The organism is Rheinheimera sp. B2H12, from assembly GCF_059620065.1.
Map to the genome: position 1 here is coordinate 1,786,170 of NZ_CM184363.1, position 57,671 is coordinate 1,843,840.

50 protein-coding genes and 5 tRNA genes (2 of these 55 cut by a window edge) are annotated in these 57,671 nt (G+C 46.9%); 35 read left to right on the forward strand and 20 right to left on the reverse strand.

Features of this window, described 5'->3' with window-relative positions:
• Both ligA and AC53GJ_RS07725 read left to right on the forward strand, forming a co-directional pair.
• Window positions 1-1,084 carry the 3' portion of an NAD-dependent DNA ligase LigA gene (ligA, locus tag AC53GJ_RS07720; RefSeq protein ID WP_496732039.1) on the forward strand. 944 nt of this gene lie to the left of the window's left edge, so only the last 1,084 of its 2,028 coding nucleotides appear in the window; its start codon lies off the left edge, out of view; its stop codon occupies window positions 1,082-1,084.
• Between the two features lie 37 nt (window positions 1,085-1,121).
• Window positions 1,122-1,652, forward strand: coding sequence for a DUF2919 family protein (locus AC53GJ_RS07725; RefSeq protein WP_496732041.1), 531 nt, complete (start codon window positions 1,122-1,124; stop codon window positions 1,650-1,652).
• Here the strand turns inward: AC53GJ_RS07725 and AC53GJ_RS07730 are convergent.
• The 5 genes from AC53GJ_RS07730 to AC53GJ_RS07750 all read right to left on the reverse strand — a co-directional run bounded on the left by AC53GJ_RS07730 (window position 1,621) and on the right by AC53GJ_RS07750 (window position 3,802).
• Window positions 1,621-3,252 carry a response regulator gene (locus AC53GJ_RS07730; protein ID WP_496732042.1) on the reverse strand — a complete coding sequence of 544 codons (1,632 nt, stop codon included), beginning with the start codon at window positions 3,250-3,252 and terminating at the stop codon, window positions 1,621-1,623. The two genes, AC53GJ_RS07725 and AC53GJ_RS07730, sit on opposite strands and share 32 nt — an antisense overlap.
• A 157-nt stretch (window positions 3,253-3,409) precedes the next feature.
• Window positions 3,410-3,485: transfer RNA gene (locus tag AC53GJ_RS07735), tRNA-Val, on the reverse strand.
• Between the two features lie 22 nt (window positions 3,486-3,507).
• Window positions 3,508-3,583 (reverse strand) — tRNA-Val (locus AC53GJ_RS07740).
• Window positions 3,584-3,604: 21 nt separating this feature from the next.
• A tRNA-Val gene (locus AC53GJ_RS07745) sits at window positions 3,605-3,680 on the reverse strand.
• A gap of 46 nt (window positions 3,681-3,726) precedes the next feature.
• A tRNA-Val gene (locus AC53GJ_RS07750) sits at window positions 3,727-3,802 on the reverse strand.
• A 202-nt stretch (window positions 3,803-4,004) separates the two neighbouring features.
• Here AC53GJ_RS07750 and gltX point away from each other — a divergent pair.
• From gltX to AC53GJ_RS07765, 3 genes are all read left to right on the forward strand, one after another.
• Window positions 4,005-5,417 (forward strand): glutamate--tRNA ligase, encoded by a 1,413-nt coding sequence (gene gltX / locus AC53GJ_RS07755; RefSeq protein WP_496732043.1) that lies wholly within the window; start codon window positions 4,005-4,007, stop codon window positions 5,415-5,417.
• A gap of 82 nt (window positions 5,418-5,499) precedes the next feature.
• Window positions 5,500-6,441 (forward strand): DUF481 domain-containing protein, encoded by a 942-nt coding sequence (locus AC53GJ_RS07760; protein ID WP_496732044.1) that lies wholly within the window; start codon window positions 5,500-5,502, stop codon window positions 6,439-6,441.
• 468 nt (window positions 6,442-6,909) lie between these two features.
• Entirely contained in the window at window positions 6,910-8,127 is a 1,218-nt protein-coding gene (locus tag AC53GJ_RS07765) for a hypothetical protein (RefSeq protein WP_496732045.1), read from the forward strand.
• A gap of 255 nt (window positions 8,128-8,382) precedes the next feature.
• Here the strand turns inward: AC53GJ_RS07765 and AC53GJ_RS07770 are convergent, their stop codons facing one another.
• Together AC53GJ_RS07770 and AC53GJ_RS07775 are read right to left on the reverse strand one after the other, a co-directional pair.
• Window positions 8,383-8,790: a hypothetical protein gene (locus AC53GJ_RS07770; protein ID WP_496732046.1), complete on the reverse strand. Its 408-nt coding sequence runs from the start codon at window positions 8,788-8,790 to the stop codon at window positions 8,383-8,385.
• 59 nt (window positions 8,791-8,849) lie between these two features.
• Window positions 8,850-10,736 carry a DUF885 domain-containing protein gene (locus AC53GJ_RS07775; protein ID WP_496732047.1) on the reverse strand — a complete coding sequence of 629 codons (1,887 nt, stop codon included), beginning with the start codon at window positions 10,734-10,736 and terminating at the stop codon, window positions 8,850-8,852.
• Window positions 10,737-10,901: 165 nt separating this feature from the next.
• Here AC53GJ_RS07775 and AC53GJ_RS07780 point away from each other — a divergent pair, with 165 nt between their 5' ends.
• Window positions 10,902-12,131 carry an MFS transporter gene (locus tag AC53GJ_RS07780; protein ID WP_496732048.1) on the forward strand — a complete coding sequence of 410 codons (1,230 nt, stop codon included), beginning with the start codon at window positions 10,902-10,904 and terminating at the stop codon, window positions 12,129-12,131.
• A 21-nt stretch (window positions 12,132-12,152) separates the two neighbouring features.
• Here the strand turns inward: AC53GJ_RS07780 and AC53GJ_RS07785 are convergent, their stop codons facing one another.
• From AC53GJ_RS07785 to yegD, 3 genes are all read right to left on the reverse strand, one after another.
• Window positions 12,153-12,905 carry a pseudouridine synthase gene (locus AC53GJ_RS07785; protein ID WP_496732049.1) on the reverse strand — a complete coding sequence of 251 codons (753 nt, stop codon included), beginning with the start codon at window positions 12,903-12,905 and terminating at the stop codon, window positions 12,153-12,155.
• Between the two features lie 14 nt (window positions 12,906-12,919).
• Window positions 12,920-14,308: a DEAD/DEAH box helicase gene (locus tag AC53GJ_RS07790; RefSeq protein WP_496732050.1), complete on the reverse strand. Its 1,389-nt coding sequence runs from the start codon at window positions 14,306-14,308 to the stop codon at window positions 12,920-12,922.
• 203 nt (window positions 14,309-14,511) lie between these two features.
• Entirely contained in the window at window positions 14,512-15,816 is a 1,305-nt protein-coding gene (yegD, locus tag AC53GJ_RS07795) for a molecular chaperone (protein WP_496732052.1), read from the reverse strand.
• A gap of 227 nt (window positions 15,817-16,043) precedes the next feature.
• Here yegD and AC53GJ_RS07800 point away from each other — a divergent pair, with 227 nt between their 5' ends.
• Genes AC53GJ_RS07800 through AC53GJ_RS07810 form a run of 3 tightly spaced genes read left to right on the forward strand, consistent with a single transcriptional unit; the run spans window position 16,044 to window position 18,290 of the window.
• A complete protein-coding gene (locus AC53GJ_RS07800) occupies window positions 16,044-16,646 on the forward strand; it encodes a FlgO family outer membrane protein (RefSeq protein ID WP_496732053.1) in 603 nt (200 codons plus the stop codon).
• 40 nt (window positions 16,647-16,686) lie between these two features.
• The gene (locus tag AC53GJ_RS07805; RefSeq protein ID WP_496732054.1) at window positions 16,687-17,439 is read left to right on the forward strand and encodes a FlgO family outer membrane protein; all 753 of its coding nucleotides are present in this window, start codon (window positions 16,687-16,689) and stop codon (window positions 17,437-17,439) included.
• 2 nt (window positions 17,440-17,441) lie between these two features.
• Complete coding sequence (locus tag AC53GJ_RS07810) at window positions 17,442-18,290, forward strand: FlgO family outer membrane protein (RefSeq protein WP_496732056.1); 849 nt, start codon at window positions 17,442-17,444, stop codon at window positions 18,288-18,290.
• Here the strand turns inward: AC53GJ_RS07810 and AC53GJ_RS07815 are convergent.
• Entirely contained in the window at window positions 18,281-19,243 is a 963-nt protein-coding gene (locus AC53GJ_RS07815; protein ID WP_496732058.1) for a GGDEF domain-containing protein, read from the reverse strand. The two genes, AC53GJ_RS07810 and AC53GJ_RS07815, sit on opposite strands and share 10 nt — an antisense overlap.
• Before the next feature lie 5 nt (window positions 19,244-19,248).
• Window positions 19,249-20,055 (reverse strand): alpha/beta fold hydrolase, encoded by an 807-nt coding sequence (locus tag AC53GJ_RS07820; protein ID WP_496732060.1) that lies wholly within the window; start codon window positions 20,053-20,055, stop codon window positions 19,249-19,251.
• A gap of 318 nt (window positions 20,056-20,373) precedes the next feature.
• On the opposite strand from AC53GJ_RS07820, the gene AC53GJ_RS07825 reads away from it, so the two are divergent.
• The 3 genes from AC53GJ_RS07825 (at window position 20,374) to AC53GJ_RS07835 (ending at window position 27,880) form a co-directional block, all read left to right on the forward strand.
• Window positions 20,374-24,855 carry a PAS domain-containing hybrid sensor histidine kinase/response regulator gene (locus tag AC53GJ_RS07825; protein ID WP_496732061.1) on the forward strand — a complete coding sequence of 1,494 codons (4,482 nt, stop codon included), beginning with the start codon at window positions 20,374-20,376 and terminating at the stop codon, window positions 24,853-24,855.
• Window positions 24,839-25,822: a diguanylate cyclase gene (locus tag AC53GJ_RS07830; RefSeq protein ID WP_496732062.1), complete on the forward strand. Its 984-nt coding sequence runs from the start codon at window positions 24,839-24,841 to the stop codon at window positions 25,820-25,822. Before AC53GJ_RS07825 ends, AC53GJ_RS07830 begins: the two co-directional genes overlap by 17 nt.
• A 384-nt stretch (window positions 25,823-26,206) precedes the next feature.
• A complete protein-coding gene (locus AC53GJ_RS07835; RefSeq protein ID WP_496732063.1) occupies window positions 26,207-27,880 on the forward strand; it encodes a tyrosine-type recombinase/integrase in 1,674 nt (557 codons plus the stop codon).
• A gap of 56 nt (window positions 27,881-27,936) precedes the next feature.
• Here AC53GJ_RS07835 and AC53GJ_RS07840 read toward each other — a convergent pair whose 3' ends face one another.
• From AC53GJ_RS07840 to AC53GJ_RS07850, 3 genes are all read right to left on the reverse strand, one after another.
• Window positions 27,937-29,055, reverse strand: coding sequence for a DUF3800 domain-containing protein (locus tag AC53GJ_RS07840; protein WP_496732064.1), 1,119 nt, complete (start codon window positions 29,053-29,055; stop codon window positions 27,937-27,939).
• A 30-nt stretch (window positions 29,056-29,085) separates the two neighbouring features.
• On the reverse strand, window positions 29,086-29,727 hold the full coding sequence (locus AC53GJ_RS07845) for a GNAT family N-acetyltransferase (protein ID WP_496732066.1): 642 nt from the start codon (window positions 29,725-29,727) through the stop codon (window positions 29,086-29,088).
• 69 nt (window positions 29,728-29,796) lie between these two features.
• A complete protein-coding gene (locus AC53GJ_RS07850) occupies window positions 29,797-30,708 on the reverse strand; it encodes a hypothetical protein (protein ID WP_496732067.1) in 912 nt (303 codons plus the stop codon).
• A gap of 670 nt (window positions 30,709-31,378) precedes the next feature.
• Between AC53GJ_RS07850 and AC53GJ_RS07855 the strand changes: the two genes are divergently transcribed.
• Window positions 31,379-32,620: an ImmA/IrrE family metallo-endopeptidase gene (locus AC53GJ_RS07855; protein ID WP_496732069.1), complete on the forward strand. Its 1,242-nt coding sequence runs from the start codon at window positions 31,379-31,381 to the stop codon at window positions 32,618-32,620.
• Window positions 32,617-33,741: a beta family protein gene (locus AC53GJ_RS07860; protein WP_496732070.1), complete on the forward strand. Its 1,125-nt coding sequence runs from the start codon at window positions 32,617-32,619 to the stop codon at window positions 33,739-33,741. Before AC53GJ_RS07855 ends, AC53GJ_RS07860 begins: the two co-directional genes overlap by 4 nt.
• 340 nt (window positions 33,742-34,081) lie before the next feature.
• Here AC53GJ_RS07860 and AC53GJ_RS07865 read toward each other — a convergent pair whose 3' ends face one another.
• Window positions 34,082-35,434 (reverse strand): replication endonuclease, encoded by a 1,353-nt coding sequence (locus AC53GJ_RS07865; RefSeq protein WP_496732071.1) that lies wholly within the window; start codon window positions 35,432-35,434, stop codon window positions 34,082-34,084.
• Between the two features lie 198 nt (window positions 35,435-35,632).
• Here AC53GJ_RS07865 and AC53GJ_RS07870 point away from each other — a divergent pair, with 198 nt between their 5' ends.
• The 3 genes from AC53GJ_RS07870 (at window position 35,633) to AC53GJ_RS07880 (ending at window position 37,371) form a co-directional block, all read left to right on the forward strand.
• Window positions 35,633-36,814, forward strand: coding sequence for a plasmid recombination protein (locus AC53GJ_RS07870; protein ID WP_496732072.1), 1,182 nt, complete (start codon window positions 35,633-35,635; stop codon window positions 36,812-36,814).
• Window positions 36,807-37,166 (forward strand): hypothetical protein, encoded by a 360-nt coding sequence (locus tag AC53GJ_RS07875; RefSeq protein WP_496732074.1) that lies wholly within the window; start codon window positions 36,807-36,809, stop codon window positions 37,164-37,166. The genes AC53GJ_RS07870 and AC53GJ_RS07875 overlap by 8 nt, the downstream gene beginning before the upstream one ends.
• 128 nt (window positions 37,167-37,294) lie before the next feature.
• Window positions 37,295-37,371, forward strand: a tRNA-Arg gene (locus tag AC53GJ_RS07880).
• A gap of 302 nt (window positions 37,372-37,673) precedes the next feature.
• Here AC53GJ_RS07880 and AC53GJ_RS07885 read toward each other — a convergent pair.
• A complete protein-coding gene (locus AC53GJ_RS07885) occupies window positions 37,674-38,864 on the reverse strand; it encodes a flagella assembly protein FlgT (RefSeq protein WP_496732075.1) in 1,191 nt (396 codons plus the stop codon).
• Between the two features lie 147 nt (window positions 38,865-39,011).
• Between AC53GJ_RS07885 and AC53GJ_RS07890 the strand changes: the two genes are divergently transcribed.
• Complete coding sequence (locus AC53GJ_RS07890; RefSeq protein WP_496732077.1) at window positions 39,012-39,464, forward strand: LPP20 family lipoprotein; 453 nt, start codon at window positions 39,012-39,014, stop codon at window positions 39,462-39,464.
• A gap of 138 nt (window positions 39,465-39,602) precedes the next feature.
• Here AC53GJ_RS07890 and flgN read toward each other — a convergent pair whose 3' ends face one another.
• The 3 genes from flgN to flgA all read right to left on the reverse strand — a co-directional run bounded on the left by flgN (window position 39,603) and on the right by flgA (window position 41,145).
• The gene (gene flgN, locus AC53GJ_RS07895; protein ID WP_496732078.1) at window positions 39,603-40,034 is read right to left on the reverse strand and encodes a flagellar export chaperone FlgN; all 432 of its coding nucleotides are present in this window, start codon (window positions 40,032-40,034) and stop codon (window positions 39,603-39,605) included.
• Window positions 40,031-40,354 (reverse strand): flagellar biosynthesis anti-sigma factor FlgM, encoded by a 324-nt coding sequence (gene flgM / locus AC53GJ_RS07900; protein ID WP_496732080.1) that lies wholly within the window; start codon window positions 40,352-40,354, stop codon window positions 40,031-40,033. The genes flgN and flgM overlap by 4 nt, the downstream gene beginning before the upstream one ends.
• 77 nt (window positions 40,355-40,431) lie before the next feature.
• On the reverse strand, window positions 40,432-41,145 hold the full coding sequence (gene flgA / locus AC53GJ_RS07905; RefSeq protein ID WP_496732081.1) for a flagellar basal body P-ring formation chaperone FlgA: 714 nt from the start codon (window positions 41,143-41,145) through the stop codon (window positions 40,432-40,434).
• Between the two features lie 126 nt (window positions 41,146-41,271).
• Between flgA and AC53GJ_RS07910 the strand changes: the two genes are divergently transcribed.
• The 17 genes from AC53GJ_RS07910 to fliD form a co-directional block, all read left to right on the forward strand.
• Window positions 41,272-42,201: a chemotaxis protein CheV gene (locus tag AC53GJ_RS07910; RefSeq protein ID WP_496732082.1), complete on the forward strand. Its 930-nt coding sequence runs from the start codon at window positions 41,272-41,274 to the stop codon at window positions 42,199-42,201.
• 14 nt (window positions 42,202-42,215) lie between these two features.
• Entirely contained in the window at window positions 42,216-43,049 is an 834-nt protein-coding gene (locus AC53GJ_RS07915) for a CheR family methyltransferase (RefSeq protein ID WP_496732083.1), read from the forward strand.
• A 145-nt stretch (window positions 43,050-43,194) separates the two neighbouring features.
• Window positions 43,195-43,593 (forward strand): flagellar basal body rod protein FlgB, encoded by a 399-nt coding sequence (gene flgB / locus AC53GJ_RS07920; protein WP_496732084.1) that lies wholly within the window; start codon window positions 43,195-43,197, stop codon window positions 43,591-43,593.
• A 2-nt stretch (window positions 43,594-43,595) separates the two neighbouring features.
• Complete coding sequence (flgC, locus tag AC53GJ_RS07925; RefSeq protein WP_496732085.1) at window positions 43,596-44,012, forward strand: flagellar basal body rod protein FlgC; 417 nt, start codon at window positions 43,596-43,598, stop codon at window positions 44,010-44,012.
• Window positions 44,013-44,023: 11 nt separating this feature from the next.
• Window positions 44,024-44,719 (forward strand): flagellar hook assembly protein FlgD, encoded by a 696-nt coding sequence (locus AC53GJ_RS07930; RefSeq protein ID WP_496732086.1) that lies wholly within the window; start codon window positions 44,024-44,026, stop codon window positions 44,717-44,719.
• A gap of 21 nt (window positions 44,720-44,740) precedes the next feature.
• Window positions 44,741-46,090: a flagellar hook protein FlgE gene (gene flgE / locus AC53GJ_RS07935; RefSeq protein ID WP_496732088.1), complete on the forward strand. Its 1,350-nt coding sequence runs from the start codon at window positions 44,741-44,743 to the stop codon at window positions 46,088-46,090.
• Window positions 46,091-46,458: 368 nt separating this feature from the next.
• Complete coding sequence (gene flgF / locus AC53GJ_RS07940) at window positions 46,459-47,202, forward strand: flagellar basal-body rod protein FlgF (protein WP_496732090.1); 744 nt, start codon at window positions 46,459-46,461, stop codon at window positions 47,200-47,202.
• 23 nt (window positions 47,203-47,225) lie between these two features.
• Window positions 47,226-48,014, forward strand: coding sequence for a flagellar basal-body rod protein FlgG (gene flgG, locus AC53GJ_RS07945; protein WP_496732092.1), 789 nt, complete (start codon window positions 47,226-47,228; stop codon window positions 48,012-48,014).
• A 13-nt stretch (window positions 48,015-48,027) separates the two neighbouring features.
• A complete protein-coding gene (gene flgH, locus AC53GJ_RS07950) occupies window positions 48,028-48,705 on the forward strand; it encodes a flagellar basal body L-ring protein FlgH (protein WP_496732094.1) in 678 nt (225 codons plus the stop codon).
• 25 nt (window positions 48,706-48,730) lie between these two features.
• Window positions 48,731-49,834 (forward strand): flagellar basal body P-ring protein FlgI, encoded by a 1,104-nt coding sequence (locus AC53GJ_RS07955; RefSeq protein ID WP_496732096.1) that lies wholly within the window; start codon window positions 48,731-48,733, stop codon window positions 49,832-49,834.
• A 1-nt stretch (window position 49,835) separates the two neighbouring features.
• On the forward strand, window positions 49,836-51,050 hold the full coding sequence (flgJ, locus tag AC53GJ_RS07960; RefSeq protein ID WP_496732098.1) for a flagellar assembly peptidoglycan hydrolase FlgJ: 1,215 nt from the start codon (window positions 49,836-49,838) through the stop codon (window positions 51,048-51,050).
• Between the two features lie 58 nt (window positions 51,051-51,108).
• Window positions 51,109-53,112: a flagellar hook-associated protein FlgK gene (gene flgK, locus AC53GJ_RS07965; RefSeq protein WP_496732100.1), complete on the forward strand. Its 2,004-nt coding sequence runs from the start codon at window positions 51,109-51,111 to the stop codon at window positions 53,110-53,112.
• Window positions 53,112-54,344 (forward strand): flagellar hook-associated protein FlgL, encoded by a 1,233-nt coding sequence (gene flgL, locus AC53GJ_RS07970; RefSeq protein ID WP_496732102.1) that lies wholly within the window; start codon window positions 53,112-53,114, stop codon window positions 54,342-54,344. The genes flgK and flgL overlap by 1 nt, the downstream gene beginning before the upstream one ends.
• A gap of 338 nt (window positions 54,345-54,682) precedes the next feature.
• Window positions 54,683-55,654: a flagellin N-terminal helical domain-containing protein gene (locus AC53GJ_RS07975; protein WP_496732104.1), complete on the forward strand. Its 972-nt coding sequence runs from the start codon at window positions 54,683-54,685 to the stop codon at window positions 55,652-55,654.
• A gap of 311 nt (window positions 55,655-55,965) precedes the next feature.
• Window positions 55,966-56,934, forward strand: a complete 969-nt coding sequence (locus tag AC53GJ_RS07980) for a flagellin N-terminal helical domain-containing protein (protein ID WP_496732106.1) — start codon at window positions 55,966-55,968, stop codon at window positions 56,932-56,934.
• 57 nt (window positions 56,935-56,991) lie between these two features.
• Complete coding sequence (locus tag AC53GJ_RS07985; RefSeq protein ID WP_496732108.1) at window positions 56,992-57,426, forward strand: flagellar protein FlaG; 435 nt, start codon at window positions 56,992-56,994, stop codon at window positions 57,424-57,426.
• An 18-nt stretch (window positions 57,427-57,444) separates the two neighbouring features.
• Window positions 57,445-57,671, forward strand: partial view of a flagellar filament capping protein FliD gene (fliD, locus tag AC53GJ_RS07990; RefSeq protein ID WP_496732110.1) — the 5' end (the start) only. Its footprint extends 1,165 nt past the window's final position; the window shows 227 of its 1,392 coding nt (coding positions 1-227); its start codon is at window positions 57,445-57,447; its stop codon lies off the right edge, out of view.

Below are 57,671 nucleotides of genomic sequence, written 5' to 3' on the forward strand. Positions count from 1 at the left end.
TAAATTCCCGGCACAGGAAAAAACCACTCGTTTGCTGGATGTAGATTTTCAGGTTGGGCGCACGGGATCTATCACGCCGGTGGCCCGACTAGAACCTGTGGTGGTCGGCGGCGTGACGGTGTCAAATGCCACTTTGCATAATCAGGATGAAATAAACCGGCTTGGCATCGAAATTGGCGATACGGTGATTGTGCGACGCGCAGGCGACGTCATCCCGCAAATCGTTGCAGTGGTCCTGGCTGAGCGCGAAGCGGGCAACACCAGCGCTATTGTATTTCCCACGCTTTGCCCGGTGTGTCAGTCGGAAGTAGAGCGGGTGGAAGGTGAAGCTGTCAGTCGTTGTACTGCCGGTTTGTATTGTGCTGCCCAACGTAAAGAAGCGCTGAAACACTTTGTCGCCCGTAAAGCATTAGATATCGAGGGCCTGGGTGACAAGCTGATTGAGCAGTTGGTGGACGAAAAGCTGGTGCAAACCCCAGCTGATATTTTTGCCCTGGATATGCCAGCCCTGGTCGGGTTGGAAAGAATGGCGGAAAAATCTGCGCTGAAGTTACTGCAGGCCATTGAGCGGGCAAAACAAACCACCTTGGCACGTTTTATTTATGCCCTGGGCATCCGTGACGTGGGGGAAGCCACTGCGCTGAATCTGGCAGCGCATTTTCGTAACCTGCCAGCTTTACAACAAGCACCCCTCGAACAACTCCTGCAAGTGGCTGATGTTGGTACTGTGGTTGCCAGCCGGTTATTGCATTTCTTTCAGGAACCGCATAACCAGCAAGTGGTCGCTGCACTGCAACAAGCCGGTGTGCAGTGGCCTGATTTAGCGGAAAAAGCCGAGACGGCGCAGCCGCTTGCTGGCCAGACGCTGGTGTTAACCGGTACTTTAACCGCAATGGGGCGGGATGAAGCCAAAGATAAACTGCAACAGTTGGGCGCTAAGGTGTCGGGTTCAGTTTCAGCCAAAACCCATGCCGTGATTGCCGGTGATAATGCCGGTTCTAAACTGGCCAAAGCTGCCGAGCTTGGCGTGGCAGTCTGGACTGAACAACAGATGCTGGCTTTATTTGCTGAGCACGGCCTGTGAGCAAGCGTTGTCGTCAGACAAGGAGTGGGTGTGCAGGATGACCGGCCGTCCTGTCGCTGAGCTACCCTTATTGGATCTGGACGGTTTGTATCGCATTCCGAACCGGTTTTATTTGCTGCTGTTATTGTTACTGCGGCCCTACCTGTGCTGGCTGCTGACGCTGACATTGCCAGCTGAGCAACGCCAAATGCTGAGCCTGATTTATCCGCACAGCAGCGATTTTATCCGCGCTTGCCTGTTAAGTCTGCCGGTGTTGTTGGTGCTGGCCGCTTTAACCCAGCGGGTGCCATTTGATGCCAAACAACGTCGCGGCCGGGCGAAGAAATTCTGGTTTGGCATCTGGCGGCGCAGTCGGTGGTTGTTGTTGCTCGTTTGCAGCCTGGACTTGTACTGGACTGTGCAGCATTTACCGCCTTATGTGACAGTGCAGGCGCCTTGGTTATTGCTGGCGCCTGTGCTGCTATTGCTGGCACTCTGGTGGTTGTGGCGCAATGCTTTATTACCACATATTTTTGCCGAGTGGCCGGCAGATAAAGTCAGTTCAGCGCCAACTTCGGCTGATATTTAATTTTCAACTGCTCAAACCGGCGCTGTTGCTCCGGTAACAGTTTGCCTTGTTCAATACTGCGCAGACATTTTGCGATCAGCTCAGGCCCAACATCAGCCGGTTGTTGCTGGCTTGGCATCAGCAATAAACATTGCAGTAAGTTCAGCGCGATACCGGCATTTTTCGGCAATAACCGAAAAGCATGGCGGAATGCGGCCAGTGCAGCTTGCCAATTGCCATGATCAAAATGCATAACGGCGATATTGTTCAGTTCGCGTGGCACCGTCGGTAATTCAGCTCTTTCCTGTTGTTCCTGCCGCAGATAACTTTGCAGATAAGGATCGGTCTGATGTTGCTGACAAAAACTGCTGATGCGGGCAAACCAGTCGCCGGATGCCTGCAGTAAACCGACCTCATGTAAAGCCTTGGCGGTATCTAACGCATCTTCGATAGTATCCAGCGTCAACTCTTGTGCAGGTAAGGCCGCCAACATTTTTTTCGCTTTATCTTTTTGGTCGCGCAAATACAACAAGCGGGCTTGCAACACCATCTGTTGCTGATCCAGCTCGGCTTCCGGGAAGTGATGGCGCATACTTTGTAAACAATCAGTGGCCTGGCGGCTCAATTTATTGGTTTCACCGTCTTCATCGACACTGACAGCAAAATCGATACAAGCGCGCGCCAGATTCAGATACAAATCAGGTTGTTCATACATCGAATGGCGGGCAAACTTGACCATATCGCGGGCCGCTTTATATTGCCGCTCGTAATCATGGTTCAGCCGTGACAATTGCAGCAGCTTTTGTTGGCGGATTAAATTGCGGGGTGCCAGTTGGGTCGCTTGCTCCAGCAGCAATTGCGCTTGCGGGAAATCCTGTCGTTGAAATTCCAGTTCCGCCAATTGTTCCAGCATAAAGAGCCGGCTTTCGCCTTTGGGGCTCAGTTGTTGGATTTGTGCGCTGGCGCCTGCGTGATCGCCTTGTGCCTGCAAGGCTTTAATCAGCCCAATCCGCGCCCAGCTCAGTGGTTGTAAATGCAACACTGAACTGAAAAAGGCCTGCGCCTGACTGAATTTTTGCTGTGACAGCAATAATTCGCCTTTCATTTTTAACAGCAGCGGAATAAGTTTCAAATGTTCGCCGTTGGTCAGCATCTGGTCCAACAATTCCAGTGCCCGATCCGGCCGGCTTTGTTCTATCCAGTGATACACCGGCGCCAGTTGCTGTTTACGCCTGAGCACCCGTTCGATCCGGTTTTGTAAATCGCGCATGGTATAAGGTTTGGCCAGAAATTCATCCGGCTGTAATTCCAGCACGCTATACACCAGTGAAGGGTCGGTTTCGGCACTGATAAAAATAAAGCCGGTTTTTAAGCGTTGAATGCGGCGAACTTTCAGCTCTTCATACAGCTGAAAACCATCTTTGCCCTGTTGCAGGTTAAAAGAGCAGATGATCAGATCAAATTCCTGATCTTTACACCACTGCAAAGCGGTCTGGGCGCGATCGGTAAATAGAATTTTGCCATAACCCAGTTTTTCTAAGGCAAACCGCAGATAATTTTGTGCCAGCGCCTGTTCATCAATGATTAATATCCTGATTTCACGGCTTAATGTCTGAACCATGCTCACAACGCAGTCGGAAACTGAATAGGGCTACTATAGCAGTATCACTTAGTTCGGCAATCAAAAGCTGTCATCAGTTGTGGTCATCAACAGACAAAAGGCAAACAATAAAATATAAAATCAGATTTGAAGGTGTGAACAAATGCAGAGAAGAATTTGGTGGATTGTACTGGGTTCGAACCAGTGACCCCCGCCTTGTAAGGGCGGTGCTCTCCCAGCTGAGCTAACAATCCTGGGGCGTGCTGTCTAAATAATTGGTGGATTGTACTGGGTTCGAACCAGTGACCCCCGCCTTGTAAGGGCGGTGCTCTCCCAGCTGAGCTAACAATCCTGGGGTTGCTGTCTAAAGATTTGGTGGATTGTACTGGGTTCGAACCAGTGACCCCCGCCTTGTAAGGGCGGTGCTCTCCCAGCTGAGCTAACAATCCGCTGGATAAATCTTATTAAACAAACACTTACTTATATCAAACGTCATGGTGGATTGTACTGGGTTCGAACCAGTGACCCCCGCCTTGTAAGGGCGATGCTCTCCCAGCTGAGCTAACAATCCGCTGCAACGTTCGGCCGTCATTATAGGGGGCGGCGAAGCAGTGTCAATGATATTTTTTCATTTTGCTGCTGTCTGCTGTAAAAGTAGTCATATTTTGCAGTTCACTGATATTTGACAGCATTCTGCAGCCGAACAGCAGTGCAAGAGCCGGGCAGGGTTGGTACAATAGCGCCATTCTCTGACCTGACTGACAGGAATCCTTATGTCGATTATTTCACGTTTTGCGCCAAGCCCGACTGGCTATTTACATGTTGGTGGTGCCCGTACGGCTTTATACAGCTGGTTATATGCCAAAAAATTCGGTGGTACCTTTATCCTGCGGATTGAAGATACGGATTTAGAACGTTCCTCCCAGGAATCGGTCGATGCCATTTTAGATGGTATGAACTGGTTGGGACTGGATTGGGACCAAGGGCCATTTTATCAGACCAAACGTTTTGACCTCTACAAAGAAGTGGTGGCACAGTTACTGGCCGAAGGTAAAGCCTATAAGTGTTTCTGCACTATTGAAGAAGTCGATGCTATGCGTGAAGCGCAAATGGCGGCAGGCGAAAAGCCAAAATATAACGGCATGTGGCGTGACCGGACTGATCACCCAACTGATAAACCTTTTGTCATCCGCTTTAAAAACCCACAGCAAGGTGTGGTGGTGATTGATGATTTAATCAAAGGCCGGATTGAAGTCGCCAATGCCGAATTAGATGATTTAATTATCGCCCGCAGTGATGGCACCCCAACTTATAACCTGACAGTGGTGGTCGACGACTGGAAAATGGGCGTGACCCACGTCATTCGTGGTGATGATCATGTGAATAACACCCCGCGGCAGATGAATATTCTGGCGGCTTTGGGCGCTGACATTCCAAAATATGCCCACGTCCCAATGATTTTGGGCGATGACGGCAAACGTTTATCCAAACGTCATGGTGCTGTTGGCGTGATGCAATATCGCGATGATGGTTATCTGCCGGATGCACTGCTGAATTATCTGGTGCGTCTGGGCTGGTCACATGGCGATCAGGAAATTTTCAGCCGTGAACAGTTAATTGAACTGTTTGATTTATCAGACTGTAACCGGGCGCCTTCGGCCTTTAACACTGAAAAACTGCAGTGGTTAAATCAGCAGTATATCCGTAATTCAGATCCAGCCTATGTCGCCAAGCATCTGGCCTGGCATGTAGCAGCGCAGCAACTGGATGTCAGCCAGGGACCAGCCCTGGAAGCTTTGATTGCCGTGCAAGGTGAGCGGGTAAAAACCTTAAAAGAAATGGTGGAAATCAGCCGTTATTTTTATGAAGACTTCAGCGAGTTTGAAGAAAACGCGGCGAAAAAGCATTTGCGGCCAGTGGCGGCAGAGCCACTGCAAGCGGTGCAACAGCAGTTGGCTGGGCTGACCGACTGGACGGCAGAAGCTGTCCATCAGGCTATCAATAGCGCGGCCGAAAGTCTGGGGCTTGGCATGGGGAAAGTTGGGATGCCACTGCGGGTCGCGGTCACTGGCGGTGGCAATTCGCCGTCGCTGGATCAGACCTTGGCGCTGATTGGCAAAACACGTTGTTTAGCGCGGATTGAACTGGCGCTGGCCTATATCCGTCAGCGTGGTGATGCGGCTTAGAGCACCGAACAGGTGAAATGTTAGCGAATGCCGGTGTTGTGATGGCAACACCGGTGGTGATTTATTTGAATGAGGTTGTGTGGTGAAGCAGTTAAGTAGTGAAAAAATGCAAGCAAATATCCGCAGTGTCGCAGTGGCGATGCTGCTGGCAGCGCCGTTGTGGTGCAGTCAGAGTGTGGCCGCAACAACGTTGCTCGTTGGCAATAATGTGGTGGCGGTGCCTTACAATCAGTCGAAATTACCTGCGGAAAAATCGGCCAGCGACCGGATTAAACCTGGCCAGGCTTTTCGACAAATTCGCGACACTGAAGCTGCCGTTGGTGCTAGTGAAGAAGCCGATGAGTTTGTGCCTTGGGCTGGTGATGTTGAAGTAGGCGTGGTGCTGAGCAGCGGTAACACTGAATCCACTGCAGTGCGGATCAACACTGAATTACTGCATGAAATGCAGGATTTCCGCAATAAATACCTGATCCAGACCTTATTGCAGCGCAACAGCAAAGTCGATGATGTGACCAATGAGCGGGAACGATACACCACAGCGCAGCGGCTGAATCTGGTGGGTCAGACCAACTATAAATTCTATCGCAGTGAGCACAGTATCTTTGGCCGGGCCGCTTACCTGAATGACCGTTTTGGCGCCTTCCATGAGCAGGCTTCTATTGCCGGTGGTTATGCCAAACGCTTGTACGAAGAAGCGGAAAGTTATTGGGATTTTGAAACCGGTCCGGGTTTTGCCCATCAGGAAACTTCAGATGGTCAGCGCAGTACAGGTCTGATTTGGTTTGTTGCGACCAACCTGGATTATCAACTGAACGAAAACAATAGTTTCCGTCAAGCACTGGAATGGTCGGTGTCGCTGGATGGTAAAAACTCGAGCTGGCAAAGCCGCAGTGCCCTGACCTCGCAAGTCAATGGTCAGTTATCCATGCGATTAAGCTTTGTGGTGAAATACGACTCCAGCCCGGGTGAATTCCGCAAAAAAACCGATACTGAAACTGCCGCCACCCTGGTGTACGGTTTTTAATCGTTCGTTGCGGTAAACCGCTGTAGCAGCGATGACCGGTGGCTACCGGCAGTCGCTGCTGCAGCGCTCAGTATTGATGATGGAGCAGCGCAAAAAGCTTGCTGTTTTTTAGCTGAGCTAAAGTAACCCGCCAAAGATAAACCCTGATAAACCCAAAACGCTTAAAGCGGCTGATGCTTATTTTGCGTTTATCTTTTCCAGTCTTTGCCAGCCAGTCAATACAGTTAACATCCGTTCTGTCAAAACAATGGCTCAAATTATTGCCTGCTGTTTATTTTTACATTAATGTGCATCTTGATTGTTAATGTGAATTAAGTGTATGAACAATGTTTTTTCGGGCTGGCCGTTGTTTGGCTGTCATGGCTGCCTTCCTATTGCAAAAAACAAAGTGGAAACACCAAGGCGATATATATGCAAATCGATAAGCAAATAGAGGACCAACAGTTGCGATAAAGCCAGCGCAACACTTTGGCGGTACAAATGGGGCTAAATCATCTTGTTAACGAAAAGGATTTTATAATGAGTTTTCCCAATAAATTTTTATTGCCGATGTTTTTAGTCTTGTCATGCCAGGTGGCAGCCCAGCGTTTGGATCTGACTGCTGACAGCAGTTATGCTTTTCCCCTGCAGCAGGGCAAGTATGCTGTGGTGGAGCCTACATCGAAGCAAAACATTTCCTGGTATGATGCGCAAGGCATCGTCAGCGGAACTTTGCATCTTGGCTGGGATATTGACCATGCCTTTGCGTTAGCGGGGGACTTGATGGTATTCGCCTCGCTGGACAAAAAATCCAGTGCAGCCGCTAGGCATGAAGCCGTCTTGATGCAGGGGGATAAGCTGGTCGCGCGATTTTCTGATGTGAAAAACATTCATCCCATTCCTGGTGCGCAAGCCTTTGCCATTGAAGAATTACAGCCCGCCAATGATGGGGATACGATGTTAAAAATAATCGATTTTACCGGTCGCCTGCTAAAAACAGCAGTGATCCCGCATTCAACTTTATACAGCATGGTTTCTATTTCCCCTGAGCTGGATAAAATCATCTTGTCGCCAGCTTCCGCAGATCAAAGTTCTGTCAGTGAATTAGCCGTCTATTCGGCTGATGGTGTCGCCACAGAAACTATCTATAGCTTTGAAAAGAAACCCATTTACGAAGCTTTTCCGCTGAAGAATGGTTTGGTATTTATCAATGTCGATCGTAGATTACGGGTGATGTCAGGGACTGAAACAAAAATGTTATTACCTGACAATACTGTTGATTTTAGTTTCGATGCCCTTGAACGAAGCTCTGATCCTGCTTATCTGCTCGGACGGGAAAATTCCGGCCGTTTTATGGTGGTGGATGCCACGGGGCAAATGGTGTTTTGTTCTGATGAAGCGAATGAGGCTTTTCGCAAACTGTACCCAGCTTATAGCTTGCAACAGCTGGTGACGACAGGGGCCATTGTCGATATTCAGGATGGGACTGTTATCATCCGCAATGCGGGTGACTATATCAGTGATGGCGCGTCAAAGATCAAATTTCCACCTGCAGGACAAATCTTCTTGATCCCATTACAGGATGGCAAGTCTGTGCAAAAAATTAGCAGTGATGGGGTGGTATTGGCTGTGAACCTTGCCGATGGCTCTGCGATAACCTCGTCAAAAAGTAAAGGACTACAGATCCAAAAGTGGTCATTACGATAAATGCTGCAGCAGCCTGAGCCATTGTTCCATACAATCATTTAAATGGCAGAGCTGACTCTTGTGCTGATGTATCACGGTCTGCGACATCTTTGCCGCAGACCCTGCTGATGATCGCATCATGAGATTTGTTGTATCTGCGCAGTCAAATATTGGCGTATCGCGCTGATATTTTAACAGACAACAGCAAGTACGTTGTTGTTTGTCTTTTCTCAGCCGCAATAAGCCCGAGCGAGTGCGCTTTAGCTCAGTTGATCGTTAAAACCAGTGTCTCAGCAGGCAACCGGCCAGTAAAATCAGATAAGTGAGCGCCACTGTTGGTTTTAGCGCCTGTTGCAGATACGAACATGCCAACCGGATGAAGCCACCACGCTCTGCTTGCCACTGACTATGCCACTGACAGCCGATGTCCTGCTGCTGCTGACTGGCCTGCTCCAGCGCCAGTAACCGGCTGGCAGTGCGACTTTGCTGCGTCTTCCAGAGCGCTTCCTGCAACCAGAACAACCCCAGCAGTGCCAGTTGCAACAACAAACTGCTTTCAGTTTGCAACAACCATAACCACAGCGTGATGGCGACGACCCGCAGCCACAGTGCCTGTTTTTCCATCTGATCATAACTTTGTTGTAAACAGAGCCATTCGGCCTGATTGCTTTGAGGTGTCATCATCTGTCCTTTAGGGGGGGCATCAGCCGCCGGCCTTTAGCCGGACCGGCGGCGATTGGGGTTTATTGACTGTTTTTCTGTTGTTCAGCCTTGATCCAAAGCTGAACTTTTTGCTCCAGCACTGCCATTGGTACCGCGCCGGTCAGCAGGACCAGATCATGGAAAGCTTTGATATCAAAGTTATCGCCAAGCGCTGTTTTGGCCTGTTGTCTGAGCTCAACAATTTTCAACATACCCAGTTTATAGCCGAGCGCCTGACCAGGCCAGGCCATATAACGTTCGATTTCGGCAATCACATCAGAAGAGGCTGCGCCTGTGGTTTGCGCCATATATTGCACCGCCTGCTCACGTGTCCACTTTTTCGCGTGCATCCCGGTATCCACCACCAGCCGGACTGAGCGGAATAACTCAGCTTTTAACCGGCCCAGATTGCCAAATGGATCGTTTTTGTACATGCCCATCTCATAAGCCACCAGTTCAGAGTATAAACCCCAGCCTTCGGCATAGGCATTATAAGGCGCGATCCGGCGCAACAGCGGCAGTTGTTCCTGCGCCAGATTCAGTGCGATCTGCCAGTGATGGCCTGGGTTGGCTTCATGGTAGGTGAGTGTTTTTAAATCAAATTTAGGATTGGCTGTGATATCGGCCAGATTGATCCAGTAAATGCCGGGTTTGCTGCCGTCAATGGCCGGACTGGTGTATTGGCCGCCAGCGGCGCTGTCTTGTACCTCGACTGGAATACGGCGCACTTCCACCGGATAAGGTGGTTTGGTGGCAAATTGCTCCGGCATCCGCAAGTCCATTTCGGCAATATACTTGTTCAAATCAGCCAGTAATTCAGCGCGGCCAGCATCTGAATCGGCATATAAAAAGCGGGGTTCAGCGGCGAGTGCTGTCATCCGATCGCCGACTGACCCTTCACTGTAACCGTTGGCTTTGAGAATGCTGTCCATCTCCTGGCTGATACGGCTGACTTCATCCAGACCGATCTGGTGGATTTGCTCCGGACTTAACTGGGTATCGCCCAATTGCCGGACTGAATAAGCATAAAACTCACTGCCATTGGGCTGAGCCCAGATGCCGGCTTCAGTCCGGCTATGGGGTAAAGTCGCGGCCACAGTTTGCAACAATTGCTGATAACCTGGGGCGACCACAGTGCTGATCAGTTCGCTGGCTTTACTCAGTAGCGGGGCTGTTTGCTCAGCGCTCAAGGCGGTGTTTTTTGCCAGCTTAGCGGCAAAATCTTTGTACAAGGCATGTTCAGTTGCAGTACTGTTGCCGTAGTTTTGTAAAATCGGCCGGGCTTTATCCAGCAGCACTCTGGGCGGGATCCAACCAGCTTTGACGTCAGTGTTAAATTTATCCTGCACACTTTTAAGGGCCGGGCCAAATTGTTGTAACCGGCTTAAATAATGTTCTGCATCCTGCAGGGTATTGATTGGATGGGAGTTAACTAGCGCTCCCGGCATATCAATAGTCGGGCCATTGATTTGGTTAATAATAAAAGGCGAATGTCCCATCCAGACATCAATATAACCTTGCGGGAAGGTTGCCGCACCAGCGTAATAGCTGATGATATTGGCCATCACGGCCTGATTATCTGCGGCTGCCATCTCCGCCGGGACTGGCAATGCCGTCAGCCTGGCCGCGATATTTTTCAGCGTTAACCGCAGTTCACCTTCGGTATTGCTGTCATAAAACTCCATCGAGGCAGCATAGGCTTTGCCGACTTGTTGCTCAGATAAATTATAAGCCGAAGCACTGAGGGGTCTGGCTTGAAATAACGTCTGGGTGGCCTGTTCAAACAAGGCTGGCAGGGTGGCCGCATCGGCAACTGCTGCCGGCACTGCAGTTGCATGGTCAGGCGCAGTCGCCGGGCCTGGTGCTTCCGTACATTGACTGAGGGTTAAACTGCTGGCAATAGCCAGACTTAACAGAGAGATCCGCATTTAAAAGCCTTCCTTACAACGGCTAAACATCATGTCACTATCATACACCGCTGTTGGTCATTGCCGATAGCCAGCACAGGGCTGCGGAAAAAAACTTTGTGCTTGGCTGTATCAGCTCAAGCTTAGCGCTAGAATAACGCCACTTTTGTCAGGTGGGTATTGAAGTTGACGCAAACCGAAACAGCCAAGGTGTTGTCGCCCTTGCTGGATAAACAAAGTCGTGGTTATCGCCGCATCTGCTGGATTTTAAGTCTGGCTGCGGTGGTGGTCTTTGCCAATTTGCATGCGATGCAACCGCTGTTACCGGAATTAAGCCGCAGTTTTGGCCTGACGGCACTGCAAACCAGCTGGAGTTATGCCATAGGGACCTTGGCCCTTGGTCTGAGTCTGTTGTTTTATGGCGCTATTTCTGATGCGCTGGGACGGCGCACTTTGCTGGGCTGGACCTTAGTCGGCATGTGTGTGGCCACGCTAGCCATTACCCAGGTGACCAGCTATCCGGAACTATTATTCTGGCGCGCGTTGCAAGGGCTCTGTCTTGGTGGTTTGCCAGCCATTGCCATTGCCTATATGGGCGAAGAGCTGAGTAAACCGGCTTTGTTGTCAGCGGTTGGTTTTTATATCAGCGCCAGTTCACTGGGTGGCATTTCCGGTCGTTTGCTGGCTGGCTTTTGTGCTGAGCTTGGGCACTGGCAATGGGCGTTCTGGCCGCTGACGGCGCTCAGTATGCTGCTGGTGTGGGCGTTCTGGCGCTATTTACCCGCATCAACGCATTTTACCGCCAAAGCTTTATCTTGGCGGCAGGCGCTGGCGGATAACGGCTTCCACTTGCGGCAAAAAGTGTTACTGCTGACCTATCTGATTGGTGGTTTTAACTTTTTTATTTATTTAAATCAGTATACTTACATCAGCTTTTTACTGTCTGATGCACCTTATTCATTGTCATCAGGCTGGATCGGCTTATTGTTTTTAACTTATCTGACCGGCACGCTGGGCTCAGCAATTTCTGGCCGCATCAGTAAAAAAATCAATGCTGCCAACGGGATGGCCTTGGGGGTTTTGGTGATGATGCTGGGTACTGTATTGACGCTGATCCCGGCAATTTGGAGCATAGTACTGGGCTTTTTTGTCAGTGCTTTTGGTTTTTTCTTAACCCACAGCCTGGCGACCGGCTGGGTGAACCAGCATGCCGTCCGAGCCAAAGCCAGCGCCGGTGCTTTATATCTGGTGTTTTATTATCTGGGTGCCAGTACCGGTAGTTTGTATTTTCATCCATTCTGGCAAGCGGCGGGCTGGCATGGCGTGGTGCTGGCTTCTTTGCTGGTGTATGCCCTGACTTTAGGCTTGAGCTTACAGCTTAAAGCCTTTGTGGTCGCGCCGACCGACCATGAGTGATCACAGCCGAGCTGCCAGTGCTCAGCTTTGTTTTAACAGCGCCAATTCCGCCAAAGTCAGAGGCCGGCAGTGGCCGACCGGATCTGCGGCGGTCAGTTGCAGTTGGTTGATGCCAATCCTGTGCAGTGCTGTGACCATTAAACCGACAGCGCGGCACATATAACGAATTTGCCGGTTTTGTCCTTCAGTCAGTGTGATCAGCAGTTGTTGCCCGCTTTGTGGCTGCACCTGACAGGGTTGTGAGCTGTACTTATGAGGTCCAAGCTGCCATTGCACGCCAGCACGCAGTTGTTCGAGTTGCGCTGGCTGCGCAACTTTATCCAGCCCGACCAGATAATGTTTATGCTGACCGGCCCCGGCATGCATTAACTGTTGTGACAAGGCGCCATCGTTACTGAGCAGCAATAAACCTGAACTGTCTTTATCCAGTCTTCCTAGGGCAAATAACCGCACCGGCAGTTGTTGTAACAGCTGCGCTATGCTGGCCGGATTGTTAGGGTTGACGTTACAGTCGATGCCAACGGGTTTGTGGTACAACCAATAGTGCCGCTCGGGTGGCGGCGCTAAGGGGTGCCCATTGACTTCAATCAGATCTGTGGTTTTGACAATATGATGATGGGGTTGCAGTTGCTGATTAACCAGCACTTGCCCGGCAGCAATCAGCCGGGCTGCGGCTTTACGGGAGCACAAGCCACTATAAGCCAGCGCCTGATTCAGCCGCAGACCGGCAAGCACGTTCGCGCTGTCAGTCTGCTTTGAACGCTGATCAGGCATATAGCTGACGCACCTTAGCTATTGTTGCCGCTGCGCTGCTCGGATGAGCGGCGTGGGGCTGGCCGTGATTGACCGGTTGGCTGCTGACCATTGGCACCTTGTGGTTTGGCTGCGCCCTGACCGCGATGCGCAGATGGCGCCCGCCGTGGCTGTTGGCCAGGCGCTTTGGCACCATTGGCAGCCCCGGTACTTTGACCAGCTGGTTTTTTCGCTTGTGGTCGCGGCGGACGTGGTGGCCGTACGGTTAAGTCATGATCATGGTGATTGCTGGCTGCCACACCTGTCAGTTCAGCCACCGGAATTTTCATCCCAATCAGCTTTTCCACTTGTTTTAACTGCGACATTTCATCCGGGCAGACCAGTGACACAGCCAAGCCAGCTTTACCGGCGCGGCCAGTACGGCCAATGCGGTGTACATAATCTGCTGCTGAACGTGGCAGCGCAAAATTCACCACAAATGGCAGCTCGGCGATATCAATACCACGGGCGGCCACGTCTGAGGCGACCAGTACCCGTACCGTATTATTTTTAAAACCAGCCAGTGCCGCAGTGCGGGCATTCTGGCTTTTATTACCGTGAATGGCGGCGGCAGTAATACCGGCGGATTCCAGCTTTTCAGTCAGCCGGTTGGCTTCATGTTTAGTCGCCATAAAGACCAACACCTGTTGCCAGTTGTTTTGTTCAATCAGCGAAATCAAGGCGCCAGTTTTTTGACCTTTGTTGACGTGATAGACCTTCTGCTCGATTTTTTCGGCGGTGGTATTTTCCGGTGTGACGTTAATCATCAGCGGATCTTTTAATAATTTATTGGTCAGGCTTTTGATTTCATTGTCAAAAGTGGCGGAGAACAGCAGATTTTGTCGGATTTTTGGCAGCAGATTTAAAATCTTCTGAATATCGCGGATAAAGCCCATATCCAGCATCCGGTCGGCTTCGTCCAGTACCAGAATTTCCACTTCATTGATTTTGACCGCATTCTGGCCAATCAGATCCAATAAACGGCCCGGTGTCGCCACCAGAATATCGACACCACCACGCAGCGCCATCATTTGCGGATTGATATTGACGCCACCAAACACCACCAGATGTTTCAGCTTAGGTTCTAGAAACAGGCTGTATTTACTGACTTGTTCACTGATTTGCGCCGCCAGCTCGCGGGTTGGCGTCAGGATCAAAGCGCGGGTCGGTCTTGGATGACGGCTTTTTACCTGACTGAGCTTTTGCAAAATAGGTAACACAAAACCTGCAGTTTTACCGGTACCGGTCTGAGCCGCTGCCAGTAAATCCCGACCCGCCAGCACGGCTGGAATGGCCTGTTGCTGGATAGGGGTCGGTTGGGTGTAACCCGCCTGTTCGACTGCTTTTTGAATGGCTGGTTGTAACCCTAATAACGAAAATGACATGTAAAACCCCACAGATTGTCAGCACGCCGGAATTGGGGGGCTGTACAAAAAAGTCGCGCATTCTAACCGGTATCGGCGGCAACTGCCATCATTACCGGCTCCGCACAGCGGATCTGGCCATAAAAGCACTGCTTTTGCTGTAAAAATCAGCTGCCATGCCGCCTGCTTGCTGCTTTTTACCGCAAAGCAGAGCGCGCTGTTGCTTAGCCGTAAACCCGTGCGGCAATGCTGCACAAACCTTTGCCGACCGAACCAAACCTGTCACCGCGGATCAGCGGCACATCCGGCAGCAAGCTTTGCAGCACGGCAACCACGCCTTTGGCGGCCGAAGCACCGCCGGTCAGGAAAATACAGTCCGGTTTGCTGCCGGCACCGGCCAGACTATGTTCAATCAGTTTGCGGATGCCGTTCAGCTCGATATAAATCGCCTGATCCAGTTGTTCCAGACTAAGCGTCTGCTGCAAATCAGTTTCCAGTCTCTGCAATGAGACAGTGGTCTGCAGTTGCTCAGCCAGCGCGATTTTGGCTTGTTCCGCGCCTTGCACCAGGTAATAACTCAGATGTTGCTGGTACAGTTGCTGTAAACGGCTGACGGCGGCTGGATCAGCCGCCTGTTTGATCAAGCTGCTGATATCGCTGGCAGTTTGCGGCCGGTAGAAGTTTTCCTGCGCCTGGATATCAATAATATTGACCGCATCACTGAATAAGGCGTTGGGCAATGGCCGGCCATTGCTGGCCTGACTGCCGCGTCCCAGCAATGGCATCAGGCCATAAATGGCCAGTTTAATATCCATATCAACCCCGCCGATACGCCGGCCAGCGTGACCGAGTAAATCGGCACTGCGATCCAGTTGCTGCATCCGGGACGGCCCCAGCCGGATCAAACTGATATCGCTGGTGCCACCGCCGATATCCACCACCAGCACCAGCTGTTCCTGGCTCAGACTGCGTTCAAACTCCATCGCTGCTGCCACTGGTTCGTAGGCAAACTGAATTTCCTTAAAGCCAACCTCGCTGGCCGCCTGACGCAGGATAGCTTCAGCGCGCTCGTCGCCGGCGGCGCCGTCGATGCCCTGAAAATGCACCGGCCTGCCCAACACCGCATAGTGTAGCTCGGGTCGGTGCTGGCGAGCTTTTTGCTGAATATCGCCAAGCAGTAAAGTACAGATCTGGCGATAAATCTGGCTTTGTGCTGGCGTCAGTCTGGAGCCCAGCATCGATTTTGGTGAACGGATAAAGACACCGGCCAGCGGGTTTTCGCTGTATTGGCGGTGTGCCTGTTGGCCTAAATACACCCTGGCGCCGCGTGCCAGCAACAAACCGAGACTTTCATTCAGATAAGGTTCGTCTTCGTCTTTGTCATCGCTTTTATTGCGTTCGATATATAAAGCTGAACTTAAATAATGACTGTCGCCATCGAGCGGGACCAACACCGGTTCCAGGCCGGTTAACCAACCAGCGGTGCAGTTTGAAGTACCAAAATCTATACCGGCGTAATGCGTATTCATTGCAAAGTTCCTTACGACTGAGGCGCAAAACTGAGGTGGCTTGCCACCAGGAATCTGGTCATGCAGCGCAGTTCTGGGCTGGAAAAAGCCGCTCATTATACAGATTTGCCGGTTGATCGTCATGAGCTCTGTGCTGCTGGCATTAAATTTGCTTGATCTTGGGATGAAAATCGCATTCGCCAAGTTTGATGTTGCCGGCTATCACAGCTGTGGCAGGGGGGGTTGATATGAAAGGGTACCGGACCGGCGTTGTCAGCTTATTGCTGGCTTTAACCGCCTGTGTGCAATTACCGGAGCGGCAACAATCTGCCATTGAGGCCGAGCGCCGCACGCAACAACTTGCCGTCACGCCGTTATTGTATTACAGCGAGCGACTGGCTGACCGGCTGTTTCAGGATCTGGGGCCTATCACACCAGGTGCGATGGCGGTGGTAAGTTTTACCGGTTTACAGACCCTAGCACCGGATCCATATAACTTGTCGCAAAATATGCTGGGCCTGCAATTACAGGAAAGTATGATCACAGTTGCCAGTCAGCGTGGTTATCAGGTGCGGGAATTACGACTGGCAGCGCAAGTGAAGGTCTACCCGGACCATGAACGGATGCTCAGTCGTGACATCACAGAACTGGCGACGGCGCAGTCGGTGCGTTATGTCATTGCCGGTACTATTCATCAGGCAGAAAATTACACTACAGTAAATGCCCGGCTGGTCGATATCCAGAGCAATACCGTGATTGCTGCGGCTTCCGATCTGATCCCGGCCAATGTGCTGGGCAGTACCGAACAGGTTCAGTTGCGTCAGCAACAACTGTATCGGGCTGGTGATTAATAAGGGTTGGACTACTGCAAGCCAGATAAATGAGGATTTTATGACAGCGAAACTATGCTTGCTGACGCTTAGCCTGGGACTGACCGCCTGCGCCTCTATGGAGAAATGGGACAAAATTGCCAGTGAAAAAATGGCCGCCGAACAGGCCGCCAGAAGCCGGATGGCACTGGTCAATGAGCCGGCGGCACAAGTACCGGTGGTGGCACAAAACAGTACGGCCGCGGCTTTGTATGTAACGCCCTCGTTATATAACGGTGCTGCTTATCAGGCCACCCGTCAGGCTGGTGTGAAACAACATGCACAATACCTGCCGCAGGGGCAGGCCACTATTAATCATTATATTCAGGGCATGATGCATGATCTGGTGGCGAATCTGGATTTGGCTAAACCCGGGATGATTATTGGTGTCACCAGCTTTGTCTATCTGGATGCTGCTTATGATCAGACTGATCTGCTTGGCAATCAGTTATCCGAAGGTTTTATGCATGAAATTCATATGTTTGGTTTGGATGTGGTGGATTTTAAAACCACAGATTACATCCGGGTCACGCCACAAGGCGATTTTGTCTTCAGCCGTGATTTTATGGAATTACGCGAAGAGCAACCGATTGAGTTTGTCCTCGGTGGCACCTTAGTACAGCACCAGGGCGGCACTTTAATAAACGCCAGGATTGTGTCTGTTGCCAGCAAAAAAGTATTGGCGACGGCCCAGGGCTTTGTTCCGCAGCAGGTGGTCAACGCGTTATTACCGTCCAGTACGCCAGGCAAATTATTACTGAAACAAGGTGAATAACAGTGAGTAATAAAACGGCTTTGATAGGGCTGACGATACTGCTGACTGTGCTCAGTGGTTGCAGTCAGCGTTGTGATTGTGAACCAGCCAGCGCCAGACAGGACAGTCAGCCACAATCTGAGCGCTTGATGCAGGAGATGCAGCAGGACGATACGGCCCAACCGATTAATGGGTTGCCAGATCGCACTATGGCCGAAGCGACCACGTCCGTCCAGGCTGAACCTTTGTCTGATCAACTGGAGCAACTCATCGCCGAAGAAGCGGCGAAGGAGCAGCAAAGACGGGGCTTCAACACTGTGGCGATGACGCCGCAACAACCTGCAGCCAATCCACAGCTGCAACGGCGCCAGCTCCCTTCTGAGCAAATGCAATATGCTGACACCACAGTTGCTGCTTCGATGTATCCGGAATTAGCCAATAGCCGCAAGCAATTGACGGATTATGCGCTGCAACTGGCGTTTAAATTAGCCGGTGATATGCAATTAAGTGGCATCAAGATGGGCGTCAGTAGCTTTGTTGAATTTGACGATTCATTGCGCCAGACCAATGCGCTGGGCAATCAGTTTGCCGAAGCGATGGCGACCTTGTTACCTGAGTATGGCGTGCAGGTGATCGAGTTTAAACTGACGCGCCATTTGGCGGTCGGACCGCAGGGCGATCTGGCATTATCCAGGGATATCAAAAAATTGCAGCGCAATGTCGGGATGGATTATCTGTTGGTTGGCACCTTAGTGACCACCAGACGCGGCGTGCAGATTAACAGCCGAGTGGTCTCTGTTGCTCAGCATCAGGTGATTGCCTCTGCCAGTACCTTAATACCGCATCTGGTGCTGCAACAAATTCAGCCCTGAGCCGGTTTGTCATGCGCTGGGTCTGTGTTGTCAGGCTGAGCGACCACTTGATCCCGTCCAGCATGTTTAGCCTGATACAACGCCAGATCTGCCTGTTTAAATAACCAGGCAAAACTGGCGGTCTGGCCGGCACCAAGAGTGCTGATGCCCAGACTGATGGTCAGGTGCTGTTTGCCAACCCGGATAGACTGTACTTGGCTGCGCAGCCGCTCTGCCAGGCGGATCGCTGCTTGACGATCAGTTTCCGGCAGCAACAACATAAACTCTTCGCCGCCAAATCTGGCAATACTGTCACTTTGCCGGCCTGACTGTCGCAGCATCTGGCCCAGTTGGCGTAACGCCTGATCACCGGCATCGTGGCCAAACTGGTCATTGATGCTTTTAAAATGATCAATATCAAGCATCAATAACGCCAGATCCTTACTGGTATATTGTTGCAACTGCAAGGCGCGCTCGGCACGTTCGATAAAAGCCCGCCGGTTTAATAACCCTGTCAGCTCATCCGTTTGCGACAACGTTTGCAGCATGCCGGCTTTGTGTTCCAGTTGTTGCCGGGCGACCAGTAGTTCCTGATAAAGTTTATCGCGCTGACCTGCACTGGACAGGCTCCAGAAGATTTTAATCTCTTGTTGAGCAGCTTGTTGCAGGCGGGCATTCAGCAGGACCGGCATTTTGTCGCCAGTGGGTGTTTGCAAGGTCAGTAGTATTTCCTTGCATTGTCCTTCATGCAGCAGCAGCGGGATCACATAGCTTTCCAGCATAATTTTTGCCGCAGGACTGAATAAATCATGGATGCGCATTTGCAGCAATTGTGCAGTACTGAAACCAAACTGGCTGGTTAAATAGCTATTGGCGTAGCAGATTTGGCGCTCGGTATTGCTGATTAATAAAGCGCAAGGGAAACCATCTTGCCAGGGAGTGACACCATCATTGAAGGGGGTCAGGATTGGCACAGCTGTTACTCCATTAAAAATTGCAGGATAGCTGAGGACACCTGTACCGGATGCGTCATATGCAGGCAATGGCCTTTTGCGGCAAAAATCATCAACTTAGCCTGTGGGATCTGCTGCTGCATAAACTGACCAACCGCCAGCGGTGCTAACGAATCGAACTGGCTTTGCAGCAATAATACCGGTTGACGGATTTGACTGAGCTCAGCGCGAAAATCAGTAAAAAATGTCGCTTTGGCAAAACTTTTGGCGATCACCGGATCGGTCGAACAAAAGCTGTCCGCCAGTTCACCCGTGAACATTTCGTCATTCGTTCCGATCACCAGCGGCGCCAGGTAGTTCGCCCAGCCTAGATAGTTTTTGTCCATTAAATCAAGTAATTCAACCAGATCTGTCTTGTCAAATCCCCCCGGATAAGCCGGTAAATCATTCAGGTAACAGGGAGAAGGGCACACCATGATTAAGTTGCGGATCCGGCCTGGTAACTGCTCCGCCGCCAGCATAGTGATCATTGCACTGACCGAATGGCCGATCAGGGTGACATCCTGCAAATCCAGCACAGTGATAATGTCAATAATATCCTGGGCATAACCCTGTAATGTGGCATAACGCTGTGGGCAATAGGCGTTCAGATCCGACTGACCTGAACCGACATAATCAAACAGCACCAACTGGTAATGCTGGGACAGCACAGGCAGCAAAAAACGCCACATCTGCTGGTTACAACCAAAACCATGTGCCAGCAGTAAAACCGGGCCAGCTGAGCCATAAAATTTGATGCTATTGCGTTGTTGTACTGACGTAGCTGTCAGCATAAAAATTCCTTGTTCTGACCGTTGCCAAACAGGCTGATGTTGCTGTGAAGCAGCTTTATTTGCAAAAAAAATCAGCCGCAGGCCGCCAGTGCTGAATTTATCGACTACCTTGCACTGATAACAGAAACTTTTTGCCATGCACCATGCACCATGCACCATGCACCATGCACCATGCACCATGCACCATGACCCGCGAGCAGCCGAGTATATCTGAGCTTGTTGGCAATAAATTGAATTTTCTGTATTAGTTTCTGCGAAATTTCAAAGCGCTAGGCTATTTGTTTCTAAATGTAATACAAAATAAGGATGCTATACCAGATGTTTCTGCCGAATCTGTATCGGGACTTGTCGGTTTTCAGCCTGTTGCGGCTGGCATTGTTACCTTTGTTGGTGCTGACGACGGGGATTTATCTCAGTTGTCAGGCTGAGCTGGGTCAGCATGCCATCAACCAGCAAAAAAGTCAGGCCGAATTGCAACGACGACTGGTGAGGTTATCGGCCACTGTGATTGATCGCATTACCTTGTATCAATATGGTTTGCGCGGTTTGCGTGGTTCTATTGTCAGCGTTGGGGCGGATAAATACCGACTGGAAAACATGCAGCAATATGCGCAGAGTCGTGACATCAATCTGGAGTTTCCGGGTGCGCGCGGTTTCGGGTTTATTCGCAAAGTCAAAACGACTGAGTTGCCAGGCTTTCTGCAACAGGCCAGCCAAGATAGAGGTCTGCCTTTTGTACTGCAACAATTGCAACCACATCAAAATGATCTTTTTATTATTCAGTATGTTGAACCATATCAGCGCAATAAAGCCGCCGTCGGACTGGATATTGGTTCTGATCCCAGCCGCCGACAGGCCGCGCTGCAAGCTGTGACGAACAATGCGCCAACGCTGACCGCTCCCATTACCTTAGTACAGCAGTCGGAAAAAACCGGCCAGGGATTTTTATTTTTATTGCCGGTGTATCAGGGGGCGGTGTCGGCAGATCCATTGTTGCGCTATCAACAATTGCTGGGTTGGAGTTATGCACCCTTGTTAATCGATGAAATTTTGCGGCCGTTAGCCGATGTCGATCCTGATTTACAATTGCGAATCATCGATTTAGCCGCCGGGACTGCATTTTTCCAGTTACCAGCAGCGACTGGCGGCAGCACCGACGTGGTCGCCGCGAAAAAAATAGCCCTGTTTGGCCGCAACTGGCAGATTGAAGCCACCGCCAGTCCGCATTTTATCAGCAGCCTGAATTTGCCCGAGCCCACCGACTGGCTGCATTATGGCTTGCTGGTCAGTGTGTTATCGATGCTGCTTTCATTGCTGCTACAACTCCTGTGGTTGCGTCGTCAGCATCTGAATCAGCAAAAGTCGTTATTAACGGCCATCGTGGTCAATGCGAATGAGGCCATTATTGGCCTGGATCACCAAGGGCAGGTACTGAGCTGGAATCCGGCGGCAGCGGATTTATTTGGTTACACTGAAGCTGAATGCCTGGGCAAAACGCTGGCAGAACTGATTGTGCCGCCAGAGCAGCAAGAACAGGAAGCCTGGTTACTCAATCAACTGATGGCAGGTTATAACATCCATGGCCTGGATACGGTCAGGCAAAACCGGCAGGGTCAGTCGATCATTGTCTCGATTAATGCCAGTCCGATTGATGTCAGCCGGCATGACGTAACGGGCTTTGCGATGACAATCCATGATATCCGTCAACTGAAAGCGGCTGAGTTATTGGTGCGGCAGCATAATCAGCAACTGGAAGCGCAAGTATTAGCGCGTACCGCTGAAATCGCCCGAGTGTCCGCTTTGCAGACATCCATGCTCAACAGTACTCACTATGCCGTGATTGCGACAGATTTAACTGGGACTATTACCGCATTTAATCCGGCCGCTGAATTGTTGTTAGGTTATCAGGCCAAAGAGCTGATTGGGCTTGCCAGCCCGCAACTGTTTCATGATGCCGCTGAAATCCGGCAACGAGCCAAACAATTTTCAGCTGAGCTGGGGCAACGGATTGACACCGGTTTTACGGTTTTTGTTGCGAAAGTCAGCCCAGGGCAGGCTGACGCCGCGCAATGGCATTATGTGCATAAAGCGGGGCATCGTATTCTGGTCAATCTGACGATCACGGCACTGCTGGATGAACAGCAAGCCGTGATCGGTTATCTGGGGGTGGCCGACGATTTAACCAAGCAACAACAACTGGAATTTGAACTGGCGCTGGCAAAAGTCTCGACCGAGCAAACACTGGATTTAGTGCTCTGGTTATATCAGGACGGCCGGGTGCTCAAAGCGAATACTGCGATGGCGATGGCGCTTGGTTATTCCGACCAGCAGTTGTTGCAACTGAACATCAACCAGTTACTGGCCGACTATGATGAAAGCGACTGGCAACAGCAGTTGGCACTGCTCGGCCACAGTTCCAGTCTCAGGTTACAACAAGAATATCGCTGTTTTGACGGCCAGACGGTGCCAGTGTCGCTCACCATGGCGCAAATCGATTTGGCCGAGCACTCTTATGTCTATCTTGTTGGTCGTGATATCAGCAATCAATTAGCCAAAGAAGCAGAGCTGGCGCAGGCGAAAGAGCTGGCGGATGCCGCTAATCACGCTAAATCCGCTTTTTTGAATAATATTAGTCATGAAATACGGGCACCAGTTGAGCTGCTGCTGCAACAGCTGCAACATTTACAGCACAGTGGTTTAACTGGCCGTCAGTTGCAATATCTGACAGCAACCTCAACCGCTTGTAGCAGGTTAACCAGTTTGCTGCAGGATATTACCGATTTTTCATCGGTTGAAACCGGTAGGGTCCAGCTTGATCTGCAACGGGTGGAACTGTCTGCTTTATTGCAGACGATGAGTCAGGAACTGAAACATGAGTTGACCTTGACGGATCTGGAACTGATTTTTGATATTGCCAGTCAGGTACCGGCACAAGTGTTAGCAGATAGCCAACGACTGGCGCAAGTGATGCTGAATTTGACCCTGCATGCACTGAAATCCGCCCGGGTTGGCCATGTGATATTACGTATTGAGCCAATGGCGCACGCCGAGGCGCAGGTACTACTGCAATTTAGTCTGAGCTTTAATCTGGCAAGCTCAATCACCACCGCCGAGCCTTTGTTAAGCTCAGCATTGTCACCATTACCGGCAGCGCCTGTAGAGGCATCGGTCCAGCAAGGGCTTGGCTTAGCGCTGTGTCAGCGGTTGGTAGAGCTGATGGGAGGACAAATTCAGTTTCAGAGTGCGGCAGGGCGCAATAGCTGCTTTTTTCAGCTCTGGCTGACCCAACTGGATAATCCCGCTGATTACAGTGAGCAGGCCAAAGCGGCCGGCAGTGCACTGCTGCTGGTTGAACCCTGTGCCGATAGCGCGGCAGTGTTGCTGCGCCAGGCTGAATTACTGGGTTATCAACCTGTGCTGGCCAGGAATGCCGAGCAGGCGTGCAATCTGATCAAGGCCGATGCCAGCCGCTTTCAACTGATTTTATTGAACTGGCGATTGCCAGAACTAGATGGTTGTCAGTTGGCGAGCAAGCTCAAACAATTGCAACCGGCACTGACTTGCCCAATCATTTTGCTGGCAACGCCGTTTCAGCGCCAGGCGTTGAGCCGTTACTGGCAAAACAGGGCGCAGCCCGCGGTGGACTCAGTGTTACTGAAACCTTGTCATAGCCGCAGCTTTTACCTGACCCTGCAGGATGCCTTACAAGCGCCTTTTTGCGCCCGGCCTGATCCTGCGTTAGCTGTGACCGGACGGTTGTCTGGCTTGCGGTTATTACTGGTGGATGAAAATCCCTGGTATCGCCAGTTGGGGGCGGCACTACTCCAGCACGAAGGTTGTACTGTGGTGACGGCTGCCACAGGTCTGCAGGCGCTGGCTGAGCTGGCCGGCAGTTTGTTGCCCTTTGATTTGTTGTTACTGGATTTAACCCTGCCGGATCAGGATGGTTTTGAAGTGGCTGCCAGCATCCGGCAGCAAGCGCAATACCGGACGCTACCGCTGGTCGCTTTGAGTGTGCTGCCCTCATTGGCAGACAAATTGGCCTCTTTGGCTGGCGGGCTGGATGAGCATGTGGTGAAACCTTTTGATATGCATGCGCTGGTGCAGGTGATTATCAGGTTAACCAGCCGGCAGCAGACTCAGTTACTGCCCGTTGCAGCCAGTGGCAGTCCGTTATCTGCCGGTTTGCAGGCGTTTTGTCAGCAGCAACAAATCCAGCTGGATACCGCAGTACAACGACTGGGTAATTCGTTGCTGGTGTATCATAAAACGGTGCAAATTTTCTGCACTGAGTTACAACAGCAATTGCACTGGCTGCAACAGGCTTCTGCTGAGCGCTTAGCTCTGACGGATCTGCATTGGTGTTGCCGTAAACTGCGCAGTACAGCGGCAGTCCTTGGCCTGAGTGAACTGATGCAAATTCTGGCGAACTATGAAAAACAAAGCCAGGCGCCGGATGAGGCAAGTTTACAGGTTTTACGTCAGACCCTGTTGCATTGGCAGGAGTTGTTGCAACAGTTGTTGCAACTGACCAACGCTACTAAAACGATTGCAGCTGAATTAGCGCAGCCGCAGTTGCTGGTGACGGAGCTGCAATATCTGGCTGGAGAATTGGCGGCGGCCGATATGCACGCTGTAGCGCGTTTTGCCGTGTTGCAACGCCAATTGGCGCTACAAGATGCGGCCAGTACTAGTTTGTTAGACAAACTGATGAATCAGCTCGATTTCGCCGCTGCGGTCGCTATTGTTCAAACGCTGCTTGGCCAGTTGCAGAGGGAACCCAGTGAACAGACTTCCTGAAACTTTATTGCAGTTACATGGCGGACAAAAACCCCGGGTTTTGGTGGTGGACGACCAGCCGGTGAATATTCAGGTCATTTATCAAATCCTGGCCACTGAGTATCAAGTCTTTATGGCAACTTCCGGCAGCCAGGCGCTGGCCTTTTGTCAAAAAACACCACCGGATCTAATCCTGCTTGATATCGCCATGCCACAGATGGACGGACTTGAAACCTGCCGACAGTTAAAAGCGCAACCACAACTGGCGGATATTCCAGTTATTTTTGTAACCTCGCTGGAGCAGCAGGCCGAAGAAAATCAATGCTGGCAGGTGGGTTGCAGCGATTTTATCCTCAAACCGGTGAATCATGTCACACTGAAAAACCGGGTCAGAGCCCAGATCACCCTGACTTCGCAAAATCAGTACCTGAAACAACTGGCGTTTATCGACGGGCTGACCAATTTATGGAATCGCCGCTTTGCCGATGATTATCTGACGCGACAATTGTCTCTGTCGCAACGGCAGCAGCATGAGCTGACCCTGATGATGATTGATATTGATTTTTTTAAACAATACAACGATCATTTTGGTCATCTGCAGGGCGATGATTGCCTGAAATCGGTCTGCCGTTTGCTGGCGTCCTGCCTGAAAAGACCATCGGATGTACTGGCTCGTTTTGGTGGCGAAGAATTTATCTGTATCTTGCCTGGCAGCAGATGGCAGGATGCCGTGTTGCTGGGGCAGACGATGGTGCAGGCGGTCGCCGACGGTGGTTTGCCACATCCACTGTCGCCTTATCGCTTTGTGACCGTCAGTATTGGCCTTGCCAGCACAGGACTGACTCTGATGCAAGCCAGTGAATTAATCGCCGCCGCAGATAAAGCTTTGTATCAGGCCAAACATCAGGGCCGGCACCGCTGTGTGGCGGCAGAGCCGGAGGCACAATCTGATCGGGTCGAACCTTCGGTGCCAGATCCACAATGCTGAAACGACAGCTTTGGTGGTAAAACAGGATGATATTGCTGAAAGTTTCGGCAGTCAGTGCGTCGGGTGTTCACGCCAGCAACAGGCTATGATAGGGTAGTACGGTACTGCCTCGTAGTTAAACTGGATATAACGGGTGCCTCCTAAGGGGTGGTTTTGCATGAAGTATATATTAAATCTAATTTTTATTATTAAAAGTAATAAATAAATTCCTATTTAAAACATGCATTTAAGTAAAAGCTCCTTCCAAAATGCCGTTTTTCATTATTTCTGATAAATATCCTAAATCTTAGAAAAAGTACTATAAACTCACTGTAAAGTACTACGAAAACAACTATAATCAGGCAGAGGAGCAAAACAGCTCGATGGCTATTTTTTAGGCTGGTTATGGTTGCGAAGGTAAACACAAACGTTGTTGCAAAAGAAGACTTCACGAAGCTAGATGGTGTAATAGATCGATTAATCCCGAATCTGAAGAGGAAAAGAAATTCCCACACTACTTTCGAGTTTGATGATAAGCACATAGCAAAACTACCGTTCTGTAGCTCGCCCGGCGGTATCGATTTTTATCATCGAGGTGAAATCTCTGATAAAAATGGCAAAAAAATTGAAAATGCCATCCTTGTGCTTCGTATTCAGAAAAGCACAAAAACATTTTATTTTCGTTATCAGAACAAAATGTGCCACAGCTTAGGTCGGTGGACAGGAGACACCAGTAAGAGTTACTACAGCAAAGCTGAAGCGGTTGTTCGTATTGCAAAAGAGCGATTAGCTGAAGCGGTTCGATTTCTAGAAGCAAGAAACGCTTCTGTAGCTCACATATCTGAATGGACTATTGAAGATTATCTAGACCGGCAATACTCACAGGACCGTAAGGAATTTCAAATTCAAAACAGTTCTATTAAACCCGTTGCAAAACGAACAATAGCAAGCATAAGGCGAGCTCTTGGCGATAAAAGGCATAAGAGGTTAAAGGATGTAGAGGAATGCTGGGTTAATGAGCTTATTGTCGACTGGTGTAACCCAAAAATTAATCCAACCACCGGCATAGCTAAAGCCAAAAATCTTGACTCACAACGCAAGGCGTATACCGAAATTAATGCAATGTTCAATATATGCGTTAAGGCGGGATACATTTCTTCCAACCCGATTCGTGATAAAACATTTCATTTTAAGGACGCAGACTATGATAAGAAAGAGATCAATGTCATAGATGTGAATGCAGATACTGCCCTTCGTTTTATTTTCGAGAAAGCTCCGGGCTCAATGCAGGGAAAACTGCTTCTAGCATCTATGATGATGGCAGGTCTTAGAAATCATGAAGTGTATCGAAATTACACTGAAAATTTCAGAATAAAAAAGCAAGAAATAGTTGTACCGGGCAGCATATCTACAAAACACAAAAAAACGCGTACAGTTCCGGTGGAAAATCCATATTATTGGGAGCGTGTTAGAGAATATTTGGCCAGCACTGAATACTTAAGCCATACAAACGAAGTTGGTCATTTTCTACCCATGAGACGACTACAATCGAGAAACACGATAGAGAGAACTAACGGGGCTCCAGCCCATGCAACCGACAACGTCATGCGTCCGGTTTGGCGCGCTTTTAAAAAGCATTTTGATTGCGGGAAGAATGCTAAGCCATACGATTTTCGGCACACATTTATTACTAACCTCGCTGAAAATTTAGAATTTCATGAAGTAACTGAATACAGTGGAAATTCATCAGATATGGTTCGAAAACATTACGCGAAAGTTAAAAAAGAACGTGCCAAGCCTGTGTTTTCACATTTTCAGAACCCCGATAAAAACGTGATGCGTTCAGACTCTTCTAAGTCTTCTGAAGTATCCGTTGAGGGTAAGGTAATAGATACTACAGAATTGGAACTACCGGAGACATTAAAAAAATACTGGGACATCTATAAGGTTAAACGTCTATTTGATGGCAATCGAATGGCACTTGTCGACTACGAGGCCTTTGTAGATTTAGTTAGGAAACAAATCGACTCGGGCAAGCTACAAGACAGTGAGATCGATATGTGGTTGCAATTTCAATAAATAAATCTACTCGCTGGAAATTTTTTAAATATGTAATACCTTTATATTTTTTTAAATTATTTTTGTTTCAGAATGGCTTCTGAACTAAAATTAATTTTTCTATGTGTATCATAAGTAGTAACTAAATTAATGCCAAGTCCAATATAAGGATTGGATGCTCGCAATATTGAATCATATGCATCTATAATATCTTGGTTACTCGCCACGCTTTGAATCTTTTCAAGCACATATCGCATAGTCATACCAGCTAGCAAGTCTGCGACTTGCAAAGAACAATGATTATGGGATTCAGAAAACTCTAAATCAGCCGTTTCAGAAAATGAATATTCCGCAGTAGATGTGACTATTACGTTAGTGAAATCTGTATCTTCGAGGATTTTTTTATTAGCTGTAATTATTTCATCAAAATGAACTTGCTCATCATGAATTATTTTTACTTCTGATATATTTCCTCGAGAAAACTGATTTATTCTGGCATATATATTTGTAAATGAACTTAAATTCGGTAACATCCATATCGATTTACCGCTTTTACTTGTATCAGGAACTGGTATAAATGAAAAAACTGCTTTGTTTTCTTGACTTTGAGTTAGTTCATTATAGTCATCAATACTAGCATCAATGCTCCTTAGTATAAAATTGGAAAGCCCATCTGTCGGTGAGTGATTTTCAATGAATTTTTTAACTTCCTTAAATGACTCTATTAATGATTCATTTGATGGTGATTTACAACATTCAATAAAATTAATAAATACTGAATCAGGCGCGTTGTTGTAAATGAAATCAGCGCATTGATTCTTAACGATTTGCAATTCATTGGTTGTCTTAGGGTATGAGTATGCAGGCATTATATGACAATTTACGATATTCGCAGATATGAAATATTTCTTGTCTACAACTTCAATAAATATCGGGTATTTTTCTTCAACTAAAAAACTCACGAGCTGGCTAATAAACTTTGGGTATTTGCGATAAATATTTGTAGATTTAATCTCAGCAGTTTTTATTTTAAATTTATCTTTAAGCCGAAGAATAAAATCTTCTAACTTCTTAGTGTCTTGCACACCAATACATGCTAGTGAGAATACAGGTTGCCCATGAAAATTCAACTGGTCACCGGTGCTAAGTACATCCCCCGAGTTTCCGCTCTCGTCAATGTAGTAATTTCTAATCATAATTCTCAGTCTAATTTAGATTATTTGAACTCAAATGCATTTATATACCATTGGAATGCTCATTCCATATTTTAATGCTTCTTTGGCAAAAGAGGTGTTTTCGATGGAAAATCCATGTGACTCAAAGTATCGAACTTGTTCAAGTGTAGCTGCGGTGAGGCAGATATCAGATATTCCCTCATTTTTTGCATAATTAATAGTATTCAAGAGTAGCTTTGCGAACAGACCAAGACTACGATACTCATGAAAATCATGCTTTCTATCGCTTTCTGGTACTGGTTCATAGGGATTGCTGAACTCTACATCCGCTAGATATAATTTGTTTGGATGAACTTTGGCGAGTAGCAGTTGAGCACAAATATTGTAATTTAAATTGGGATCATCCACTTTTGCGTACACAAGGATTGCATCGTGAACGATCGGTTTTTTGACTATTTTTTCGACTTCTAAATAGAGAAATGGATTTCTACTATCGAAATGATTGCTTAACAAGCGGGGGTCTATTTTTTTACTTGATTCTACATAATGCATCCAAGCATATGCGCCTATTCCAAATAAAGAATCTGGCTCTATTTTTGATATTTCATCCATATCTTTCATTTTATAGTAACTGATAGTTAAGTTTTTATCGAACTTAGCGCGTATATCTTTGTCAGGGAAAATTGTTTCCACAGCCACTCTCCATTTAGCGTGTTAGCATGGTATATGCATATTTATCATTTTTATGTGGTGATACACATTCTACCAAATAGAAAAAAACACCTTGCGGTCATTGTCATTGTGTAAGTCATTCTTTGATATATGGTGTTTGCTAGGGCGTACTTTTTCTGAAAATAAATTAAATGGAAGTTCATCTATGCAAATCTGAGCAAATATTGATGAAAAATCTTTGTTGTAGCAATCTTGTAGTATCTTAAGGTTTGTAGATGGGAAGCTTTTTTTGAATTCCTTATTGTATTCTGGTGAGAAATAACGAATCATGGCAGCTTCGTATAGCGATATTCTTTCTGATTCAGATGTGTTAAATAACTTATCAAGACCAGCTTTGATTCTCATGTTGTCTGATTCTTTTGATTGCTTGCTTGGGATGAAAGCTGTTACCAAACTTGTATTTGGTTCAACTTCTAATAATAGTAATGATATTTTATACCCATTAGGAGCACCTTTAATTGCAATTCTTTGAAGGGTTTCGTGTTTAAGTAGTCTATCTAAGGCGCTTCTTGAGCCATCCTCTCCATAAGCTTGCCCTATGTATTTGACTTCAAAGTTAATCTCATTAGTTTGTTGATGGAGCATATGTAGCATCTCCATTTCTTCAAACCAATACCTTTGACCATTGTTATCGGTGAGGTAGTGATAGCCATCTTCAATATGAAAACTAAGATGAGGAGGTATATTAGGGATGCGGACAACTTTATTTTCATTCAACACTGAAAATGATAACTCTAGGCTATCACCGACTTGTTCAGCCGAAATAAAATTTACAATCGGTAAATACCCAATAATATAAATATGGCAGTTATCTATCGTGCTCCGGTACTGCTGCAATTTCTCTTTGTTATAAATCAATTCGGCAGATAAGGTAACAAAGCTGCTTGCATACAAATCGAGAGCGTGCTCAACACCGTATTTGCTACTGAATTTTTTACTCATTAAGACCCTTATTTTTTAATCAAAATTTTAGTTCTTTTTACCATATTCAAGCTTATGAAAAGCACGTCACCGAATAAATATTCACTACAGTGTTACTGAGAGGATTTCCATATCAGAGATTCTTTTTTGGTCCTTTTACAAAAGAGTGCCTGAGAGATGCACGGTGTATTCCACCACTCCCCTTAATTCATGCCAGCTGACTGCCGTGAATCAGAGGGTAGAGCTATGTGATTCCAAATTCTGCCAGTTTCTGGACAGACTCAGAAAAAAAAATCAGCATAGGCTTTAATTTAACCAATTTTGTCCCCATGTCGACACATATGTGTTCAGTTGAAAAAAATTCCACATTTGGGAATTTACTTGACTGAGTTAAAGGTTTACACTAATGTGATTCCCAATTTGAGAACTTCTATGAGATTGATTGGACTGCAACGACTCTTCGGCCTTTTGGGGCATGAAGCTACAACGGATATTTGGATATCTGCATGGGTGAATGAAGTGAAAAGTAATACATGGCTGAACCAAGAGCATGTTTTGAACTGTTACCCATTGGCGAGGCAAGTCTCGTCTGACAAATTCATTTTCTCAGTTGCACAATCAGGAAGCGCAATTCATGTCCAGCTGTGTTTTGAAAGACGTATAGCTATTGTTACTAGTGTGAAAAAAAATTATGAGTGAGCAATATTTGAAAATTATAAGAACAGAAGATCAATACAACGCATATTTGAACGAGTGCGAAGCATTATTGAGCATGTCCCCTGCGCCCGGATCTTCTGAAAGCGATAAAATAGAATTGCTTACTTTGCTTATTGAGAAATACGAAGAAACGAATTTCCCGATAGAGCCCATTGACCCAATCGAAGCCATCAAGTTTAGAATGAGTGAGTTAGGGCTTAAACAAATTGATTTGGCTCCATATTTTGGGACTAAAAGCAGGGTTTCTGAGGTTCTGTCTGGTAAGCGACCTTTAACTGTGCAAATGATTAAAGCTATATCAATTGGATTAGGTATATCTGTAGATACACTAATCGGATTACACGTTGACGAAGTTCAAGAACCTAAAACTAGTGAATCAGTTAACTGGAAGCTTTTCCCTTTGAGTGAAATGATTGCAAGAGGGTGGATAGCAAACATTCAGAGTCAAGGTAGGATTAGCATCTCAGTAGAAGAGCAATTGAAACAATTTATAGGTGTGCTCAGCGAAGATAACTATCAACCATTAGCCGCCTTTAAGAGAAGGCTACAAGGTGAAGCATATTCGCCGAATAAAAAGTACAGCATTTTTGCATGGCTTTCTAAGGTAGTTCAAGAAGCTACGAATAATCCAGTAACTAGTGAATTTAGCCTTGAGCGTTTTGATAAAGAAGTCTTAAGAGAGCTTGCTCATTTGAGCTGGTTTGATGATGGCCCAAAGCTCGCAGTTGAGTTTTTAGCAAAGTATGGAATTAAGGTTGTGATTGAACCTGCCTTGAAAGGAATGTCCTTAGATGGTGCTGCTTTAAAAACTCCCGCTGGTAATCCAGTTATTGGGCTAACGATTAGAGAAGATCGACTGGATAATTTTTGGTTTACTCTTCTGCATGAAACTGTTCACATATGGAAACATCTTGATACTGGCTCTACTTTTGTTGATGACTTGGAAAGAACAACTGAAGATAAAATTGAGGCAGAAGCTAACAGAATTGCACGAGACACTTTTATTCCTAGGGTTGTTTGGAAACGAAGTGAAGCATATTTGCGGCCTTCAAAGGAAGCAATTGAGAATTTTGCTAAAGATTTGAAGATTCACCCTGCAATTATCGCAGGGAGAATTAGACGAGAAACTGGTAATTACAAAGTGTTTGCCGATTTGGTGGGGTATGGAGAGGTTAGAAAACACTTTCATAAATTTTATGTGGAGGAAACAAAATGATTAAGCCGATCTACGTCCCAATTTTGAACGCAAAGCAAGGCGAATTTGATGCGTTGGAACACATCAAACCTGAAACAAACAGGCGTATGTTTCCTCTGTTTGAAATGCCAATTTTCTCAGATGAAGTACAAAAACGAAAAAAGTATATAAATGAAGCATTTCCCAAAAAGATGTTTTTAACAGACACTTTGAATAAAATAGTTTCTGCAAGGGGTAAGTTGCCACTTATGTTTGATATTGATAAGTGGTCTCCAGATAGCACTGTGGAAGGTGGGGAACATATTTTAAATTTCTCATATAATTACTTGTTGTCAAAAAGCGCAGACGTAACAGTAGTAGTCGGTTATGACCGTTGGGAAGATATTCAATATGTAAAGGCTCTTGAATCAATTAGACTTCAATCAGATTCTTTCTGTATTAGACTGGAGTCATATGCGTTTGACGACATGTACGATGAAGAGCATTTTCAAGATGTTATTACAGATATCATAGATACATTACAGCTAACACCGTCTGAATGTATTGTCATTTTAGACTTAGGGGATGTGTCAAATTCTTCTGTTGTCGACATTTGTAGCAAAATTGAGTTAGCAAACAAGTTACTACAGCCTTTTGAATTTTCAAAGTTAACAATGGCTGGGTGCTCATTGACTTCCTTTATTACAGATATGGTACCTAAGCAAGACTCAAATGAAGTTATATTACGACGTGAATACGTTGCTTGGAAAATAATCCGTAGTACTATTGATATCGGTTTTGGAGATTATGGGGTGGTTAGTCCTCATTCTGCTGAAATAAAAACACCTCATGCAAACGGAAAAATTCGCTATACCATCCAAGACAACTATTTCATAGCCCGAGGCCACTCTAGGATGCATGGTAATAAAGGTGAGCAAATGTATGATCTGTCAGAAGAAGTTATTGGATCTGGATATTATCTTGGTGCTGATTTCAGTTGGGGTGATCAGCGGATCGAAGACTGCTCAAATAGATTGTTGAAAGGAAACTTAAAGGATTGGGTGGCTTTTGATACTTCCCATCATTTGCAGTTTGTTGTTATGAGTGTATTTGAATTTGAGCGTGAAATCACCGTCACCAAAACAGAAAAAATGCCAGCATAATGCGATTGCAATTACAACGCAGACTGCACAGGCGCTGTTATACTTCTGACGTTTGTTGTTGTAATTGCGCAACTTAAGGCATGGGGTGGGAGTTGAAACTATATGTTTGACAGATTGTTAAAAAATTACAGTCAAATGAATAATCGTAACTCTCACCTTCTCAATACGATTTGTCAGATAAAGTCAAAACTAATTCAACTATTCTGTTTAGCTGATTCATCTTATTTGGGTAATTGTACGTAACTTCCCCACACTTATTTATCAATGATTTAGAGCCCCAAATAAATAGAAAAGTTGAATAACTCCACGCAGTTGGAGTTATTGGTTTTAATTTATCTTGTCAATAACTCATCGGACTAGTAAATATAAATTTGATAAATCCGATATCAATTCCAACTATCCTGTATTTTTCTTTACCATATTTATCTTTGTACATTTCTTTGATAAGCAATTCGTGCCCTGTTGCCTCTAGCTTTGTTAATATATGAATAAAATCAGTATAAAACCGTTTTAAATGTTCACCATTTTTAAGGTTAGGCGTTTTCGTTGCCAGCATTGTTCTATAAGCTAATGCTGTTACACCATTTTCTTTAAACTGCTTTATTTTGGACTCGTCTGTTTCTGGGAGCATTGTCAGTTCAGAGTTATAAAACTTAGTAAACAGTTTTCTGAATAACCGCCATTTTGTTATCGGCGCAGTTTTACCAAAAGATTGAAATGTACGGATTCCTAGCGCGCTCTTCCACGCGTCTAACCTTTTCGCCTTTTCTTGTGCTTTGTTATCACTTGAATCATCTATTGCGCCAGCTAAATGCTTCATCATATAACTCGTCGGCGGCGATGGCTCTGTACTTGATAATGAAAAATGTGACAAAGTCAGTGCTTGGCTGGTTTCTCCGAAGTGTTTTTTTAACAAATTTGGCAGCGTTTCCTTTGTGTATGCAGGACTGCTGTATAGCAATACGTGCATATGCGGAGTTCCGCTGTAATGAGCCTCCATAACTCTGACTCCAAAGATGTCACCTTCACTCATCTTAATATTATATTTTTCGCGACTAAGGTCGTTTGTAAATTTTTTCCAGTTTTGAACGAGATAATCATGAGCTTGTTTAGCACTAGTACCATCCCAGCTGGAACTGCGATTCGTTGGATTTGCATGCATGTGAGCAGGCACAGTCATTGTGCAGAATAGACAGTGGTAGCCAAGGTCTTTGGCATATTCTTGAATTCCCGTGCAAAAGTTATACTTTTCAGCGAAGAACATTTTTGACCGTTTTGATATAAGTTTTAAAGTGGATATTTCTCCCGGACTTACATTAAAGTGTTTAGATAAGAAACGCTCGTTACTTAGCAGTTGTTCTCTTCTCAGGCTCAATGTTCTGTTACCGACAAATGGACTTTGAGAATGGATACCAATTTTCCCTTTAGCTCTATCGTCTTCAAACAAACTTTTATGGACGAGAGCGAGTAACTTTCTCTTGATATTGCTCCAATCTTGTAAGTAAATTTTCGTTTTTTGCCTGTCTATTGGCAAAAATTCGTCAGTCCACTCGCCAAAGATATCGCCATATTGATTGTTATCAATACGAACGCATGACGTACATAGTCCTTTTGCGTAACTTGATATATATCTGAGATTTTTATCGTGAAAATGCTCGAGTGAATGAGGCATCCTAAAAAACTTTTCTGACATGTTTACCGCCAAATATTTGAATATTTAGAGTTAACATCAATAGCTCGATAAGCTCAATTAGTTATAATAAATACTTTTAATATTTCTTGAGGTTATTAAAAATAACGAGTAATATAACTGTATAAATAAACAGCTAGTGACAGACTAGCAGTATTCATTCTTCATACTGCGCCTGTCAGCTTCGCTGCGAGATTCAAAATGAGCGGTTATCAATTTTTTCATGTAGAAACTTACTCACGGATAGCGAGCAGAACCGGAAAAAAGCAGAGCATCCTCGGTGTAGTTCGAGAAGCAGAACGACATGCTAATGCCTGTTTACATATAGCTAATCCCCAATCCCCGAAATTGCTTTACGGGTCGTGGCCATGCAAAGTCGCTGATGATCTGCTGCAAAAAGCTGAAATTGCCCAAGACTCCCTCGGTCGAAAGTTACGTAGCGATGCTCAAATTCTGCTTGGCGGCATTGCAAGCTTTCCGAAAGCTTCAGCTGAGGTTGGTTTAGACGACTCCGACTTTCAGACATGGCTGAGCTTAAACGTAGACTTTTTAAAATCAGAATACGGCAATGCATTAAAATCTATTGTCATTCACTTGGACGAGTCTTACCCCCATATCCATTTCTACTGCCACCCGGAAATGGACGATGAAAACAGGCTTAACATTCGAGACATTCACTTTGGAATGAAATTAAGAGATTCTGTACCTGATAGTGGGCAGGGGTCTGGCAAACTCAGAAGCCGTTTATATAAGCAAGCAATGCGTGACCAGCAGGATCGGTATTATCAAAAAGTGGGAATTGAATGCGGTCTTGCCCGCATCGGCCCAAAGACTAGGAAACTAACCCGTAAAGAATGGGTTTATGAACAGCAGAATGCCAAAAGGCAGCAGCAGTTAATTAAAGCTGAAAGGTTAAATGCCGACATTCTTAGTAAAATAGCGCAGGTGAATTTCGACAACTTAAATTTAGTTCGTCAAAATGAAACGCTCTTAAAAAGCATAGAGTTCGAAAATTTTTCAAAGGCGTCATTAACAGATAGCATTTTCGGCTTCAGTAAAAGAAAAATAAATTATTTAATGTTGAAACTCGGTGATGCAACTAAACGAGAGAAGATGCTTAGTGAGCAGTTAGATACCGAGTCAGAAAAAGTTGAGAAACTTGCGACTGTTAAGCAAAGGTTACTCAATCAAATTACCGAAAAAGAGAACAAAATTAGATCTCTTGAAAGCTCTGTTGCAAGTTTGCAATCGAAAATTGAATTACTATTAGATGCAGTCAAATCATGGAAACACAAGTACTACAACACTATTGCTTCTATTAATTCGACAGCCTACATACCTAAAATAAAAACAAAAACATATGAGGGGTCATCTTATGACTAAAAAACACATTTCTGTTAATGAAACTCAGCAGTTTCTAAGTTTTCAATCCAAAGCTAGTTATTCGAGTGTACATCTTCTCGAAATTCACAGAAGACTTTTCGAAATAAGCAAATTAACAATGCAAATGAGTTATTCGAGTGGATACTCAAATACACTATTATTTCTTGATAAAATTATCGACAAATTAAAAAATGAAGTTCAATCAGGCAGTGTCAGCTATGACAACATTCCTCTCACTCCAGCAGAGAAGTCGTTAATAGACGAAATTTCCGTTGTGCTTGCGTCGAATACTCAGGTACTTGCTAATGATAGACAAAGCAACCAAGGTTTTGAAGAACTTAGCTTCTTTTAGTTGAGCTCATAATACAGAGAGGCATTCGCTCAAAAAACAGACTAATGAGCGCTAATAGAAAGAAATACACATTTAATGCTGTGACACTACTCGAAATTTTTTATATCATCTGGCTGGAAACTTTTAACGTCCTCGTAGCTCAGCAGGATAGAGCATTCGCCTCCTAAGTGAAAGGTCGCGCGTTCGAATCGCGCCGGGGACGCCATTTTACCGATCTCTATTTATAAAAAATTATAAAATCTTAAATTAATCACTACTATTCATAAGTACTACGAAATTTTTATCGAAGTTAAGTTGTTGATTCTAAATCTATTATTTATTTAATTTTGCTTATAACCGCCCCCTCCTAAGCGCCAGTCGTGAGTTCGAGTCTCGCCGGGGCAGCCATTGTCTGACTTTTGCTGCTGTGGTTGCCAGTGGCTGTGCTACTACCAACCTATGTTTATGGTCGCAGGTCCACTGTTGAGATGGCACCGTCACAGTGAATACCGACACCATAGGTGTCATCTAAGGTTGCTGCGAAAGTTCTGCAGGCTCCAGTGAAAACGCATCGGTTTCTGCCCTGGCGGCGACTGAAGCAAAATCACCAATCTGAATGTTGGCAAGTAATTCTCCATCAACACTTTGCGCCCAGGCATTCTGATGGCTCAGCTGCGTGATCCGTACCGTCAAGGGTGTGACACTGAATAATTGCTCTGACTGACCAAAATTGTCATTTAAATCACGACGATGGATCAAAGTAAAAGTATCACCAACTTTCACCCCATGCGCTTCCCCGACATTGAGCAACACCTGATTCTGCCGCACTTGTTTCACTTCTGCCAGGATAGGTTCACAACGAATCGCTTCTTCGACGTCCATTGCAGCAGCGGTGAGGACCCGATCTGTTGCTTTGCCATAATCGGTTTGCCAAAAACGCTGATACTGTGGATCTAAAGTGGTGGTTTTACGCGTTGTCCATAACCCGGAAGTCTGATATTTCTGACTGAAGACGGTTCTGTTGGCCACTAAATCAAATAATGACAAATGCAGGTGAAAAAATCTTTCTCGATCGGCATCGGTCCAGAATTCCCAATTCATGCCTTGGGTCGAGCCAAGTGACACATCCTCTAAGGTGGCAGACAACAGATAGCGGCCTTGATACTGCTGCTCTATGGCCTGACGTTCATTGCTGGGTAACTGCTTGGCATCCACTACCGACGGAAAACTTTCCGGCCAACTGCTTTGACTGATCTCACTGATTTTATCGCTCAGGCGCTGACTACTGACAGTCCCTAGTTCAAACAAGCCACCAACCACCGCATGTTCTGGCACTTTCAGTTTAAATGGACTAATCAGGATTTTCTTTTTAAAGGCCACTGTCGGACAGAGCGGTTCAGATGGGAAAATGTCAGCTTTGATGGTGACTTCAAAGATACCATCCTGCACCCGCTCTGAGACAATATGCACTTGCTGCATATCACCGTAACTTTTCAGTTGCAGACTCTCTTGCGTCAAAAGACCGTCAGTCACTTGCTGTACACTGCGCACTGACACGCCGGCAAACAGCAATGCCCGTTTCACCGCATCTTCGGTAGCCTGAGCCCGGGCTGTGGCTTTGTCGCCGTTGCGGATCAGCGCCTGACCTGTGGTTTCATACCATTGAGCCTGTAAAGGACTAGCCAGTAATAACAAGGCCAGACCGGTGATTTTACGCATAAGGTGCATCTCCTACCCACTGATAGCCGATTAAAGCAAAAACTGTGCCTTTCGCCAGTAAACCGCAACGCATTTTAAAAGATGGCGCGATTTCTGCTAGATAAATGACAACTAGCCAAGTTAAACGCAGCGGTCGGAGTCCACAAGATGAAAAAATGGTTATTGCTGTGCGCAGCCAGCCTGTTGTCAGGCTGCGGCCTGGTGATGGACAAAGAAGTACAATGGGAATCGGTGCCACCAGAGCAATTCCCGTTGCTAAAAGCTGTTGGTTACGCGCCTGTGGCTGAACAAAAGGCAGATAGTGCCGAACAGCGGATGTTGATGGCGATGAAAGCATCTAAGCTGGAAGCCTATAAAGAGCTGGCAGAGCAGGTTTATGGACAGAAAATTGATTACAAGGTGACGATGCAGCAGGCGATGCTTGGCAATGAACAGCTGCGCGCTTCATTGCAGGGGGTGATCCGTGGCGCCAAAGTTGTTAAAACTTATCCGGTCGGCCAGTTTTATGTCACTGAAATGGAACTGGATTTTAAACAGGTATACGATTTATATCAGAACAGCCAACCGGTGCGTCGGATTAAAACAGTGAAATATTATTAGTTTTCGTGGTTACTATCGTCGTGGTCATATCAGCAGTGTCAAAGTGGGGTGAGCTGTGTCAGGTGGATGGCATCAAGTGGAAATCAACCGCAACAACTGAGTTGGCAGTGCGCAGCCCGCAAGATCGGCGGCGCAGCTTCAGGCTTTGAATCCTTTCCCGATGTGATCAACCGCAGGTTTACCTTTGGCAGTGTAAGTCAGGCCGGATTTGCCGCGATTTTGCAATAATTCATGTTTAAACCTGCTAATCATCAATTGGCTTTGTTCCAGAGTCAGCCGGTTGACTTCATTTTGCTCTTTGCAGGCATTGAGCATGCTATCGAGTTCAGTCACGGTTTGTCTGAACCAGTCTTCGGTTTTTAATTCGGCTAACTGCGGTAAAGCCGCAATGGCGCTATCGAGCTGCTGGATGTGTTCCAGCAGTGTCAATTTCTCTGCACAGCCTTGCTCTAACTTTTCAATATCGCGCTCTGAGATGGCAGTTAATTCAGTTTGCAATAACAACAACAGCACCTTCAGGTGCTGCTGTTGTTGTGATAACAGGGAATGGATGGGGGCTACATCAATCATTTTCTGTCAAACAACTCGCCTTCAAACTGGACGATTTTTTTCGCCAGCTGTTCGACGTTAATTTTGTATTTACCTTCAGCAATGGCTTGTTTAATTTTATCGACTTTTTCCTGATCGATGCCAGAGCTGTTATTTGCCTTGTCTTGCGCCTTGGTAAATTGTTGCGCCTGTGTAGTCAAGGACACAGAGTCCTGCTTTTGCGCTGGCGAATTCATCACAGTCTGTTGCTGAGCAATTTGCTGTTTTTGCTGATTTAATTCAATTTTATCAGTTTTGACTGCACTGGTATTTTGCAGTCCTTGATTGACATTGATAGCCATAATTCACCCCTCATCTGACCTGCTGGTCTATTCCTTAATCATGTTAACGGCGCCAGTCAGAAAAACTTTAGCGTTATTTATAACTTAATTGCGACGCGTTTGACGGCCACAATTTCCGCTTTGATCACACGATTAGACCCATTATTCTGGACCCGAACTGCTTCACCGAGTGTGCCATCCTGTAAGGCTGTCGCCTGCGTTGTGACAGTCAGACCGGTTGAAATACCTTCAATTGTAACAACATCTCCCTTACATACAAGACAAAGATCGGTCTGGTTTAAAATTTGCCCCTGATTCAGGCTACGTTTGGCCCTGGCACCGATAATCAGTGCCGGATCCTGCACCAGACTGGCTCTGGTTTGCGATGACTCGGCGCTGCCAAGGCTTAGCATATCCGCACTTATTACAGTACCGGCCGGAATTTGCCGACTGGCTGTGACAGCCTGAATGAGCTGACTGACCCGTGCCGATAAAAATAACTGCCAGCCTGGACTATCGGCGCAAAGCACCCGAATGGTGTTTTGCCGTTGCACTTTAGCGGCCACTAAACTGAATTCCAGTGGCGATTCACAGGTTTTAGCAGCTAATCGGGCATCAAGTGGATGTAAAATAATGTCCTGTCTGACGTTTTCTGACTGCGACAATTGCTGGCTGAGCCAGGTGGTCGATTGCTCTGCAATATCCGCCATTGAATAGCTGCTGGCCAAGACCTGAAAACTCAGCAATGGCAGAGCGACAAGGATTTGACGGTAACGCTGTCTGAGCGAAAAAAAATTATCGTACATTTTCATAAGGTTTCAGCTATGCTTTAACGGCAAAGGGTTATACCATACCAAGTATGTCAATTTTTCAGTGACTTGCCGCTGATTTTACTATCAGATGCAAGAACCGATCCTGAAATTTTCTGGGAGTCTCAAATGGCGGGTATTCTTGATTCTGTAAACCAGCGCACACAACTGGTCGGGCAAAACCGGCTGGAATTGCTGCTGTTTCGGCTGGCAGGCAGACAAAGATTTGGCATTAACGTGTTCAAAGTCAGGGAAGTGTTGCAATGTCCGCCACTGACTGCTATTCCCAAACGCAACAAATTTGTGCGTGGTATTGCTCACATTCGTGGTCAGACGATTTCGGTGATTGATTTAAGCCTGGCGACAGGTGGCAGACCGATTGAGAATGTGAAAGACAGTTTCATCATCATCGCTGAGTACAACAGATCGGTGCAGGGTTTTTTAGTTAATTCAGTTGAGCGAATTATCAATATCAACTGGGAATCTATTATGCCACCGCCAAAAGGTACCGGCGGCCGGCAAAGTTATCTGACCGCAGTGACTGAGATTGACAAAGAGCTGGTTGAAATTATTGATGTCGAGAAAATCCTGGAAGAGATTTCACCTTCTCCGACCATGATCACGGGCGCTGTCGATACCGAAACTATTACCGCTGACTTAGGCGACAGAACCATTTTAATTGCCGATGACTCAGCTGTGGCGCGTAATCAGGTCAAACGGGCACTGGAAGGTCTGGGAGTCACCATGCATCTGGTGAAAAATGGCCGCGAAGCGCTGAGTTATCTGCAAGAAGTTGCCGCGAGTTGTGAAGAATCAGTCACTGAAAAAATTGGCCTTCTGATCTCTGACATTGAAATGCCGGAAATGGATGGTTATACCTTGACGGCAGAAATCCGGCTGGATCAAAAACTGAAAAAATTGCATGTGATTTTACACACCTCTTTAAGCGGAGTCTTTAATCAGCAAATGGTACAGAAAGTGGGTGCCGATGATTTTATTGCTAAGTTTAATCCGGATGAACTGGGTGAATCAGTACGGAAATGGTTACATGCTGATTAAAAGGTGGCAATGCTGTGGTGAATAAAGAGCTGCTTGACACTGAATACAAGCTGTTCCGGGATTTTCTGGAGCAGCAATGTGGCATAGTGCTTGGCGAGAACAAGCAGTATCTGGTCAAAAGCCGTCTCGGGCCTTTGATGCAGCGGTTTCAACTGGCAAGTTTGTCTGAGCTGGTGAACAAAACATTGAGTCCGTTTGAACGTCAATTACGCTCGGCGGTGATTGATGCAATGACCACCAATGAAACTTTGTGGTTTCGCGATACCTATCCTTATGAATTGCTGAAAAAACAAATTTTACCTGAACTGGAAAAAGACCATCGCAATGTCAAAATTTGGTCTGCAGCCAGTTCATCAGGTCAAGAACCTTACTCAATTGCAATGACCGGGTTGGAATATCAGCAAAGCCGACCAGGGGCCTTCAGCCTCGGCATGCAAATTCTTGGCACAGATATTTCCAACGCTATGCTTGAGCACTGTCAGCGTGCTGAATATGACGGTCTGGCATTGTCCAGAGGCTTGTCGCCGGAACGACGCAGCAAGTTTTTCGAAGACAGTGGCAACGGTATGATGCGGGTGCGGGAACCCGTCAGAAAAAATGTTTCATTCCGCCATCTCAATTTGTTAGACAGTTATACCTTACTGGGCAAATTTGACATTATTTTTTGCCGTAACGTGTTGATTTATTTTTCGCCGGAAGTGAAAGCTAAAATCATTCGGCAGTTTGCCCAAGCGCTGAACCCAAAAGGATATTTGTTTTTGGGGGCATCTGAATCCTTGTCCAGCATTAACACCGATTTTGAGATGATTCGCTGTAATCCAGGGATCATCTATCGTCGCAAAACCTAAGCATACCCTTTAGCGTTTTTCCATGCCAAGCCGTGCCTGTTGCACGGCTTTTTGTTGCCGCCAATTTCATTCCTGCAGTGTCATTAAATTGTTGGCCTGAGTTTTGCTAACTAATTTTATCAATCGCTGAAATGAGTACAGCACTATGGCAATTAGTTTTGAAAAAGCTTTTGGCGTCCACCCGCAGGGCATGTTGCTGCGCGAAAAACGCTCAGAATTGCTGGCGGATAATATCGCAAATGCGGATACCCCTGGGTTTAAAGCCAAGGATCTGGATTTTCAGACCGCACTGGCCAATGCCAACACGCGGCAAACTTCTGCCTTTAGCCGTACTCATGAAAAACATTTTGAAATTTCTACCCAGACCCGGCAGGAAGTGAAATTTCGTAACGTCGAGCAAACCGATACAGGCGATGGCAATAGTGTAGATATCCACCGTGAACGCAATGCATTCAGTCAGAACAGCATGGAGTATCAGGCTGCGCTGAATTTCTTAAATGGCAAAATCAGTGGCCTGAGAAAAGCCTTAGGCGGAGGTCAGTAACAATGAGCTTATATCGGGTTTTTGATATCGCGGGTTCTGGTTTAACTGCGCAGGCACTGCGTTTGAATACCACGGCCAGTAATATTGCCAATGCCAATAGTGTCAGCAGTAGCATCGATCAGACGTATCGTGGTCGCCATCCGGTGTTCGCCGCTGAGATGGACAAAGCGCTGGATGATCGGCGTGGCGCAGGTGTGAAAGTGCTGGGCATTGTGGAAAGTGATGCGCCGCTTAATACCGAATACAACCCGAGCCATCCGCTGGCGGATGAAAAAGGCTTCATTTACAAGCCGAATGTCAATGTGATGGAAGAAATGGCCAATATGATTTCTGCCAGTCGTTCTTATGACGCCAATGTGCAGGTGGCGGATGCCGCCAAACAAATGTTAAGTCGCACACTGACGTTAGGTCAGCGTTAAGGAGGTAGAGCATGACCACAATTAATAATGCGGCAGATAACAGTTATCTTGACAGTCTGAAGAAAAAAGACGAAGTCACCAAAACTGATGCCCAGAAATCCGGTGCGCTGACGCAATCCGACTTTTTTGCCTTATTAACGCAGCAGTTAGCGTTTCAGGATCCAACCAAACCGGTTGAAAACGATCAGATGATTGCGCAGATGACCAATTTTACCATGGCCGATGGTATTGGTTCGCTCAATACCAATTTTAAAGATTTTGCCGCCAGTATGAATTCGAATCAGGCACTGCAGGCCTCCAGCTTGGTCGGCCGCACTGTGTTGGTCGATTCCGACAAACTGGCCTTTGATGGCACCAATAAAGCTTATGGTTCGACAGAAATTCCTAAAAATGCCACTACTCTGAGTGTGAAAATTTATAACCAGGCGGGTGAGCTGGTCAGAAATGAGCCAGTCGAAAACCCGGTGGCCGGCAAATATGATTTTGTTTGGGACGGTAAAAATAATAACGGCGAAGTGATGGCCAAAGGTTTGTACAAGATGACGGTTGATGTGTCCGTCGCAGGTAAAACCGAAAGCCTGGCGACTGCCACTTATGTTCCTGTGGCCAGTGTCACACTGGGTAAATCAACGGCAGATATGACATTAAATTTATACGGCATCGGCGCCAAAAAAATGGCAGATGTAAAAGAAATTGCAGCAAGCTAATGGCTGATTACGAGGTGAACAATGAGTTTTAATATTGCTTTAAGCGGTTTGGCTGCCGCCCAGAAAGATTTAGACAGCACTGCGAATAACATCGCGAACGTCAATACCACCGGATTTAAGGAATCAAGAGCTGAATTTGCCGATGTCTATGCCGGTTCAATTTTTACCTCCAGCCGGACCAAAGTGGGTGATGGCGCGTCAACTTCGATGATTGCTCAACAATTTTCGCAAGGTTCACTGAAATTCACCAACAACTCACTGGATATCGCTATTTCTGGCGATGGCTTTTTTGCCATGACACCAGATTTAGCTGCCAGGGATATGACCTTTAGCCGGGCTGGTGCCTTCAAACTGAGTAAAGAAAATTTCATTGTGGATAATAACGGCAATTATTTGCAGGGTTATTCCGTGGACCCAACATCGGGTTCGACCACATCGGTCAGCCTCAGCACAACCAAACCTATCCAGATCCCAACGACTGCTGGTGCACCGCGTTCGACCAGTAACGTGTATATGACGATGAACCTGGATTCGCGGGTGGTGGTGCCCACTGCCGCCTTTAACCCGACGGATAAAACCAGTTTTAACTCCAGCACATCCTCCACTATTTATGACAGTTTGGGTGAGCCGCATATTCTGACGATGTATTTCCGTAAAACCGGCGCAGCGACCGATAACGACTGGCAGGTGTTTGCCCAGTTGGACAATAATAATGCAGTCCCAGCGACCACCACAGGTGCTGTAACGGGCGGTGTTGGTCATGTGTTCCAATTACCACCGCCGCAGGTACTGGATTTTGATTCATCTGGTAAACCAGTGGGCACCTTGCCTAATCTGGTATTGCCGGCCGGCGCTGGTACAGGTCTGAATAACCCTGCGTTTCCTTACCTAACTAACGGTGCCACTTTTATTTCGCCGGTGACAGTGTTGTTCCGCGATGAATCAAATACCAAGTTACCAACCCAATACGCCTCTAAATTTGAAGTTGGCTCGCTCAGTCAGGATGGCACCACTGTTGGCAGATTGACCGGCATTGATATTGATGCCGCTGGCCGGGTGATGGCCAGTTACAGTAACGGCAACCAGACTTATCTGTCGCAAATCACCATGGTGAAATTCGCCAACCCACAAGGTTTAACCCAGGTCGGTAATACGGGCTGGAAAGCCAGTCTCAGATCGGGTGATCCACTGGCGGGTGAGGCTAATACCGGCACTTATGGCAGTATCAATTCCTCTGCGCTGGAGCAATCTAACGTCAATCTGACCAATGAACTGGTTGATTTGATTGCGGCACAACGAAACTTCCAGGCCAACTCCAGGGCGCTGGAAGTGAACAGCACATTGCAACAAACCGTGCTGCAGATCCGATAACAGTGTTTGGCATAAAAAAACCGCTACGGCGGTTTTTTTATGCCGGGTTATTAAGGATTCCCTCAGCCGGCTGCACCATGCCATGCCGGCTTGTCGTCGGAACTATCTAATCTGAACTCAGGTTAATGAGTGCCGAACTCAGCTGATGTCATGTTGCCATTTATCGATACCAAGCTTAGCCTGTCATCGTGTCCGTTGTCGCCCGGCAATTTATTGCCACCATGCCATTTCATCAATTTACTATTTTTTAATCATAAAATTCATTAACTTAATTCTTCGTGTACGTCTGATTTTGGTATCTGGCACTATCTTTGCTTAATACCAGTATCAACCAGTGTTATTTGACCACCGGCCAAACGGAGTCTGAGATGGACCACTTACTTTATATCGCCATGAGCGGTGCCAAAGAGAATATGAACGCGCTTGCAGTGCGTTCAAATAATCTAGCCAACGCCAATACCAATGGTTTTAAAGCCGATTTAGAGCAAGCAAGGTCGATGCAGGCGTTTGGCGATGGCTTGCCAAGCCGGGTGTTTGCCATGACTGAAACCCCTAGTCAGAATTTTGACGCCGGTGAATTAAAAATTACCGAAAACGAGCTGGACGTGGCGATTCAGGGCGACGGCTGGATTGCGGTGCAAGATGCCAATGGCAACGAAGCTTATACCCGGGCTGGCAGCCTGAAGTTGACCGAAACCGGCCAGTTGCAAACGGCTTCCGGTTTAGCTGTGATGAGTGAAGACGGTCCGGTACAACTGCCCGTGCCTTTGGCAAAAATTGATATCGCTCAGGATGGCAGTATTCAGGCATTGCCACAAGGTGCACCGGCTACCGCTATTGCTGAAGTCGCCCGTATTAAACTGGTCAAGCCGGAAAATCGCGATATGGTCAAAGGCAATGACGGTTTGTTTCGCCGTAAAGACGGTCAGGTTGCAGAAACCGACGCCACAGTGAATTTACTCAGTGGCGCTGTGGAAGGCAGCAATGTCAATGCCGTCGGTGAAATGACGTATTTAATCAGTCTGCAACGGCAATTTGAGTTGCAGGTCAAAATGATGAAAACCGCTGAAGATATGGATCGGCAGCACAATCAGGTTTTACGCATTATCTAGAGCATTGAGCTCAGGAGGACAGTATGCATCCAGCACTTTGGATCAGCAAAACCGGCTTAGACGCCAAGCAGCGTGATATTTCGGTGATTTCCAATAACCTGGCCAATGCCAGTACCGTCGGTTACAAAAAAAGCCGGGCGGTGTTTGAAGACCTGTTGTACCAAAACATTAACCAGCCGGGTGGCCGTTCATCACAAAACTCTGAACTGCCGAATGGCCTGATGATTGGTGCTGGTACCAAAGTGGTGGCGACCCAGAAAAACTTTGGTCAGGGTAATCATATGACCACTGACAACGCGTTAGATGTAATGATCCAAGGTCATGGTTTTTTTGAAGTTTTGATGCCTGATGGCAGTATTTCTTATACCCGCAATGGCCAGTTCACGACAGATGCCGAAGGCAATTTGGTGACCTCTGGTGCTGGTTATCAAATCCAGCCAACTATTACGGTGCCGCCTGATGCCATTGAAATTAATATTTCGCAGGACGGTGAGGTGTCCGTCAAATTGCCAGGCCAACCTGAGAATGCGGTATTAGGGCAGTTAGTGGTGACGAATTTTATCAATCCGGCGGGTCTGGAGCCCATAGGGCAGAATTTATTCCGCCAGACCGGCGCCAGTGGTGATCCGGTGCAAGGGGTGCCAGGCCTGGAAGGGATTGGCATCATAGTGCAGGGCGCTTTAGAAGCCTCCAACGTCAATGTGACGGAGGAATTGGTCGGGCTGATTGAAAGTCAGCGCGTGTATGAGATGAACTCGAAAGTGATTTCAGCAGTCGATCAGATGCTGAGCTTCGCAATCCAACAGCTGTGATAAGGAGTTTGTGATGCGTATTATCATTGCCATGTTTGCCTTATTGCTGATGTCTGGCTGCGCTAGTTATGTGCCGGAAGCCATCCCGGATGACCCGGAATTTGCCCCTTTGCCGCCAGAACCTGAATCTAAACCTGTGTTACAGACTGGATCTTTGTTTGCGCAGGGGCTGTCGAATGGCTTGTATTCGGATAACAAAGCCCGCCGCGCTGGCGATATCATTACGGTGGTACTCAGGGAAAATACCCAGGCGTCGAAAAAGGCCAAAACCGAATTTGGCAAAGACAGTAGTAACAACATTCAGCCGATGGTCGGATTGGATGGGCGTAATGTCAGTGTGCTGGGGAATGCTTTGCAACTGGGAATGAATTCCAGCAGTGATTTTAAAGGCGATTCAAAAGCTGACCAGAGTAATAGTTTGTCCGGTGATATCTCAGTCAACGTATTACGGGTGATGGCGAATGGTAACTTAGTGATCCGTGGTGAAAAATGGCTGACCCTCAATACCGGCAAAGAATATATCCGGTTGACTGGTGTGATCCGTCCGGAAGATATTGGTGCTGGCAATACGGTGGAATCGACTAAAATTGCCAATGCCAGAATTGAATACAGCGGCACCGGTGCCACGCATGGCGGCCAGGGACCAGGCTGGCTGACCAGGTTTTTCTCCAGCGTGCTGTGGCCATTCTAAGCGCTGGATAACTGAGGTAATGAAGATGAAAGCAGTGCTGAAATCCAGGATTGGTTGGTTGTTGGCGATGTTGTTGCTTAGCCAGCCCCTGCAGGCGGCCCGAGTGAAAGATGTTGCCACGGTCGAAGGCGTCCGCTCAAACCAACTGATCGGTTATGGTCTGGTGGTTGGTTTACCAGGAACTGGTGAGCAAAGTCCATTTACCGAGCAGAGTTTTAAAACCATGCTGACGAATTTTGGCATCAATTTACCCGCCGGAATGAAGTCACAAATTAAAAACGTCGCTGCGGTGGCGGTGCATGCTGAATTACCGGCTTTTGCCAAGCCAGGCCAAGCGATAGATATTACCGTGTCTTCGGTCGGCAGTTCGAAAAGTCTGCGCGGTGGTACTTTATTGCAGACTTTTCTCAAAGGGCTGGATGGTCAGGTCTATGCTGTCGGGCAAGGCAGTCTGATTGTCAGTGGCTTAGGTGCTGAAGGCGCGGATGGTTCTAAAGTGGTGGTCAATACACCAACCGTTGGCCGGATCCCGAATGGGGCAACTGTGGAGCGTGAAGTGGCTTCGCCTTTTGCCCAGGGGGATTACATTACCTTTAACCTCAATCGCGGCGACTTTACCACAGCGAAAAATCTGGCTGCAGCCATCAATAAATTTATTGGCGATGATACGGCCCGGACCCTGGATAACCGTTCCGTGCAAGTGCGGGCGCCCAGAGATGTGGCGCAACGAGTGTCTTACTTATCAACGCTGGAAAACCTGATGTTTGAACCCGCATCCGACAGCGCAAAAATTATTATCAACTCCAGAACCGGCACTATTGTCATCGGTAAAGATGTGCGGTTATTTCCTGCAGCTATTACTCATGGCGGCATGACAGTGACTATTGCCGAAAACCCAACCGTCAGTCAGCCAAATGCGTTGGCTGGCGGTGAAACTGTGGTGGTCCCCAATACCATCATTGATGTCAGGCCAGACCGTTCGAGGATGTTTAAATTTGACCCAGGCACTACTCTCGATGAGTTGGTCAGTACTGTCAATGCCGTCGGGGCAGCGCCTGGCGATCTGATGGCAATTTTAGAAGCTTTAAAAGAAGCCGGTGCCATTCACGGTGAACTGGTGGTGATTTAGCATGAGCACGCCTGATGTCAAAGTGTCTTATCATGACCTGTCGAGCTTGCAGCAATTGCGCTCTCAGGTCAAAACCGATGAAGCCGGCGCCATCAAGCAAGCAGCTCAACAATTTGAATCTGTATTTATGGGCATGCTGCTAAGCAGTATGCGTAACGCCAATAAAGCCTTTGAAGAAGATAATCCGCTTAAAAGCAACGCCACCGACTTTTTTCGCGATATGCATGACAATCAGCTTTCGGCCGAGCTGTCAAAAAATGGTGCGCTTGGTTTAGCCGATTTAATGGTGCAGCAACTCAAACCTGAGCTCAGTAAAACTAAGGCCGCCAGTACCGTCAGTCTGCCGTCCCGTTTTGATGCGGTGCAACAGCGTGATTTAGCTATGCCGCATGAACAGCCGGTGTTTGCGATGCCAAAGAAAAAGCCGGTCAGTTTTCAGTTAGCGCCTGAGCAGGTTATTGCCCCTGCAGTGCAGGCCAGAGCTGAATTACTCAGACAGCAACAACTGACGGCAGTTTTGCCTGCCACTGAGCTGGCAGCCGTATCGTCAGAGCAGCCTATGAGTGTGCGGCAGTTAGGAGCTGAGGTGGAAGTGTTTGCAGCCAGTCAAATGACAGCTTTACCCAAAGCCGTGCTCTCAACTTCGGCGCCATTCAACCTTTCGGACGCAACAGCTGTGAATGCAACTGCCGGTAGTCAGGCCACCGCGGCTGTGGAGCTGGCGGCTGCCAACGATGAACCCAGTGCATTTATTCAGCGACTGTTACCTGCTGCCACTAAAGCTGCTCAGCAACTGGGGCTGGAGCCACTGGCTCTGATTGCGCAAGCCGCGCTGGAGACCGGCTGGGGTCAACGGATGTTCAAAACCAGCAGCGGGGCCGACAGCCATAATTTGTTTGGCATTAAAGCGCATGGCAACTGGCAGGGCGATGTTGCCGTGGTCGATACGCTGGAATATCGTCAGGGTATTGCTCAAAAAGAGAAAGCCCGTTTTCGCGCTTATGACAGCCCTGAGCAAAGCATGCAGGACTATGTCAGTCTGATCCAGCAAAACCCCAGATATCAGGCCGCGCTGAATGCTGCCGCGGATGCAAAAAGTTATTTCCGGCAATTGCAAGCTGCCGGCTATGCCACAGATCCGAACTATGCCGAGAAAATTTTGTCTGTATTAGAAGGCAAAGCGTTCAAACAGGTGCGGAACTTGCTAGGTAATTGAATTCAACAATAAACCGGGCTCTGTCGCCTTGGTGCACTTGGGCTGATGAGGCAAGCAGATGGCTGATAATTTACTGACGATTGGAGTTTCCGGAGTGCTGGCCAGCAATGGTTTGCTCAATACCACGTCCAACAACATCGCCAACCTCAATACCAAAGGCTATGCCAGACAAAGTACTGAATACGATTCCGCCATCCTTGGTCTTGGTGTGGGTCGCGGTATCACTGACCGGTTGGTCAATGAATTTACCTTAAAACAACTCAGACGAGATACCTCCAATTTATCTTACGCTGAACAGTATCTGTCTGAAGCCAGCCGGGTTGATTCATTGTTTTCCAATACTGCCAACAGTATCTCCACTGGGATGACCGATCTGTTTAAGCAACTGCAAACTGCCAACAATGACCCGGCCAATAATTCCGCCCGGCAGTTGTTTTTGGGCGCGGGACAGACTTTGGTAAACAAATTTAATACCTTATCCAGTCTGGTGCTGGAGCAGGGCAGTTATATCAATCAACAACTGGATATTTTTGTTTCCGAAGCCAATACCATTTCCAGTGCTATTGCCAGTCTGAATAAAGAAATTACCAGTTATGGCAAAGGTCCATCCACGCCGCCGCCGCTCGATTTACTCGATAAACGCGATGAAGCCATTCGCAAGCTCAGTGAGCTGATGGAAGTCAACACGCTGGATGCCCCGAATGGCGAAAAACTGGTGTTCTTATCTTCAGGCCAATCGCTGGTGTTACAGGATGGCAAATTTAATGCGTTAAGTACTGCTGGTGATCCGGATCTGAACCGTAAAATTGTCAAACTGGAGCTTGATTTTAAGCCAGCGGTGACAGATACCATCGATAGTAGTGTGCTTGGCGGCAAAATTGGTGGTTTATTAGATTTTCGCATGAGTATGCTTGAGCCGATGCAAAATAAGCTTGGTCAGTTGGCTTTTGCGATTGGGGATGCCTTTAACACGCAAAACCGGCTCGGGATGGATGCCAATAGCCAGATTGGTAAAGATTTATTTGTGCTCGGTGGCACCACTGGCATGCCGCTGGCGAAAAATACCGGTCTAGGTCAGGTCCGGTTGGCGGTCGAACCTGGCGAAGGCAAAAATATTCCGCCGAACGATTTAAAAGTAACATTCACTGCGCCCAATCAGATGACTGTGGAAGCATTGGATAACGAAGGCAAAGTCATTAGCGGCTCAGGCATCACACAGCCCATTAATGCCGCCGGTAATGTGATTTATGGTTATCGCATCAGCATGGACAGCAGTGGAGGTGCTTTTGCCAATAACGACAGTTTTGAATTAAAGCCGCTCGGTAAAGCGGCGCAAAGTATTGCACTGGCGACCACCAGACCGGAAGATGTGGCTTTGGCATCACCGGTCAAAGGTGAATATACCATTGCGAACCAAGGCAATGCCCGTTTTGGTGACATTAAAGTATCGGATACCGATCCTGCCAGCTCTCAGTTTAATGCCGCTGGCACTGCTATCACAGGGGCACCGCTGACGGTCACATTTATCAATGGCAATCAGTTTGAAATTCGCGACAGCAGTAATACGGTAATTGGTACCACGGCGGCGATGGCAAGTGGTCAGTATAAAGATTTGATGAGTTCTGCTGGTCTTGGTAATTACGGTTTTGATTTTTCGCTGACCGGTATCCCGAAAAATGGCGATAGCTTTACGCTGCAATTTAATACCGCAGGCTATAAAGATAACCGCAATGGGTTAGCGCTGGCGACTTTGCAGGGACAAGAGCTGGTTAGAAAAAATGCAGTTTCTTCACCAACGGCCGATAATAGTCTGACGATGAATGAATCTTATGGTTCGATGATTGGTTTTATCGGTGAAAAAACCAGCCAGAGCCGGGTTGCAGCAGAATCTTCCAAGTCATTGCTGGCCCAGTCGACCACCTGGCATGAATCCAGCTCCGGGGTCAATCTGGATGAAGAAGCGGCAAATTTAATCCGCTTCCAGCAAAGTTATGCCGCAGCGGCAAAAATTATTTCAACGTCACAAACCATTTTTGACACTCTGCTGTCAGCAGCGAGGTAATGATGCGACTTTCATTTAATCAGAAATACGATGTTAATCTGACTGCGCTAATTAAAGCGCAGGAGAAAATGCAGATTGCCAGCAATAAACTGAATTTTCAAACCAGAATTCTGACGCCAGCCGATGATCCATCCGGCGCGGCGCGGGTTTCGGCGCTGGAGCAGCAAATTGAAACGGCAACTCAATTTCAGACCAACAGCAATATTCTGAAAAACGGTTTATCGGTCGAAGAGACTGTATTAAGCAGCATACAAGGTTCTATTACCAGAGCCAGAACCTTGACCGTGTCGCTTGGCAATGGTTCTTATTCTCAGACTGAGCGGTTGGCGGTGGCAAAAGAGCTCACCAATCTCAGGTCAGAAATTTATGATCTGATGAACCAGAAAGACTCCAATGGCGGTTTTATTTTTTCTGGTTTTAAAGAGCAGAATCAGACTTATACCCTGAATCCTTCAACCGGTTATTATGATTTTGGTGGTGATGAAGGACAGAAATACCTGCAAATATCCTCTTCAGTCACGATCCCAAGTAATGACAGCGGTAAAAACGTGTTTGAGAATGTCGATGGCCGTTATAAAACCAATAATCTGTCGATCGCAGGAGGCATCAGTTCGGCCAAAATTACGATGCTGAATCAGTCAGCATTTGATGATTTTTACCGAAATAACTATGATGCTGTCACACCGGCCAATAATGATTATCGCCTTAATTTTACCGCGCCTGACCAATATGAAATCAGGCTGCAAAGTGGTGCGGCGCTGACACCGCCGGTGACTGGCACGGCGTTACCTGGTCAGCCGGTTAATTTTCAGGGCCTGAGCATTGAAAGTAAAGGTGCTTTTCCGGGCTCAGTTGATTTCAGTCTGAAAGCGCCGGAAAAAAAGAATATTCTCAATACCCTGACCGATATTATTAATGCGGTGGAAAAAGACGCCTTGGCAGATAATGCGTTGCAGGACAAATTAATGGATGCCACCAATCAGATGGAACGGGCTGCCGCCAGGGTTGGCGACACTATTTCTTCGATTGGCGGCCGGCAAAATTTACTGACCAGCGTGTCAGGCAGTGCCGCTGATTTAAAAATAGCCAATACCCAGTACCGTGCCGATATCTATGAAATTGATCTCTATGAAGGTTTGACTGAACTGACCAAGCAGGAAACTATTCTGCAAACGGTGCAGGGGACTTTTAGCAAAGTGACCAGCACCAGTCTGTTTGATTATATTCGCTGAGGTCAATAACGAAGATGAAAAAAAGCCAATGCATCAGGCATTGGCTTTTTAATTTTTGCTGTACCGGTGAAACATTGGGGGTAACATTCACCGGTACATAGTGATAAATGCAATAAGCGGAGGCTATATAGCTTTTATCTGTGCAGCCAATTTCTTGACTACACAGATATGAAAGCAAAGCTTGTGCCAACATTGTGAATCTACACCTCAAAAATCCGCAGTTAAAAAATCAGCAAAAATTTCTAAAGTTTCCGCCAGCTCACCCGATAAATAAGTATCAGGCAAAAATACAAACAAAACAGTTTGTTAAACAGTTTAAGCTACCAGGAGACACCATCATGGCCTTATATGTAAACAGTAACGTCAGCTCATTAAACGCTCAACGTCAGTTAGTCAATTCAGGTTTAAGTCTGGATACTTCGTTCAAACGCTTGTCTTCTGGTTTACGGATCAACAGTGCCGCTGATGATGCTGCTGGTTTACAAATCTCTGACCGTTTGGAATCACAAGTTCAGGGTTTGAACCAAGGTAACCGTAACGCCAATGATGGTATTTCTCTGGCACAAACTGCAGAAGGTGCATTGGAAGAAATCACTTCAATGTTCCAGCGTGTCAGAACTCTGGCACAACAAGCTTCAAACGGTTCTGTTGTAGGTACGGACCGGTTAGCGATCCAGGATGAAATTCGTTCGCTGATGAAAGAAGTGAACCGGGTTGCCGCTGATACCACCTTTGGGGGTCAGAACTTACTGGATGGAACATACCAGGCGAATTTCCAGGTCGGTGCTGATGCTGGTCAGGTAATTGGCTTTAGCATGAGATCTGTTGGCGGTACTGCGACTGAGAATTCAATCTCAACCAGTGGTGGTTTCACTTTATCTGGCATTGCGGGTGTTGCTTCTACTGTAAATGGCAAAACCTTGTCGGCCAGCGGTAAAGTGATTTCCACTGTGTTAGGGACTTCTGCCGACAATAATTCATTTAACACTGTGTATGTGGCATCCAGTATCAGTGTATCGACCCAGGCCAATGCGCAGTATGTATTTAAAGGCATGGATTCATTAATCGCGGTGGTGGATAAAAAACGTGCTGAATTGGGTGCGGTGCAAAACCGGTTCCAGTCGACAATCCGTAACCAGGCCAATATTTCAGAAAATCTGTCAGCGGCAAAATCACGGATCAGAGATGCCGACTTCGCAGCAGAAACCGCAGCATTGACCCGGTCACAAATTTTGCAACAGGCGTCTTCGACTATCCTGGCGCAGGCAAACCAAAGACCACAGGCGGCATTAAGTCTGTTACAAGGTTAATCTGACTTAGCCAACAAACGTCAATTAGCGGAGGCCAACGCTCTTAACATGGGGTAATGTTAAGAGCGTTTTTTTTCGCTGATAAAACCATATTGCCCGCCAATTTTTCCTGCTTTAAAAAAATCTGCAAAAAAATGAAAAAAAATCCTAAAGCTTTTTAGTGCGCTGCCGAAAACTTGAATAAGGGGTGCTGTATCAGTAGCAACCTTAATTTAAAAACTGTGTTTAGTTGTTTTTAAATGACACCAATGTCGGTTTGACGGTTAGGGGTAACCTGTTAAACAGACATCACTTAAATAATCGGAGGCTATATGGCTTTAGCAGTCAATACCAACGTGAGCTCGTTAAATGCTCAACGTCAATTAGTGAACAGTGGTAACTCACTGGATACCTCTTTTAAACGTCTGTCTTCCGGTTTACGGATTAACAGCGCCGCTGATGACTCGGCAGGTTTGCAAATTTCAAACCGTTTGTCTGGACAGATCAATGGTTTAAACCAGGGTATCCGTAACGCCAACGATGGTATTTCTTTAGCGCAAACTGCTGAAGGTGCGCTGGACGAAATCACTTCGATGTTCCAGCGGGTCCGGACTCTGGCACAACAAGCGTCAAACGGTTCCAACGTCGGTGAAGACCGTAAAGCAATCCAGGATGAAATTCGTTCATTAATGAAAGAAGTGAACCGGGTTGCCGCGGATACCACCTTCGGTGGTCAGAACTTGCTGGACGGTACTTATAAAGCTGAATTCCAAGTAGGTGCCGATGCCGGCCAGACCATTGGTTTTAGTATGAGAAGTATCGGTGCTACTGCCACTGAAAACTCTATTTCCACCAATAAAGGCTTTACTCTGTCTGGGATTGCAGGGGTTGCTTCGGTTGTTACCGGTAAAACTTTATCCGGTTCAGGCAAAGTTATTTCTACCGTGTTAGGTACTTCTGCTGACAATAACACTTTTGAAACTGTGTTCGTTGCTTCTTCTATCAGCGTGTCTACCCAAGCCAATGCTCAGTATGTGTTTAAAGGCATGGACTCACTGATTGCGGTAGTGGATAAAAAACGGGCAGAGCTGGGTGCGGTGCAAAACCGGTTCCAGTCAACCATTCGAAACCAGTCAAATATCGCAGAAAACTTATCAGCAGCCCGCAGCCGGATCCAGGATTCTGATTTTGCCGCAGAAACTGCTTCTTTAACGCGTTCACAAATTCTGCAACAAGCAAGTACGTCTATACTGTCACAGGCTAACCAAAGACCACAAGTCGCCTTGTCTTTACTTGGTTAACAGTTAAAATGGCCAGCTGCATAAGCTGGCCATTGCTGCACTGTAAGTGGAGGGGTTATGAATTTAGATCAGACGATACCGCTGGATCGTGAACTGAAAGAGATGTTTGCAGCGAAGAAAATGAGTGAGATTGCCGCCACAAAAACGGAAGTCAAAAATGTGGTCGCAGTTGCGAATGTTGCTCAGCCTGAGCCTGAAGACGAAAAATCTGCTCAGGATAAAGAGGAAGCCGCAAAGGAGCCGCAATTAAATACCGAAGCTATCCAAAAATCACTCGAATCCATCAATCAATTTATCCCTATTATCAATACGAATTTGGTGTTTGAGTTTGATGATTTGAACGATCCACCTATTATTAAGGTCATTGATAAAGAGAGCAAAGAGCTGATTCGCGAGATCCCATCGCGAGAATTAGATAAACTTGCTAAAGCTTTTAGCGACATGGCCGATAATCTAAATAAGTCGGGTGCATTGTTTAATACAGAAATTTAGTCCAGCGAGGACATCATCATGGCAGGTATTACTTCAGCGGGCGTAGGCTCAGGTCTTCCATTGGAAGATATTATCAATTCATCATTAAATGCTGAAGACCAGCCCAAGCTGAAAAAGTTTGCTCAGACTAAATCTAAGCTTGATGTTGAATTATCTTCGCTCGGCTCAGTGAAATCTGCCTTATCTGCTTTAAACGATATAGTGAAAAAACTTGGTGATATGACCAATTTCACCAAAAGAACGGC

Excerpts from the sequence above, each read along its gene's own strand:
- flgM (WP_496732080.1), bottom strand. The coding sequence starts at position 40,354 with ATGGCTATCAATGTCAATCAAGGACTGCAAAATACCAGTGCAGTCAAA.
- flgC (WP_496732085.1), top strand. The coding sequence starts at position 43,596 with ATGAGCTTATATCGGGTTTTTGATATCGCGGGTTCTGGTTTAACTGCG.
- AC53GJ_RS07855 (WP_496732069.1), top strand. The coding sequence starts at position 31,379 with ATGAGTGAGCAATATTTGAAAATTATAAGAACAGAAGATCAATACAAC.
- AC53GJ_RS07850 (WP_496732067.1), bottom strand. The coding sequence starts at position 30,708 with ATGAGTAAAAAATTCAGTAGCAAATACGGTGTTGAGCACGCTCTCGAT.
- AC53GJ_RS07885 (WP_496732075.1), bottom strand. The coding sequence starts at position 38,864 with ATGCGTAAAATCACCGGTCTGGCCTTGTTATTACTGGCTAGTCCTTTA.
- AC53GJ_RS07800 (WP_496732053.1), top strand. The coding sequence starts at position 16,044 with ATGAAAGGGTACCGGACCGGCGTTGTCAGCTTATTGCTGGCTTTAACC.
- AC53GJ_RS07805 (WP_496732054.1), top strand. The coding sequence starts at position 16,687 with ATGACAGCGAAACTATGCTTGCTGACGCTTAGCCTGGGACTGACCGCC.
- AC53GJ_RS07955 (WP_496732096.1), top strand. The coding sequence starts at position 48,731 with ATGAAAGCAGTGCTGAAATCCAGGATTGGTTGGTTGTTGGCGATGTTG.
- flgG (WP_496732092.1), top strand. The coding sequence starts at position 47,226 with ATGCATCCAGCACTTTGGATCAGCAAAACCGGCTTAGACGCCAAGCAG.
- AC53GJ_RS07770 (WP_496732046.1), bottom strand. The coding sequence starts at position 8,790 with ATGATGACACCTCAAAGCAATCAGGCCGAATGGCTCTGTTTACAACAA.
- AC53GJ_RS07930 (WP_496732086.1), top strand. The coding sequence starts at position 44,024 with ATGACCACAATTAATAATGCGGCAGATAACAGTTATCTTGACAGTCTG.
- yegD (WP_496732052.1), bottom strand. The coding sequence starts at position 15,816 with ATGAATACGCATTACGCCGGTATAGATTTTGGTACTTCAAACTGCACC.
- AC53GJ_RS07790 (WP_496732050.1), bottom strand. The coding sequence starts at position 14,308 with ATGTCATTTTCGTTATTAGGGTTACAACCAGCCATTCAAAAAGCAGTC.
- AC53GJ_RS07890 (WP_496732077.1), top strand. The coding sequence starts at position 39,012 with ATGAAAAAATGGTTATTGCTGTGCGCAGCCAGCCTGTTGTCAGGCTGC.
- flgJ (WP_496732098.1), top strand. The coding sequence starts at position 49,836 with ATGAGCACGCCTGATGTCAAAGTGTCTTATCATGACCTGTCGAGCTTG.
- flgA (WP_496732081.1), bottom strand. The coding sequence starts at position 41,145 with ATGAAAATGTACGATAATTTTTTTTCGCTCAGACAGCGTTACCGTCAA.
- AC53GJ_RS07875 (WP_496732074.1), top strand. The coding sequence starts at position 36,807 with ATGACTAAAAAACACATTTCTGTTAATGAAACTCAGCAGTTTCTAAGT.
- AC53GJ_RS07835 (WP_496732063.1), top strand. The coding sequence starts at position 26,207 with ATGGTTGCGAAGGTAAACACAAACGTTGTTGCAAAAGAAGACTTCACG.
- flgB (WP_496732084.1), top strand. The coding sequence starts at position 43,195 with ATGGCAATTAGTTTTGAAAAAGCTTTTGGCGTCCACCCGCAGGGCATG.
- flgL (WP_496732102.1), top strand. The coding sequence starts at position 53,112 with ATGATGCGACTTTCATTTAATCAGAAATACGATGTTAATCTGACTGCG.
- AC53GJ_RS07865 (WP_496732071.1), bottom strand. The coding sequence starts at position 35,434 with ATGTCAGAAAAGTTTTTTAGGATGCCTCATTCACTCGAGCATTTTCAC.
- AC53GJ_RS07820 (WP_496732060.1), bottom strand. The coding sequence starts at position 20,055 with ATGCTGACAGCTACGTCAGTACAACAACGCAATAGCATCAAATTTTAT.
- AC53GJ_RS07730 (WP_496732042.1), bottom strand. The coding sequence starts at position 3,252 with ATGGTTCAGACATTAAGCCGTGAAATCAGGATATTAATCATTGATGAA.
- gltX (WP_496732043.1), top strand. The coding sequence starts at position 4,005 with ATGTCGATTATTTCACGTTTTGCGCCAAGCCCGACTGGCTATTTACAT.
- AC53GJ_RS07860 (WP_496732070.1), top strand. The coding sequence starts at position 32,617 with ATGATTAAGCCGATCTACGTCCCAATTTTGAACGCAAAGCAAGGCGAA.
- flgF (WP_496732090.1), top strand. The coding sequence starts at position 46,459 with ATGGACCACTTACTTTATATCGCCATGAGCGGTGCCAAAGAGAATATG.
- AC53GJ_RS07825 (WP_496732061.1), top strand. The coding sequence starts at position 20,374 with ATGTTTCTGCCGAATCTGTATCGGGACTTGTCGGTTTTCAGCCTGTTG.
- AC53GJ_RS07840 (WP_496732064.1), bottom strand. The coding sequence starts at position 29,055 with ATGATTAGAAATTACTACATTGACGAGAGCGGAAACTCGGGGGATGTA.
- flgN (WP_496732078.1), bottom strand. The coding sequence starts at position 40,034 with ATGATTGATGTAGCCCCCATCCATTCCCTGTTATCACAACAACAGCAG.
- flgE (WP_496732088.1), top strand. The coding sequence starts at position 44,741 with ATGAGTTTTAATATTGCTTTAAGCGGTTTGGCTGCCGCCCAGAAAGAT.
- AC53GJ_RS07910 (WP_496732082.1), top strand. The coding sequence starts at position 41,272 with ATGGCGGGTATTCTTGATTCTGTAAACCAGCGCACACAACTGGTCGGG.
- AC53GJ_RS07985 (WP_496732108.1), top strand. The coding sequence starts at position 56,992 with ATGAATTTAGATCAGACGATACCGCTGGATCGTGAACTGAAAGAGATG.
- AC53GJ_RS07725 (WP_496732041.1), top strand. The coding sequence starts at position 1,122 with ATGACCGGCCGTCCTGTCGCTGAGCTACCCTTATTGGATCTGGACGGT.
- AC53GJ_RS07980 (WP_496732106.1), top strand. The coding sequence starts at position 55,966 with ATGGCTTTAGCAGTCAATACCAACGTGAGCTCGTTAAATGCTCAACGT.
- AC53GJ_RS07975 (WP_496732104.1), top strand. The coding sequence starts at position 54,683 with ATGGCCTTATATGTAAACAGTAACGTCAGCTCATTAAACGCTCAACGT.
- AC53GJ_RS07870 (WP_496732072.1), top strand. The coding sequence starts at position 35,633 with ATGAGCGGTTATCAATTTTTTCATGTAGAAACTTACTCACGGATAGCG.
- flgH (WP_496732094.1), top strand. The coding sequence starts at position 48,028 with ATGCGTATTATCATTGCCATGTTTGCCTTATTGCTGATGTCTGGCTGC.
- AC53GJ_RS07785 (WP_496732049.1), bottom strand. The coding sequence starts at position 12,905 with ATGCCTGATCAGCGTTCAAAGCAGACTGACAGCGCGAACGTGCTTGCC.
- AC53GJ_RS07775 (WP_496732047.1), bottom strand. The coding sequence starts at position 10,736 with ATGCGGATCTCTCTGTTAAGTCTGGCTATTGCCAGCAGTTTAACCCTC.
- flgK (WP_496732100.1), top strand. The coding sequence starts at position 51,109 with ATGGCTGATAATTTACTGACGATTGGAGTTTCCGGAGTGCTGGCCAGC.